The organism is Microbacterium songi, assembly GCF_042747925.1.
In the GTDB taxonomy this organism is placed as follows: domain Bacteria; phylum Actinomycetota; class Actinomycetes; order Actinomycetales; family Microbacteriaceae; genus Microbacterium.
The window spans coordinates 284672-340806 of record NZ_JBHZIE010000011.1 but is presented as its reverse complement, the minus strand read 5'-3'; the positions used below and the strand labels follow the sequence as shown (position 1 = coordinate 340806).

Sequence of the window (56135 nt, the reverse complement as noted above, 5' to 3'; positions counted from 1 at the left end):
CCCTCTCAACGGGGTCGGGCGGTGTGTGTCAATCGTAGAGGTGGGGTGCGCGACCGGCGCGCACCCCACCAGGGTCAAGCGGACGTCGGGCGGGCGGATGCCGCGGCATCCGCTCGTCCGTCAGTACTGGCGGTCCGGCAGAGCCGCGACGGCCTGCTCCTGAGTGAACGTCGTCTCCTCCGTCACGATGCGCTTCTCCACCGTGCCGCCGTCGTTCAGCGTCTTGATGATGTCGACCAGCTGGGCACCGAGGAGCGGCGAGCACTCGACGATGAAGTTGATCTTGCCGTCGGCCAGGGCCTGCATGCCGTCCTTGACCGCGTCCACCGTGACGATCTTGATGTCCTGTCCCGGCACGAGACCGGCGGCCTCGATCGCCTCGATCGCGCCCAGGCCCATGTCGTCGTTGTGTGCGTAGACCAGGTCGATGTCGGGGTTGGACTTCAGCATCGCCTCCATGACCTGCTTGCCGCCGGCGCGGGTGAAGTCGCCGGTCTGGCTCGCGATGACCTTCAGGTTCGGGTTCTCCGTGATGGTCTCGGCGAAGCCTTCGGCGCGGTCGATCGCGGGCGCGGCGCCGGTCGTGCCCTCGAGCTGGACGATGTTGACGGGCGCGCTGGCGTCCTTGTACTCGTCGAGCACCCAGGCGCCGGCTTTCTTCCCCTCCTCGATGAAGTCCGAGCCGAGGAAGGAGACGTACAGCGAGTCATCGGCGGAGTCCACGGCCCGGTCGGTGAGGATCACCGGGATGTTCGCGGCCTTGGCCTCGTTCAGGACGGCGTCCCAGCCGGTCTCGACGACGGGCGAGAACGCGATGTAGTCGACGCCCTGCTGGATGTAGGACCGGATCGCCTTGATCTGATTCTCCTGCTTCTGCTGTGCGTCCGAGAACTTGAGCTCGATGTCGGCCTCGGAGAACGCGGCCTGGATGTCCTTCGTGTTGGCGGTGCGCCACCCGGACTCCGCGCCGACCTGGGCGAACCCGACGACGAGTTCGTCGAGCGCCTTCGGACCCGAGCTCGCCCCGGCGCCGGCGTCTGCGCCGCCGGCGCATCCCGCGAGTCCGATCAGCAGTGCGCCGACCGCCGCGACCGAGATGATCTTCTTCATTGCATGAACCTCCGTGTTCGTTCCGGGTAGGCGCTTCTCTGCGCTCCTGGTGCCTGGCCGCCATGGCCGTGATCAGGATGTTAGCGCTCACTGTTAGCGCTCACAAGCAGGTGGGAGCCGCCGCTCTGCAACATTCCGGTAACGGATGTGAGCGCGAACATCGGTCGAGCGCCGATCGCGCTCGCACCCTCTCCCGACCGCGTGCGCTGTCACCGGCCAGGGTCGGGACACGCCGTGCGACATGGCCGGCGCGCGGCGTGTCGCGTCCACCGATGGACGCCGCGGGTCGAGCGGAGGTCCGACGGGGTCCTGCGGGCGAGTACCGTGGAGAGTGCGATGCCCGAGCGATCCGTACGCGCGGGCGAGCGCACCAGGAGGGCACGCCATGAAGATCGTCTCCACATCCGATTGGCGCGACACGATCGCGTTCGAGACACCCGTGAGTGTCGCTGACCTGGCCCCCGGGGAGGCCACCCGCTGTTCCGTGTGCGGGAGCGACTCCGAGCTTCGCGAGCGCGACGAGCTCTGGGCCGTCAAGCACCGCCATCCGAAGCAGCACGGCGGCTTCGTCCGCTTCTACTGCGCCGACCACCTGCCCGAACCGGTCGCCGCTCCCGCGCCCGCCGCCGCGCCGGTGGCCCGGGCCCGCACAGCCGGCAGCCGTCCCCCGGCGCGCACGCCGGGAAGCTCCGAGCGCCGCGAACCCTCCGGGCGCAAGCCCCCCGTCCCCGACCACGAGCGCGCCGTGTGCCCCGACTGCTGGGTCGAGGTCAGTGCGACCGGCGAGTGCGGAATGTGCGGTCGGCAGACCGCCTGAACCCCTCCGGGTCCTCGGTCACCGGTCACCGAGGTCGGCGTGCGCGCGTCCACCTGGGCAGTCGCCGACGCGGTGTCGCTATGACGTCGACATCGGATCGTGCCCGAGTCGCAGCATCCCGCCGCTCGTTCCATTCCCGCACCCGCTCGTCCACGTCGACCGTCGGCGTCACGACGGGCGGCCCTCCGAGCAGCTGCCGCCGTGCCTCGATCACTCGGCGGTTGAAGTCCTCCAGGTGGTCGCGCACTTCCGCCTCCGAGCGCCACTGATCGATCCGCGCGTCCAGGCCGGCGTACTCGGTGCGCAGGGTGAGGGCGGGGGGACCGAGCCCCGTGAGCCCCTCCGTCTCGATCTTGCGACGCAGCCACCAGTCCGGGTCATGGGACGATCCCAGGCCGGGCAGCGGCTTGCCGGCACCCGGCAGGTTGTCGAACTCGCCCCGGCGGACGGCCTGCTGGATCGCCGTCTCGACGTACGCCGCGTGCTCCTCAGCCGAGAAGCTGCGCTCCGCGGAGGCGGGGCGAGGCGGATCGGATGCGGCGCCGTCGGGCGCCGCATCCGCTGCACCCGTCGCATCCTGCGCCGCGGCACGACCCTGGCGGTAGCGCGCCGCCGCCTCGCGCGGGTCCTGAGCCTCCTGCATGATCCCGGCCGGGTCAGCCGATCTCGAGCATCTCGGCGGAACGGTTCCAGAGCTGACGGACCAGCGCGGCATCCGACGCCATCCGGTGGGCACGGGCGCGTTTGCGGTCGACGAAGTACTCACCCGACGGGTAGTCGACGCCGGGCGCATGCTCGGCGAGGTAGACGAGGGTGTCAGCCCCCTTCTCCACCGGCGCGAGGAAGCGCTGCGCGATCTTCGACTGGTAGACGGCAGCCATCGCCGAACCCGGGTCGCCCGAGAAGTTGGATCCGATCACTCCGGGGTGGAAGGCCGTCGAGGTGACGCCCTCGTCGCGGTAACGGCGGTCGAGCTCCTTCGCGAACATCACCTGCGCGAGCTTCGCATTGCCGTAAGCACGGCGGGCGTCGTAGTTCCGCCGGGCATCGAGGTCGTCGAGGTCGAGCTTCGAGAACAATCGGCCGGCCGCGCTCGAGGTGTTGATCACCGTGCCGCCCGCGGCCACGAGGTTGTCGTGGAGCAGATGGGTGAGCAGGAACGGAGCCAGGTAGTTCACCTGGAACGTCATCTCGTGCCCGTCTTCGGTCTCGGCGCGTTCGCTGGCGAAGATGCCGCCGGCGTTGTTCGCGAGCACGTCGATCTGCGGATGCCGCGACGCCAGCTCATCGGCGAGGCGTCGGACGTCGTCGAGGTCGGAGAAGTCCGCGAGATGCGACTCGGCGCCGATCTCATCCGCGACGGCCTTGGTCTTCGGGGCGGAGCGCCCGACCACGACCACCTCATGGCCCTTGCTCGACAGCTCGCGCGCCGCCGCTGCCCCGATTCCGTCGCTGGCTCCCGTGATGACGATCGTGCGTGTGCTCATGATCGTCAACTCTGCCACGCCTGGGAGGACGCAGGACCGCGTCCGAGGCCGGTGGCGATCGAGTCAGCCGTGGACGGCGGTCTGACCGAGATGCTCCACCAGTTGGTCGAGGGCACTGTCCCACCCGTCGTAGAACTCGTCGTCCCCGCTCACCCCGTCGACGCCGCGCAGATCGAACGTCAGGCGGGTCAGCTCGCCGAGGTCATCGATGGTCACCGTGACGATGGGGGTGTCGTCCGGGTCGGCCGACGGGTCGCCCCACGTGAACACCAGGCGTCGCAGCGGCTCCACCTCCCGATAGACGCCGCCCGTGGGGTACTCCTCGCCGTCGGTCTCGTTCACCATCGTGTACGCGTACTCTCCTCCGACCCGCGCGTCGATGCGGACGGATTCCCGCGGCGTGACCAGATCACGCGGATGCCACCACTGGGCGGCCTCGTCGGCATCGGTCCACGCTTTCCAGACCTCTTCGGGGGTGGTGTCGAGCACACGCGTCAGCGTGAACCCCTTCGTCGTGTCGATCATCTGCGACTCCTCACGTCGCGGTGAACGCTAGGCGGCGGATCGACGCGGGTCAACCCCCGCGGCTCGCGCGAACGGGCGTCCTCGATCAGCCGTTCAGCGCGAGGGCGAAGGGAAGCACGGCGGAAGCGCCCGCCCGCCGGAGCTGGCGGGCAGCGACCGTGAACGTCCAGCGGCTGTCGGCGAGGTCGTCGATCAGCAGAACGGGTCCGTCCGGGACGTCGAGGCCCGACGCGTCGAAGCGGTCCCAGAGCCCGGCGAGTCGGTAGACGCTGTTGCCGCCTGGTCCGCCGCTCGGGCCGCCGTTGCGCGTACCGAGCGTACCGAGGTAGGGCAGTCTGCCCGCACTCGCAAGGCCTCGGGCGACCGACTCGATCAGCTGCGGGCGCCCGCGCGACGGCATCGCCACGACGGCCACGGGTCGGTGCTCCCACGACCAGTCGGCGAGCACCCGCACCGCGGCGTCCAAGAGTGCGGGGCTGATCGGCGCGTCTGTGACGGGCTGCGCGAAGAGCGTGCGCAGAGCCCCTCCCCAGCCGAGATCGCTCAGCCGGGACAACGCACGTCCCTCCTCGTACCGCTCGTCGGCGGCGATGCGACCCTTGGCGGGCACGCCCTGCCGGTCGGCTCCGACGGGCCACTGCGCCCGCGGCTCGATGGGCACGCCGACCCGCGCAAGAGCGCCGGCCGCAGCATCCGTCGCCTCGGACGCGACGCCGGAGTCGAACCACGCGCCGGCGCAGTTGTCGCAGCGGCCGCACCGCGCCGCGGTCGGATCGTCCAGCGTGCGCTGGAGGAACTCCATGCGGCAGTCGTCCGTGCGCTCGTAGTCGAGCATGTGCTGCTGCTCGGCCCGTCGAGCCTCGGCGATGCGCTCGTACCGCTCGGCGTCGTAGGTCCACGCGACGCCGGTGGACACCCACCCGCCCTGCACTTTGCGCACCGCGCCGTCGACGTCGAGCACCTTGAGCAGCAGCTCGAGGGGTGTGCGTCGGATGTCTACGAGGGCCTCGAGCGCCGGCGTCGAGATCGGAAGATCGCCCAGTTCGGCGATGACGCGCTCGGCGCGCTCCTGCGTCGGCATCGATGCAGTCGCGAAGTACTGCCAGATGTCGGGGTCCTCCGGACCGGGCAACAGCAGCACGTCCGCGTTCGCGGTGGCACGACCCGCACGGCCGACCTGCTGGTAGTAGGCGACGGGCGAGGACGGTGCGCCGAGGTGCACGACGAACCCGAGGTCGGGTTTGTCGAACCCCATGCCGAGCGCGCTGGTGGCCACCAGCGCCTTCACCTCGTTGGCCTTGAGCATCGCCTCCGATTCCTCCCGCTCCGCCGGGTCGGTCCTGCCCGTGTAGGCGCGCACCTCGTGGCCCGCCTCACGCAGGAGGCGGGCCGTGTCTTCGGCACCCGACACGGTGAGGCTGTAGATGATCCCCGATCCGGGCAGGTCGCCGAGGTGTGTCAGCAGCCAGGCGAGGCGGGCGCGGGCATCGGAGAGGCGCAGCACGCCCAGTCGGAGGGATGCCCGGGCCAGCGGGCCCCGGATCGTGACCACCTCCGCGTCGAGGTCGGGATCACCTCCACGCGTCGCGGCATCCGTCGTCCCACTCCCCCGGCCGAGCTGCTCGGCGATGTCGGTGACCACGCGGCTGTTGGCCGTCGCAGTGGTCGCGAGGATCGGCACGCCGGTCGGCATCTGGGCGATGAGGTCGCCGAGGCGTCGGTAGTCGGGGCGGAAGTCGTGCCCCCAGTCGCTGATGCAGTGGGCCTCGTCGACCACCAGCATCCCCATGCGGTCCACCAGGTCGGGAAGCTGCTGATCGCGGAACGCGGGGTTGTTCAGACGCTCCGGAGAGAGCAGGAGCACGTCGACGTCGTCGCGCTCGAGCGCCGCGCGCACGTCTTCCCACTCGTGGGCGTTCGTGGAGTTGATCGCGACGGCGCGCACGCCCGCCCGCTGGGCGGCCGAGATCTGGTCACGCATGAGGGCGAGCAGCGGCGAGACGAGCACCGTCGGGCCTGCCCCGCGACGGCGCAGCAGCAGGGTGGCCACGAAGTAGACCGCAGACTTGCCCCATCCCGTCCGCTGCACCACCAGCGCGCGGCGACACCCGTCGACCAGGGTCGCGATGGCCTCGAACTGGCCCTCGTGGAAGTCCACGTCGTCGCGGCCGACGAGCGTGCGGAGCGTCGCCAGTGCGGCACCGCGGGTGCCGGTCTCGGCCGGATCGGACGTCGCGGGTACGGGCGGGGCGGCGTCGGGGTTCACCCCTCGAGTCTCTCAGGATGCACCGACACGCGGCCCGACGACGGAAGCCGGGCTCCCGCCCCGGCGGTACGCGACGCCCGCCGTGCCGCGGGTGTTCCTCGCGCGACCGCGCGCGGCGTGTTCCGTTGCTGGCGCACCGCGCGCGACGTGTTCCGTTCCTCGCGCGACCGCGAACGGTCACGACGCGCCGCGGCTCACCGACCGGGCACGCGCCGAACGGCATGTCGCGACCGCTCGCGCCACGTCGGAACGCCACGAGGCGCTGCGGATGCCTCGCACGACCGCGCGCGACGGTTCCCCGCGCCACCGCGAACGGTCACGACACGCCGCGGCTCACCGACCCGAGCACGCGCCGAACGGCGTGTCGCGACCGCTCGCGCGGCGTTCGAGCGTCGGAACGCCACACCGCCACGCGCACCGCCACGCGGCACGCGGCACCGCGGCACCAGCCTCAGATCGTGCGCGCGAACGGGTCGAAGTCCGCCGAGACCGAACCGACGGCCGCGACCGTGCTCCCGACCTCCACGAACGCGCCCGAGACCACCGACTCCTCGATCGACAGGAGCGTGTCGAGCACGTGGTACCCCAGCTCGCCGCTCGCCACGTGGGGCCGACCCTCACGGATCGCGCGCGCCATGTCGAGCAGCCCGAGACCACGGCCGACCGTGACGCCGTCCTGCTCGACCTCGATCCACTCCTGCACGTTGGTCGCCGGCGGGACCTCGATCTTCTCGAGCGGACGGACGAACGCGATGCGTCCACCGAACGTGTTCGGGTCGGGGATGACGAGCGTCCCCTCGGTGCCGTTGATCTCGAACACGCCGTGGCGCCGGAGCGCCGAGTCGGTGCTGTACAGGCTCTGCGCCTGGCCCCCCTGCTCGAACCGGGTGAGCACCGACACGGTGGAGGGGATCTCGACGGGGAACTCCTGACCCGCGAGCTCGCCGACCTGCACGCGCCGGGTCGGCGTCGCCGACAGCCCGAGAGCGGCGACCGCGCCGACGGGTCCGAAGATGTGCACCAGCGCCGAGACGTAGTACGGCCCCATGTCGAGCAGCGGACCGGCACCGCGGGCGTAGAGGAACGCGGGGTTCGGGTGGAAGAGCTCCGGGCCCTGCCACTGGAACGAGGTCTGCGCGAACAGCGGGCGACCGATGTCGCCGCGCGCGATCGCGCGCTTGGCCGACTGCACGCCGGGACCGAGCACAGTGTCGGGCGCGATGCCCACCCGAAGGCCCGCGGCCGCTGCCTGCGCGAGGAGCGCGCGCGAGCTGTCGCGGTCGACGCCGATCGGCTTCTCGCTCCAGACGTGCTTTCCCGCCGCGATCGCCGCCGAAGAGACCTCGACGTGGGCCGCCGGGATCGTGAGGTTGACGACGATCTCGACGTCGGGATCATCGAGCACCGATTGCACGCTCCCCCCGGCCGGAACACCGTGCTTCGCGGCCTGCGCGCGTGCACGATCCTCGTCGAGGTCGCCGACGGCGAGCACCCTGATGTCGGGGAAGGACGAGAGGTTCTCGAGATAGGTGTCGCTGATGTTCCCGGCTCCGATGAAGCCGACGCCGACGGCATCCGATGTCGTGGCCATCAGCGGGTCGCCTGAGCTTCGAGGAACGCGCGGCTCTGACCGATCGCGTCATAGATGTCACCGTCGTACGCGTCGAACTCGACGACGGCGTATTCGACGGCGGATGCTGCGGCCAGCGCGTCCGCGAGGGGGACGCTCCCCTGTCCGGCCGGCACCTGATCGGCCGGCGGGTAGGCGGCCAGGAGCTCGGGGGCGAGGGTGCCGTCCTTGACGTGGACGGCCTTCACCCGGTCGCCGAGGCGGCCGAGGAGCGCGGGCACGTCGACTCCGGCGCGGGCGGCCCAGTACAGGTCGACCTCCAGAGCGACGTCGGCGTCGAGCAGCTCTGCGAGCACTTCGAGACCCGTGCGGCCGTCGATCGTCGCCTCGAGCTCGTGGGCGTGGTTGTGGTACCCGACGCGCAGGCCACGGGCGCGGGCGGAGGCCGCCGCGGCGTTGAGGAGCCGCGCGGTCTGTTCGATCTGCTCGCGCGTCTCCCATCGGGCGGGCGCCGTGTAGGGGTCGATGACAAGGTTCATGCCCAGCGTCTCGGCTGCCGTGAACACCTCGTCGTGGCTGGGGACCGGCACGGTCGAGCCCGAACCGTCCGGGTTCACGAACGATTCCGACGCGAGGAAGGCGTGGCCGGTGGGCGCCGCGAACCCGTACTTCGAGAACACCGCGGCGAGGGCGTCGGCACGGCGGACGAAGTCGTACGGTTCGACCGAGGTGAATCCGGCGTCGGCGATCTTGGCGAGCGTGCCGTCCATGTCGGCCTCGAGGGCGGCGTTGACGGTGAACAGCTGGACCGATGTGGTGGGCTGCATGATGTTCTTCTTCCTGGTCTCCGTTGACGGGTGATGCCGTGACGGTCCGACGCTACCAGAAGAAACCTCCACGCGGAGCTTTTGCTGAGTACAGTGGTCCCATGCCCAGAGACGCGAACGACACCGACCGCGAACGCGCGCGCGGCACGTACGCCAAGGGCATCGCCCGCCGGCAGGAGATCCTCGACCGCGCGATCGAAGTCTTCGCGGCCCGCGGCGCCGAGAAGACGTCCCTGCGGGCCATCGCCGAACGCATCGGCGTCTCGCACGCCGCCCTGACGCACTACTTCTCATCGCGCGAGCAGCTGCTCGTAGAGGTCTACCGCGAAGCCGCGAAACGTGAGGATGACCACGAGGCCACCCTTCGCGACCTCTCCCCCGTGGAGATGATGGCCGTCTCGGCCGAACGCAACCGTGAGGTGCCGGGCCTGGTGCAGCTCTACTCGACCCTCGTCGCGTCGGCCATCGAGGAAGGGCATCCGGCGGCGACCGAGTTCGCCCGCGAGCGCTTCGCCGATCTCCGCGACACACTCGCGACACAGATCGCCGACCGTCAGGAGCGCGGTCTCATGCGCCGCGACGTCGATCCGCACGCCATCGCCGCGCTCGTCATCGCGGCCTCCGACGGCCTGCAGATCCAATGGCTGCTGGACGCCGACGCCCCGCAGGACGAAGCGCTGGCCATGCTGTCACGGATGCTGGAGCCTCCGCGCTGCTGACGAAGGGCTCCCCCGTTCAGTAGCGCGGACGATCCTCGCGCTTCGCGGAGCGGGCGCCCCGGTCGAGCTGCATCTCGATCAGCTTGCCGCTGATGCGGGTGTTCTCCAGCCGCTTGAGAGTGGCCGCCGGGAGGTCTGCCGGCAGCTCGACGAGCGAGAAGTCGGGGCGGATCTGGATCGCGCCGAAGTCCTCCCGGCGCAGACCTCCCTCGTTGGCGAGCGCACCGACGATCTGGCGCGGCTCGACCTTGTGCCGACGGCCCACCGCGATCTTGTACGTCGTCATCGACCCGCCGCCGGCGCGGGGACGACGCTCAGCCCGCTCGCCGCCCGAGCGCCCGCCGTCGCGGTCACCGCGATCAGCGCGCGGGAGCGAGATCTCCTCGACCTCTTCGAACAGCTTCTGGTCGCCCTGCGCGACGACGGCGAGCGCGGCGGCGACATCCACATCGGGGACGTCGTGGTGCGCCACGTAGTGCGCGACGACATCGCGGAACTGGCTGATCTGAGCGGGGTCGGCGAGCGCCGCGGTGATCGCGTCGTCGAAGCGGGTCAAGCGCGTCGCGGTGACGTCGTCGACGCTCGGCAGCTTCATCTCGGTGAGCGGCTGGCGGGTGGCCTTCTCGATGGAGGTGAGCATGCGGCGCTCGCGCGGCGTGACGAAGCTGATGGCGGCACCCGACCGGCCGGCACGGCCGGTGCGGCCGATGCGGTGGACGTAGGACTCGGTGTCGATCGGCAGGTCGTAGTTGATGACGTGGCTGATCCGCTCGACATCGAGACCACGCGCCGCGACGTCGGTTGCCACGAGGATGTCGAGTTTGCCCGATTTGAGCTGGTTGACCGTGCGCTCGCGCTGCACCTGCGGCACGTCGCCGTTGATCGCGGCTGCCGTGTAGCCGCGGGCGCGCAGCTTCTCGGCCAGCGTCTCGGTCTCGTTCTTCGTACGCGTGAAGACGATCATGCCCTCGAAGTTCTCGACCTCGAGGATGCGCGTGAGGGCATCGACCTTCTGCGGGTACGACACCATCAGGTAGCGCTGCGTCGTGTTCGCCGAGGTCGTGGTCTTGTTCTTGACCGTGATCTCTTCGGGGTCGTGGAGGTACTGCGCCGAGATGCGCCGGATCTGCGCGGGCATCGTCGCTGAGAACAGGGCGACCTGCTTGTCGTCGGGCGTGTCCGCGAGGATCGTCTCGACGTCTTCGGCGAAGCCCATCTTGAGCATCTCGTCGGCCTCGTCGAGCACGAGGTATTTGAGCTCGGAGAGGTCGAGCGTCCCCTTGTCGAGGTGATCCATGATCCGGCCCGGGGTGCCGACGACGATGTGGACGCCGCGACGGAGCGCCGACAGCTGCTGGCCGTAGCCCTGCCCGCCGTAGACCGGCAGCACATGCACCCCACGGAGGTGCGCCGAGTAGCTCTCGAACGCCTCGCACACCTGCAGCGCGAGTTCACGCGTCGGTGCCAGCACCAGCGCCTGCGGGGTCTTCTGGGCGAGATCGAGACGCGACAGGATGGGCAGCGCGAACGCCGCGGTCTTGCCGGTGCCCGTCTGGGCGAGTCCGACGACGTCGCGCCCCTGGAGGAGCAGCGGGATCGTCGCGGCCTGGATCGCCGACGGCGTCTCGTACCCGACGTCCTTCAGCGCTTTGAGCACTCCGTCGTCGAGGCCCAGGTCTGAGAAGGTGAGCGTGGGCGGAGCATCCTGCGCCTCGAGGGTGTCGGAATCATGTGAAGAGGCCATGACGGCAACGTTAGTCGCCTCGGCTGTGCGACGTCGGTACGCCGGGAGCCGCGCGACGTCACCGTCGGGGCGGGGTCACTCGGACTCGGCCTTGCGACCGCCCGCCTCGAGCACATCGCCCGCGGGCAGCTCCTGGTGGCCGCCGAACTGCAGCCGCATCGCCGACAGCACCTGGTTGGCGAAGTGGTCCTCGCCGCGCGAGGCGAAACGCTCGAACAGGGAGGCAGCCAGCACCGGCACCGGAACCCCCACGTCGACCGCGGCCTTGACCGTCCAGCGCCCTTCACCCGAGTCCGACACCCGTCCGGCGAGGCCGTCGAGTGTGGGGTTCTCCTCGAGCGCGGCCGCAGCCAGATCCAGCAGCCAGGACGAGATGACCGATCCCCGGCGCCAGAGTTCGGTGACTTTCGGGGTGTCGATCGTGAACTGATAGAACTCCGGATCCTCCAGCGGGGCGACCTCCGCGGAGTGGTCGGCCTCGCGCACTCCGGCGTCGGCGTTGTCGAGCAGGTTGAGTCCCTCGGCGAGCGCCGCCATGATGCCGTATTCGATGCCGTTGTGCACCATCTTCACGAAGTGACCCGCGCCCGAGGGCCCGCAGTGCAGATAGCCCTGCTCCTCGGGGGCGTAGGAACCCGAACGACCGGGCGTGCGGTCGATCTCGCCCGGTCCGGGCGCGATCGTCTTGAGCACCGGCTCGATGATCTCGAACGCCTCGTCGGGGCCGCCCACCATCAGGCAGTACCCGCGGTCGAGTCCGAAGACACCGCCGCTGGTGCCCACGTCGACGTAGTGGATGCCGGTGCTCTTGAGCTTCGCCGCCCGGCGCACGTCGTCGCGATAGTTCGAGTTGCCGCCGTCGATGATGATGTCGCCCGGCTCGAGCACCTCGGCGACCTGGTCAACGACCATGCCGGTGAGTCCGGCGGGGATCATGAGCCAGACCACCCGGGGCGTCTGCAGCTTCGAGACGAAGTCCGCGATGCTGTCACCGCCGACCGCTCCCTCGTCGACCAGTGAGGCCACCGAGGCGGGGTTGACGTCGTACACGACGCACTCGTGTCCGTCGCGCATCAGTCGGCGCACGATGTTCGCGCCCATCCGGCCGAGGCCGACCATTCCCAGCTGCATCGCCACTCCCTACGTTCGGTGTCGAGGCGAGCCTACGCCGCGAAATGCGCAGTCCGATGGATGTGCACCGTGCGCAGCATCCGCGCATCTTCTTGTCACAGAGGTCCGCGGCTGTCAATCCCATCCGATTGACAGGGTCGGTGCCGATAATGAGGAACGCGCGGGGTTGCACGAGCTTCTCCGGGCATCGGAAGGCGATGAGAACATCATCGCCGAGCCAACGGAAGGAGCTCACTATGGGCTTGGACGACAAGATCAAGAACGCCGCTGAAGACCTCGGCGGCAAGGTCAAAGAGGGTGCCGGCAAGGTCACCGGCAACGAGAAGCTCGAAGCGGAAGGCCAGACCGATCAGGTCGCGGCCGACGCGAAGAAGGCCGGCGAGAACGTGAAGGACGCGTTCAAGCACTGAGCCTCTGGAATGCCCGGTGCGGAGTCATCCGTGCCGGGCATTTCCGCGTCCGGGCGGCTCAGCCGTCTCGTGGTCAGCCCGCGCGCTCCTCGGCGTCGAGGAGCTCCTCGGCCCGCGGGGACGGGCTCGTCTCCGCGGAACCCGCCCCTCCGAAGTGGGCGGCCTGTTCGCGCACGAACGCCGCGTAGCCACCGGGCGTGCGTCCGAAGAGCCGCCCCGAGGTGAGGACCTCCGCTCGTCCTGACGCGGCGATGCGGGCGCCGCGGCGCCGGCAGCTCGCGACGAGCTGGGCGTCCTCGTGTTCGGTCACCGAAGCGAAGCCCCCCGCGGCGAGATATGTGGACGCGCGGATGCCGAGGTTCGCGCCGTGCACGTTGCCGACCCCGCGCCCTCCCGCGTGCGTTTCGATCCAGTGCTCCCGATGGGCCGCGGTGAGGTCGGCGAAATCGGGACGCACGGTTCCGAGGAAGACGTCGGCGCCCCGGTGCGCGGCGGCCAGCTGGGTCGTCAGCCACCCGGCCGGCACCTCGGAGTCACCGTCCGTGTGCGCCGTCCAGATGCTCTCCCGCGGGATGCCGCGGAGCGCCTGCAGCGCCGAGGCCGTGCCCACCGCCCGCGCCCGCCCGACGGCGTTCGCGGTGATGGGCAGACCGACGAGCCGGTGCGCACGTACGAGGGCCGGCGACTGGTCGGTGCAGTCGTCGAGCACGACGCGCACGATGACCTGCACCGACGGATCGACCTCGCGGACCGCGGCGCGGACGGCCAGCAGGCACCGGTGCAGAAGCGCCGCCTCATCGTGCACCGGGATCACGACGGCGACAGCCCGGATGACATCGGTGCTCATATCAGCCGCTCCCGTCGTGCGACCGAGACCGCCGGGCGGAACTCGAACACGTCGAGCACGAAGTCGCTCTCGAGATGGCGCACGCTCGCCTCCCACTCGGGCCGTGCCCGCAGCGCCCGGTGGACGTCATCGCCGTTCTGCGGGTACGCCGCCACCGGATGCCGCCAGTGCACCGCCACGACACGGCCGTTCGCGCTCAAGGACGCGTGCATCCGATCGATGAGTTCGGCCAGACGGTCCGGCGAGAGGTAGTACCCGACCTCCGACAGCACGATCGTGTCGAAGGAGCCCTCCGGCCAATCGCGCGGGACGGTCGCGAGCTCGACGCTGACGTGCGCGAGCGACGCGACACGCTCGCGGCAGCGGCGCACCGCGGCCTCCGCCGCATCCAGGGCGATGACGCTCGTCGCGCGCGCGGCGAGCTGCTCCGTGACCATTCCCGTCGAGCAGCCGATCTCCAGCGTCGCACCCAACTCGCGAGTGGGGAGGGCAGCGAGCAGGATGCTGCGCTTGCGCTCCTCGTACCATCGGGTCTCGAACCCCCAGGGGTCGTCCCCGTTGCGCGCGTAGAACTCGTCGAACCACGTGGCGTCGAGCGACGCGAGCGCGTCGACGTCGGTCTCCGCGATGAAGACCTCGGTCGCGCGCTCGAAGTGCGCCCGCATGCGGTCGTGGACGACCGCCTCGTCGCCCTTCGCAGCGGAGAGAGCCTGGACCTGGCTCGTGTGCAGCTGGATGGCCGCCGCTTTGACGCGACGTTCCTCGGGCGATAGCTCGACCGCGCGGGCCGCGAGCGACGGGAGGTCCGACGGCGCGCCCCAATGCCACAGCCAGATCGGGTAGCCGAAGGACGCGAGCCCGCGCGCCGCGCACGCGGCGACCACGATCTCGCCGGCGATGCGGTGGTCGCGATGCCCGTCGCCCGTCCAGGGCGCGACCACGACGATGTCGGACGCGACCCCGTGTCGACCGCCCTCACCTCGGTCCGCGTCGTCGAATGAGGCCGCGAGCCCGTCGAGGATCCCGTCGATCGCGGTACGCAGAACGCCGGCGTGCTCGCGCAGCCCGCCGTCGGGCAGCCCCAGGAAGTGCAGGCGGGCGCCGGGCGCCACCAGGTCGACGGCGCGGACGACCTCGCCGCGCCGGTCGCGCGCGAGCGCGCCCGGCGTATGCGTCGGCGAGTCGGGGTGCGACGCCGCGCCGTCTGTCGCGACCACCACGGTGACGGTTCCGCCTGCCGCCCGGACCCTCTGCATCACGCCTGCGGCGCCGAGGGTCTCGTCGTCGGGGTGCGCTGCGACCACGACGAGGCTCTGCACGCTCTCGGGAAAGGGCCGCAACGCGACACCGCCGAGGTGCTCCGCCCACACCGTCTCGTCCGTGCCGGGGTCGAGGTGACTGAAGGCCGGGATCATGAGTTCTCCCCGGTCGGGGCCAAGAGACGACCCAGACGGGCCGCGTCACGCTCACCGTGATGCTGGCGCAGGTAGAGATGCAGGTCGGCGACCCGCCGCGGGTACGCGTCGGCTTCGACCAGCGGCGCCGGACCGAGCGCAGCATCCGCTTCTGTCAACACTGCGGTCACCGCCGCCGCCACGATGTTGCGCACGCGCGCGGCCAGCATCCTCGGGTCGGGCGCGTCGGCAGGGTCGGCAGCGCGGTCGACGAGAGCGGATGCCTCGCGCAGCGCGGCGCGGGCCGCCCACAGTGCCGCATCCGCACGACCCAGATGCGCGAACGCGAGCTGGTCGGCGCGCTCCGATGCGGCCGCCGACGCGAGCAGGTCGATGAACGGGAGAGCCGCGCCCCACCAGACGGCGGCGACCGAGATCCCGCCCCACGCGAAGCCGGGCCGCTGCAGGTACCACTCCGGGTCTCCCACGGCCACGGCCGGCGTGCCCGCGAAATCGACGGGGGCGCTGACCACCTGCGTCAACCCGCGCGGATGCCACGGACCCGCGTGCGTCGTCACCGTGGGATCGCTCAGGGCGACGGCGAACAGCCCTCGACGGCCGTCCTCGAGCGTGGCGGTCACGAGCGCGTGGGAGAGGAACCCCGCGAGCGAGCACCAGGCCTTGCGACCTTCGAGCCGCCAGGCGTCTCCGTCGGGCCTCACCGTCAGTCGCGCGCCGGGCGCCTCGGCGGCGAAGACGCCCCACGATGATGAGGCGTCGGCCCGGATGGCCGCCACGCCCCGCGGATCGCGGTCGGCACGATGTGCGGCGCCCGCCTGCTGCAGGATCGACAGCGCATCCAGATGAGGTTCCAGCATGCGTCCGGCCGCGACGTCGAGGGCGGCGGTCGCGGCCAGCAGGTCCCACAACTCCGTGGTGCGGCCCGTCGCGATCGGAGGCGTGTCCTGGGCCACCTCGACGCACCAGCGCAGGGTCGCCTCGACATCCACACCGAATCCGGGGACCGCACGTGCCGCATCGATGGCGGCCCGCACGAACGGGGTCGTGGGACCGAGCGAGTGAGTCCTGTGACTCCGAGTCATGAACGGCGACCTCCTACCGCGACGTTAACCGTCGGGGCGGGAGTGCGATCCGGGGTTGACAATCGCCGCCCGGGAACGCAGAAAGCTCAGTCGGTGGCGAGAGCTCGGAGCAGACGGACCAGTGCGGCGCGGTCGGCGGGCGTCAGACCGCTCAGCTCGGCGGCCTCACGGCGGACGAGCTCGGTCATGGCGGCATCGACGTGGGCAGCGCCCTCCGACGTCAGCCGGACCAGCACGCTCCGGCCGTCGTTCGGATTGGGCATGCGGGTGATGAACCGGCGCTCGGAGAGGTTGGTCAGCCGATTGGTCATCGCCGCGCTGCCGATCATCGTGAGGTCGACCAGCTGGGTCGCGGTGAGCTCGTGGGGCGGCTCCGCCCTGCCGAGGGCGGCCAGCACATCGAACTCCCACGAGGAGAGCCCCGCGGTGCGGAACGCCTCCGCCCGCAGTCGCGCGAGACGCAGTGATGCACGACGCAGCCGCGACATCACGTCCAGCGGCGTCAGGTCCACCTCGGGCAGCCGGCGCGACCAGGCGTCGATCAGAAGGTCGACTTCGTCATCGGGATACGCGGAGGCCACGAAACGACCGTACCGCGCCGACACGCTCCGGGACGCGGCATCCGCTCGACGCGCGCCGCGGGATCCGGTTCAGGACCGCTCGAGCAGCCCGGACGATCCGAGCACCTGCGCCGGCTCGAGGCGGATGACGACCCTCCGCGGGTTCACGCTCGGCTGCCGATAGCGCGCCGCGTACAGCTCCACGGCGCGAGCGACGGCGGCGGGCTCGCGTTCGATCGTGGCGTGGCCGGCGACCGTGAGCCACTGCGGTCCTGCGACCTGGCTGATCGTCGCGCGCGGGTCGCGCTCGATGTTCCGCACTTTCTGCGTCGCGTCGCTCGTGATGACCCGCAGGATGCCGTCGTCAACCGTGAACCCCACCGCGACCACGTGGATCAGACCGGACGGGCCGATCGTCGACAGGGTGGCGAGGTGGCGGTCGCGGACGAACTGCTCACCGTCGGAGCTGAGGCGCAGGATCGACGTCATGCGTCCATCCTCGCGCCTCACCCGGCCTACAGGGCGCGCAGTCGCTCGAGGAGCGGACCGGCGGCTTCGGCCAGGAAGCGCGCCTGCGCCTCATCGCCGACCTGCACGATCGCGACGTCGGTGAAGCCGGCCTCGACGTACTCCTGCACAGCCTCGGCGATCTTGTCGAGATCGGGGCCGCAGGGCATCGACTCGGCCACGTCCTCCGGGCGCACGAACGCGCTCGCGCCGGCGAATCCCGCAGGAGTCGGCAGATCGGCGTTGACCGACCAGCCGCCGGCGAACCAGCGGAACTGATCGTGCGCGCGAGCGATGGCGGTCTTCTCGTCGGGGTCCCAGCTGATCGGGATCTGGCCGATCTTGCGCGAACCCGGGCCGTGCGTCTCGTTCCACCCCGTGATGAGGTCCGCGTCGGGTTCGACGGCGACGAGGTGGTCGGCGAGCGGGGCGAACCTCTCGATCGACCGGTCGCCGGAAACGGCCACCCCGATCGGCACGGGGGTCTCGGGGACGTCCCAGATGCGCGCGGAATCGACGCGGAAGTACTCGCCCTCCCAGGTCGTCAACTCGCCCGTGTGCAGCTCTCGGATGATCTCGATCGCCTCCTGCAGCATGTCCTGACGCACCGCCACCGAGGGCCACCCCTCGCCGATGACGTGCTCGTTCAGGTTCTCGCCCGACCCCAGTCCGAGGATGAAACGGCCCTCCGACAGGATCTGGAGCGTCGCGGACTGCTGGGCCACGAGCGCAGGGTGGTACCGCATCGTGGGGCACGTGACGTACGTCATGAGCTCGACCTTCGAGGTGGCCTGCGCCACGGCGCCGAGAGTCACCCACGCGTTCGGCGCGTGTCCCTGGCTGGTCAGCCACGGTGAGAAGTGATCGCTCGAGACCTCGAAATCGTACCCGAGCTCCTCCGCGGCCACGGCGTACCGCACGAGCTCCCGCGGACCGCTCTGCTCCGTCATCAACGTGTACCCGAACCGTGCCATCGAAAGATCCTCTCGCCGAACTCCTGTGTCAGCAGTGTCGCCCCTGAGCTCGCCGGCGGGCAGGGACTTGACCGGCGGGGGCTGATCTGCAGAGACGTGCGGATGCTGCGCGCGCGGTGCTCGGAGAGGCCGGGCGCGCTCAGCCGGTGGGGAAGAGCTCGACCTCGGTCTTCGCGTAGTGCCGTTGGAGCATCGGGCCGAATCTGCTCTTGGTCAGGCACACGGTATCGGTTTCGCATTTCACGACCGAGTCCTGCGACGAGTACACGCGGAACGCCTCGATCTTCCGGGTGAGAGCGCCGCCGTCGACGTTGGGGGCGAGGTTCGCCGTCGGGTAGCCGATGACGTAGTGGACGGCGTCCGCGGGGTAGGAGATCTGATGCCAGGCCGCGCGGGTGATGGTGCCGGTCGCCGAGTGGTCGGGGTGGTCGCCCGTGGACCATTCCGTCGCCTCCACGGGAATACTCGTGTAGAGCGCGTTGGCGTGGTACGCGGTGATCAGCTCCCCCACGCTGGCGATCAGGGCGGGCAGCGTGATGGGCGCTCCCCCGCCCACCGGCGTGAGTGCCGCGATCTCGCCCGAGAGCAGCTCCGGCAGGCTCACGCCGCCGGTCGCGGGAAATCCGCGACCCGTCAGGTTGCCGTCGGGGAGACGCAGGAAGGTGATCGTCACATCGGGGTCGTTCTCGGGCGACCACTGGCTGGCGACCACGCCGGTCAGAAGGGTGACGCGCTTCTCGGCCCAGAACCCCTGCTGGCCCCGCATGGTGTTGTACGCCCGGAGGATGCCGAGCTCGCGGCCCTTCGCGTACGCGTCGCCCTTGCCGGCATCGGCCCCGGTCAGGAAGACGGTGCGCACGCAGTTGCCCGCGTCGAAGGCTTCATCGAGCGCGGGGTTCATGAACAGCAGGTCGTCGTCGTAGTGCGCCCACACCGACATGGTCACCGGCGTCGCGCAGATGGTGTCTGCCGGCGACACCGGAGCGGGCGGAGGCGGCGGGGGTGGCGGAGGTGGGGGCGGCGGAGGCGGCGGAGGCGGTGGTGTGGGCACCTGGGTCACGTCCGGATGAGAGATCGTGCTGGCGCTCGGGCTCGGCGACCCGTCGGAGGAGGCGCCGGTCGCGGACGTGCCCAGAAGCGCCACCGTGGCCGTACCCGCTCCCGCGAGGACCACGACCAGGCCCGCGATCAGCAGGATCGCCCGGTAGGGCCTTCGGCGCTTCGGTGCGCGCACGCTCGTCCGCGGCATCAGACCTCCCCCACGGCAATCTCGACGCTGAAGTCTCGCACAGATCACGGACGAAGCCCGACATTGTAGGCGCGGAAGAAACGGCAGGGGCCGGATCGACGATTTGATTTCGTGATCAGTCCGCCGGCGCGCCACCCGGGCGTTGCGACGCGTTCATCCGCATCTCAGCGGGGCGCGGTGGGCCATCTCGCCGATCCCCTCCGGCTGTGGTCGGCTGTCAGCGAGGGGCCCAGAGCTGGTCAACGGCGATGTCGCGGCCGAGGATGCGAGAGGCCGCGCGATGGCCCGAGCACAGGGCGGCGGTGACCGTCGCCGGGTCGTCGGTCCAGGTCGCCTCACCCGCGATGTGCAGCACGTCGCCGATCGGGGTGGCGAGGATGTCGTGGTCGTCGGGCGTCGCCCCGACCACCATGTAGGCGTAGGACCCGCGTGCGTACGGGTCGTCCTGCCAGGACGTGATGTGGGCGTGAGTCGGCGTCTGCACCCTCCCGCCGTACAGACGGCGCAACTCGCCGAGGACCGAGTGCACGACCTGCTCCGCTCTCCATTCCCGGGTCTCGTGGGCGGCCGGCCCCGCCGCGAAGGTCAGCAGGGTCGGCACCCCGTCCAGCGCGGTCAGGTCGTACCAGGAGTGCCACCATGCGGCGGTCGGCCCCTGCTGACGGATCGCGTAGACGTCGTCATCCCAGAACTTCTTCGGAAATCGCAGGAACACCTTTTCGAAGGCATTCATCTCGAGTCGGGCTGCGGCGCCCGCCACGGGGTCGGGCAGAGGGGGGTCGATCACGAAGTCCGCGGACTTCAGCACCCCGATCGGCACCGTCACCACCCCGTGTCGGGCGATGAACTCGCCACGGTCGGTCGTGACCGACACGCCGTCGGGCGACCACTGCACGCGCGTGACGGCATGTTCGAGCCGGACGTCTACGCCGTCGGCGAGTCGCGCCGGGAGCTGGTCGTACCCCTCCGGGAAGACCACTTCGTCACCGTCGATGGAATCGTCGTCGAGTCCATGCGCATCGAGATCGGCGATCCACACGCCGTACTGCTCCTCGGACCGGTGCCGGAAATACTCCCGGGCCCGCTCGGTGCGCGCGTCATCCCACCCCTGGGCCGCGAGGGCCTCTTCGGTGACATCGAGATACGAGCTTCCGGGAGCCGACGCGGCGATCGCCCCGACGAGCGCGGCGTCCACGGCGTGGATGTCGGCGACGTAGCGCGCCGTCGCTGCGGCGTCCAGACGCTGCCCGGCCGGATCGTAGTAGGCGATCGGACGACTATCGGGCTGATACCCGCCGACGGTGAACTCCATCGTCGGAAGACCGAACGCGCGGGCAGCATCCGCCACCGGGCTGTCGTCGATCCCATGGATCCACGACGCACCCAGATCGGTGACCAGTCCGTCGGTGCGGTCGGTCCAGACCCGTCCGCCGATGCGATCCCGCGCCTCGAGCACGATGACCGATCGCCCCTCACCCGCAAGCAGGCGGGCGGCGGTCAAGCCCGCGACACCCGCGCCGACGATGATCGTGTCGACCTCGCTCATCGAGCACTCCTTCGCGTCGAGATGACGGTCGCAGTGCCGCCCGAGGTCAGCGTAACGGCCCGGCCGCGCCCCTCGCGCGCGGGCTTAGGGTCGAGGTGTGACTGACCAGGAACCCGGCCCGGACGACGCCCTCACGCGCCACACCGACTACGGCGTCGAGCGTCTCGAAGAGGCCGATCTCGCGGCAGACCCCGTCACGCAGTTCCGGCGCTGGTTGACCGATGCTGCGGACCGCGATGTCTACGAGCCCAACGCCATGGTGCTCGGGACCGTCGGCGCCGACGGCACCCCGTCGAGCCGGACCGTGCTGCTGCGCGGGGTCGACGAGGCGGGATTCGTGTTCTACACCGACCGGTCGTCCCGCAAGGGTCTCGCCATCGACGCGCATCCCACGGTGACGCTGCTCTTCCCCTGGTACGTGATGCACCGCCAGGTGATCGTCACCGGCGACGTGACCACGGTGACGGACGCGGAGTCCGATGCGTACTGGACGAGCAGGCCCCACGGCTCGCGCATCGCAGGGACGGCCAGCGCGCAATCGCGGCCCCTCGCCGCGCGGTCCGATCTCGAGCAGCGGGTGCGCGACCTGGAAGCGCAGTACCCCGAGGACGTCGACGTGCCGAGGCCGGACCGGTGGGGCGGTTATCGCGTCCGCGCGTCGCGCGTGGAGTTCTGGCAGGGCCGCACCTCGCGCCTGCACGATCGCCTCGTCTTCGCACGCGATCCCGGCGATGCGGGTCGCTGGACGGTGGAGCGGCTGCAGCCCTGAGCACCTCGGGTGCTCCGTCGGAGAACGACACGCAGCGCCCTACTTCATGCCTCCGCCGTCCGCGTCCCGTACGGGGGCCTGCGGCGCGTCCTTGGGTCCCACTCCGACGGGCAGTCCGGCCTCGGGGTGGTTGAGATCGAAGGCGGGGCGCTCGCTGCGGATGCGCGGGATCGACGTGAAGTTGTGCCGCGGCGGCGGGCACGACGTCGCCCATTCCAATGACGCGCCATATCCCCACGGGTCGTTCACCGTGATCTTCGGCGCCTTCCGCGCGGTGACCCACACGTTGTAGAGGAACGGGATCATGGATGCGCCGAGGAGAAGCGATCCGACGGTCGAGACCTGATTGCCCCACGTGAAGCCGTCGGCGTCGGAGTAGTCCGCATAACGCCGGTTCATCCCGTCCGCTCCCAGCCAGTGCTGGATGAGGAAGGTCATGTGGAAGCCGACGAACAGCATCCAGAAGTGGATGTACCCCAGGCGCTCGTTCAGCATGCGGCCGGTGAACTTCGGCCACCAGAAGTAGAAGCCCGCGAACATCGCGAACACGACCGTCCCGAACACCACGTAGTGGAAGTGCGCGACGACGAAATACGTGTCGGAGACGTGGAAATCCAGCGGCGGCGACGCGAGGATCACTCCGGTGAGTCCTCCGAAAACGAAGGTCACGAGGAAGCCGAGGGCGAAGACGATGGGCGTCTCGAAGGTCAGCGAGCCGCCCCACATGGTGCCGATCCAGTTGAAGATCTTCACCCCGGTGGGCACGGCGATCAGCATCGTCATGAGGGCGAAGAACGGCAGCAGCACCGAGCCCGTCACATACATGTGGTGCGCCCACACCGCCACCGACAGGGCCGCGATCGCGATCGTCGCGTACACCAGGGTCTTGTACCCGAAGATCGGCTTCCGGCTGAACACCGGGAAGATCTCCGACACGATCCCGAAGAACGGCAAGGCGATGATGTACACCTCCGGATGCCCGAAGAACCAGAACAAGTGCTGCCACAACAGCACCCCGCCATTGGCCGGATCGTAGATGTGCGATCCCAGCACACGATCGGCGGCGGCAGCGAGGATCGCCGCCGCGAACACCGGAAAAGCCACGAGGACCAGGATGCTGGTGATGAGCGTGTTCCACGTGAAGATCGGCATGCGCCACATGGTCATTCCGGGCGCGCGCATCGTGATGATCGTCGTGATGAAGTTCACCGCACCGAGGATCGTTCCGAACCCGCTCATCCCCAATCCCAGCATCCACAGGTTTCCGCCCGCGCCGGGGGTGAATGTGGCGCTGGCGAGCGGCTGATACGCCGTCCAGCCGAACGACGCCGACCCCTGCGGCGTGAGGAAGCCCGAGACCGCGATGGTGGAGCCGAACAGGAACAGCCAGAACGCGAACGCGTTCAGCCGCGGGAACGCGACATCGGGCGCACCGATCTGCAAAGGCATGATCACGTTCGCGAAACCCGCGAACAACGGCGTCGCGAACATCAGCAGCATGATCGTGCCGTGCATCGTGAACAGCTGGTTGTACTGCTCCTTGGTCGGGACGATCTGGATTCCCGGCTCGTACAGTTCCGCCCGGATGAGAAGCGCCATCACACCCGCGAACATGAAGAACACCACCGACGAGATCAGGTACATGTATCCGATCGTCTTGTGGTCGGTGGACGTGATCCACTTGACGACGATGTTGCCCTTCTGCTCGACACGCGTCGAACTCAGAAGAGCCGCCTGCCGCGCCGGCAGCGTGGTCGGACGACCCTGCGCCGCAGGAGCCTGCTCCGTGGTGTCTGTCATCGTCGTTCCCTCTGTGCGCGTCGGAACCGGGTGGCGGGGTATCGCGGCACTGTAGGAAGGAAACGATGCCGCGGATCAGGGGCTTGCGCACGGTGGCGGACTGCCGTAAAAGCGCCTCGACTATCGCGGTGATGCGCCCGCCGGCGAGACGTCGAAGTTCTGCGAGAACACGTCATCCGGGTCCCAGCGCTTCTTGATCCTCTGGAGGCGGGCGAGGGTGGCGGGCGGGAACGCCGCCTCGACGTCGGCGGCGCGGTGGGTGGACTCGAAGCTGAGGTAGAGGCCGTCCAGCGTCGCGCGCACCGGAGCCCACGCGTCGTCGAAGGCCGGCCCCGGCCGGGTGGAGACGGCCGTCACCGAGAAATTCTGGTGTCGGTGGGCGTAGGCCGTCGCGTCGGCGGCGACGTCGTTGATCGCGCCGCCTGCCGACCTGATCTGCACCATCTCCGCGCGACCTGATGCGAGAAGCTCCGCGAGACCACCCGACACGGCCTCGTCGAGGTGGTCGGCCAGACCGGAGTGCATGGCGGCGCCCTGCTGCCCGCTGTGCGGGGCTCCCGAAGTGAGCGGCACGTTCGCATAGGCGGTCATACCCGCTCGCTGTCCGGCGAGACGACGCAGCCGCGTGAACGGCTCGAGCGCAGCGCTTGCCGCGTTCGCATCGTCACTCGCGAACACGACCGTCGCCTGCGCGAACGGCCGGGCGCCGGCCCCGACGTAGAGGAACGCCGAGACCTCACGCGGTGCGGCTTCGACCACGTCGCCCCACGAGCGGAGGAATGCCGCAGCATCCGTCATCTCGTAGGCGAACGTGGCCTGCGCGACGACCGGTGTCATTCCCGCCTCGAACTCGAACGAGGTGACGATGCCGATGTTGGCGCCCGCGCCCCGCACCGCCCAGAACAGATCGGGGTGCTCTTCGGGGGATGCGCGCACCAGGCGGCCGTCGGCGGTCACGATGTCAGCCGCCCGCATCCGATCGACCGTCAAGCCCTGCAAGCGCCCCAGCAGCCCGATACCGCCGGTGGTCGCCAGGCCGCCGACTCCGACATCGCCGGAGTCGCCCGAGGTGAGAGCCAGGCCCCAGTCACCGAGACCGTGTGCGACCTGAGACCAGCGCGCACCGGGCCCGACGAGCACTGTCGCCCCGCCGAGATGATCCACCCCGTTCAGGCGGCGCAGGTCGATGACGACGCCACCGTTGTTCGTGGCGATGCTGCTGATGCCGTGGCCACCGCTGCGCACCGCGAGGGGCCCGCCCTGGTTGCGAGCGAACGCGAGGGAGCGCGCGGTCTCGCCCGGCGTGCGCGGGAGCAGCACTGTCGCGGGCGACCCCTTCGCCGAGTACACGTGCCTGACCCGTTCGTAATCGGTCCCGCCAGGACGCACGACCTCGATGTCCTCGATCGTGTGCACGTCAGAACCTGACCGATCCGGCGACCGGTCCGGTCGCCTTCTCGACGTGGTACTGCAGGGCGATGCCGACCAGGGGACTCGTCGCCGCGACGAGGCCGGCAATGTGTGCGCCGATCTCCTCGCCGTCGAGCCAGCCGAGGTCGTCGATCCCCGCCGCCCGGCGTGCGCGCGTGCGGACCACGCCGAGCACCACCTGATAGACCCGCGGCCCACGGCTGCCGAGCTCGGCGGCGATCGTCCGCGTCAACGACTTCGTGGCGGCGGCGCTCAGCGCGATGCCGGCTCCGCCCGGGAACGCGAGGTCAGCGCTCATGCCATTCAGCTGCAGCACGATGCCGGACTTCTTCGTGTGTGGGACGAAGGCGCGGAGCAGCCGGAACACGCTCGTCAGATTGCCGGCGATGAGGTCGTCCCACTCGGCATCCGTCAGTGAGAGTGCGGGCTTGCGGCCCTGCTCGCCCCACGACGCGACGCTGATGACGACGCCGTCGAAGGGTCCGTAGCGCTCGGCCAGACGGGCCGCTTCATCGTCCAGGCCGTCGCCGGCGGCGTCGAGCACCTCGGTGACCAGCCGTCCACCGCCCCCCACGGTCGAGATGTTCGCCACGAGGTCCGCCAGTCGCGACAGGTCTCGGCCGGTCGCCACGACCGTCGCGCCGTCGGTCACGAGAGTGCGGACCACCCCTTCGCCCACTCCCCCGGAGCCGCCGATGACCACGACGACCTTCCCGGTCAGATCGGGTCGAGCGCCCTCCCATGCGAACTGCGTGCGTTCCGTCACTTCGTCTGCCTCTCCTTCTGCGAACCCGCCGAGCCGGTTCTCTCCGTTGCACGCGCATGGTCTTCCAGCGCTGCCAGCACATCATCGAGGGCGGCAAGCTGCGCCTCGTCGAGCGCGTCCGCGAACCAGAGCCGGGCCGCTCGCAGGTGCGGTCCGACCGCCTGCCGGTGCGCGGCGAGTCCGGCATCCGTCATGGTCACCGTCGACGCGCGACCGTCAGCGCCGGCCTCCGCCACCCGGAGGATCAGCCCGTTGCGCTCCAGCCGTCCGAGTTGGTGCGCGAGTCTGCTGGATTCCCAGCCCATCGCCCGCGCGCACTCCGAGGGACGTGCGGATCCTCCGAGCTCGACGAGGTGCGCGAGAACGGCGAACTCAGAGTCAGACAGGCCGGCGTCGGCCTGCAGCCCCCGTCCCACTTCGCGGCGGAGCACCTCGGTCACGGTCTGCAGGCGCTGCCAGACGCGCAGTGCCTCCGGAGACATTTTTGCTGACATGTCAGGTATAACCGCTCGCCACACGGATTATTCCGACCCGACGGAGCCCGTCCGGTTCTTTCGCGCGAGCTCCTAGACAGTCGCCGGCACGTCCGACTACCCTGGGAACTTCCTATGAGAGCGCTCCCACTTGCGTTCGCTTCCCCCGGATCCATCGGAGACACCGTGGTCTCAGCACCCTCTCGCTTCACTCGTCTGGCCGCAGCCCTCGGCGCGAGCCTCCTCGCGACCTCGCTCGTCGCAGTCGCCGAGCCCGCCGCCGCGGCCCCGATCGAGCAGGTACCGGGCGGTGACTTCGCCGACGGCACGCTCGACCCGTTCTTCGCCACCGCCGGCACCCCCACGATCACCGCCGGAACACTGTGCGTCGACCTGCCGGGCGGATCCACGAACCGGTGGGATCAGATCATCGGCGTCAACGGCATCGTCATCGATGCGGGCACGACGTACACGATGTCGTTCGACGCGAGCTCATCGTCCGGACGACCGATCCGCGCGATCATCGGCGACGACGACGCGCCCTACCAGGTGCTCCTGGAGCAGAATCCGACCCTCACCCCCGACCTCACCCGCTACGAGTACACCTTCACCGCCGCGAGCGGCTTCGACGGGGGCGCAGACGGCTCGGAGACTCCGCCCAGCGGCCAGGTCGCGTTCCAGGTCGGAGGCTCGCCCGATCCGTGGACGCTGTGCCTCGACGACGTGTCGCTGCTCGGCGGCACCGAAGAGGAGGCGTACACGCCCGACACCGGCTCCCGCGTGCGCGTCAACCAGGTCGGCTACCTGCCGGACGCTCCCAAGCGCGCCACGCTCGTGACCGACGCGACGGCGGCCGTCGGCTGGGACCTGTCCCGCGGGGGCGTGAGCATCGCAACGGGCGAGACCGTTCCCGCGGGCGTCGATCCGACAGCGGGTCTGAACGTGCAGGTGATCGACTTCAGCGAGGTCACGACCCCCGGCACCTACACCCTGACCTCGGACGGGGAGACGAGCTACGAGTTCACGATCGGCGCCGAGATCTACCAGCAGCTGCGCGTGGACGCGCTCAACTACTTCTACCCCGTGCGCAGCGGCATCGCGATCGACGGATCGATCATGGACGGCCAGCCCGATGCCGCCGAATTCACCCGCGACGCGGGCCATGTCGATGACCCGGACAGCTCCCTGGTCGGCGACAGCGCCAACAAGGGTGACCTCGACGTACCGTGCCTGTCACCCGCGACCGAAGGCGAGTACTGGATGTACGGCGACTGGTCGTGCGACTACACGCTCGACGTCGTCGGCGGCTGGTATGACGCCGGCGACCACGGCAAGTACGTCGTCAACGGCGGTATCGCCGTGTCGCAGCTGCTCAGCACATACGAACGCACCCGCTACAGCCCCACGGGCACCGCGTCGGCTCTCGCAGACGGCACGCTGAACGTGCCCGAGAGTGCGAACGGCGTTCCCGACGTCCTCGATGAGGCTCGCTGGGAGCTCGAGTGGATGGCGAGCATGCAGGTTCCGGCCGGTGCGCAGTTCGCGGGCATGGTCCATCACAAGATCGCCGACGTCGATTGGACCGGACTCCCCCTGCTGCCCTCCGACGACCCACAAGCCCGGTACCTGCACCGGCCGTCGACCGCAGCGACGCTGAACTTCGCGGCGGTCGCCGCGCAGGGCTCGCGCCTGTGGGCGCCGTACGACGCCGAGTTCGCAACGAGCCTGCTGGCCGCCGCACGCGTCGCGTGGGCGGCCGCCGTCGCCGATCCGGCCGTCTTCGCTCCCGCGCCCAACGCCGACCCGAGCCCCGGAAGCGGTCCCTACGACGACGACGAGGTCGGCGACGAGTTCTACTGGGCCGCCGCTGAGCTCTTCCTGACCACGGGAGAGCAGCCGTTCGAGGATCGCGTGCTCTCCAGCCCGTTCCACACGGCCGACATCTGGGGTGCGGACGGCTTCGACTGGGGCCACACGGCCGCCTTGGCGCGCCTCGATCTCGCGACCGTGGAATCCGACCTCCCCGGACGGGAGCAGGTGCGCGACTCGGTGATCGCCGGGGCGGACCGGTATCTCGCATGGCAGCAGGCCCAGCCGTTCGGGACGACCTATCCCGGCCTCGACGGTGGCTACCAGTGGGGTTCGAACAGCATGGTGCTCAACAATCAGGTCGTGCTGGCGACGGCGTTCGACCTCACGAGCGATCATCGCTACGCCGACGCCGTCGTCGAGGCGATGGACTACCTGCTGGGACGGAACGCACTGAATCACTCGTACATCACGGGCTACGGCGACGCGTTCTCCGAGAACCAGCACAGCCGGTGGTTCGCGGATTCCATCGAGCCGTCCCTTCCGAACCCGCCGCGCGGATCGGTCGCCGGCGGGCCCAACTCCGATACCGGCACGTGGGATCCGGTGATCAGCAGCACCTATACGCCCGCCCGGATGTGCGCGCCGCAGTTGTGCTATCTCGATGACATCCAGTCGTGGTCGACGAACGAGATCACCGTCAACTGGAACTCGGCCCTGTCGTGGGTCGCGTCGTTCGTGGCCGATCAGGGTGCCGGCGCGCGCGCCGACGCCGGCAGCGTCGTGCGCATCACGTCTCACCCGCGGGACGCCGCCGTGACGATCGGAGACTCCGCGGTCTTCAGCGCCACCGCCTCGGGAGATCCCGTGCCGACGGCGGAGTGGCAGCGGCTCGTCGACGGAGTGTGGACGCCGGTGGTCGGAGCGACGGGCTCGACGTTCGCGTTCCGCACGGTGGCCGCCGATGACGGCGCGCAGTTCCGGGCCTTCTTCGACAACGGATCAGGAGGGGCCTACACGGATGCCGCGACCCTGGTCGTCTCCGCTGCACCGGTGGTCGAATCACCCGCACCCGGCCCGAGTCCGACTCCGGGTGTCGTCGTCGGTTCGCCCGCCGGCGAGCGCGATGCCGACGGACGTCTCGCACGGACGGGGCTCGCATTCGATGCGGCACCGTGGCTCTGGGGCGGCGGAGCGCTGATCGTCCTGGGCGCTCTCGCGTTCTCGGCTCGCCGGAGACGGACGCCGCGCTGAGTCATCGCCCTGGATCAGGGCTGGGCGCCGTGGGGGCCGGAATCGGCCCGCACGGTCATCCCATCGATCTACGGTGAGACATGAGCACTGATCGACATCCCACCATCCCCGCACGCCTCGCTCCGGTGAAAGCCGCGGGCGGCCACGCATGAAGGTCGTGGTGGTGGGGGCGACGGGCAATGTCGGCACGGCGGTGCTGCGACGCCTGCACGCTGCCGACAGGGTGACCGAGATCGTCGGCGTCGCCCGCCGTGAACCCGACACGGCCTCACCGCCGTACGCGGGAGTGCGGTGGCACGGCATCGACGTCTCCCGGGCCGATGCCGTGGCACGACTGCGGTCGGTGTTCGACGGCGCCGACGCGGTCATCCACCTCGCGTGGGCGCTGCAGCCGAACCACGATGAGGGTGCGATGCGGGCGACGAACGTCGGTGGCACGGCCCGCATGCTCGCCGCGGCGTCGGCAGTGGGGGTCCCCCACGTCGTCGTCGCGTCGTCGGTGGGCGCGTACAGCTTCGGGCCGAAGCGCCGCAGGGTCGACGAGTCGTGGCCCACGGGCGGCATCCCCACCTCGCACTATTCGCGGCACAAGGCGGCCAACGAACGTGCCATGGACGAGTTCGAGCGTCGCCACCCGGAGGCGATCCTCACCAGGGTGCGCCCGGGTCTCGTGTTCCAGGCGGCAGCAGGCGCGGAGCTCGCGCGCCTCTTCCTCAGACGCTGGATACCGGTGGGCGTTCTCCGCACGTGGCGACCGCCCGTCCTGCCGTTCCCGAGTCAGGCGATCTTCCAGGGCGTCCACGCCGATGACCTCGCCGATGCCATCTGGCGCATCGTCGACCGCCGGGCCGGTGGAGCGTTCAACATCGCCGGCGAACCCGTCCTGGACCCCCCGACCGTGGCGCACACGATCGGGGCGGGGCGCTGGGTGCCGATGCGCGGCCGTGTGGTCCGTCTCCTCGTGGAACTCAGCTGGCGGCTGCGGCTGCAGCGCACCGACGCGGGGTGGATCGACATCGCCACCCAGGTGCCGGTGATGTCGACGGACCGCGCGCGGCAGGTGCTCGGGTGGGACCCCGCGATCTCGGCCACGGACGCACTCGCCGAGGTGATCGACGCGATCGCGGAAAGCCGTCACCATGGCGGCTCCCCGACCCTGCACGGCTGAACGCCCGTCAACCCCTTTCTTCTGCGGCGGCAACCGTGTCATGGTGGAGCGTGCAGCAGACGGATGATCTCAGCGCCTGGGTGGCGCAGCAGCGGTGGTACGCGGGCAAGAGCCACGAACCGGATTTCCGGATCCTCGACGTTCAACCTGCTCCCTCGGCCACGCGATATCTGCTCATGGACGATGCCGGCTCTTCTCCCGCTCTCTACAACGTGCCCCTCGCGCGCGTCGCGACGCCGGCGCCCACGGATGAGGTGATCGGCCCCGATGGGGACGGCTACCTCGTCGACGCTGCCCGGCAGGCGGACTTCGCCATCGGGATGCTCGCCGAGACCGGGGTGGTCGTGAGCCGGGTGACGGGCGCGCGGGTGCTCACGGGCGAGCAGTCCAACACCTCCATCGTGTTCGACGAGGACGGCCTGCCGACGATCATCTTCAAGCTCTTCCGGACACTTCATCACGGCGAGAATCCCGACGTCACGGTTCAGCGGGCGCTCAGCGAGGCCGGGTCGCCGTTCGTGCCACGGTTCTTCGGCAGCGTCGACGCCGAATGGCCGGATGTCGGGCGCGAGTCCGGTGTCGCGCGGGGCACTCTCGGTTTCGCGCAGGAGTTCCTTCCCGGTGTGCGCGACGGGTGGTCGATCGCGCTCGAGGCAGCCCGCGCGGACTCCGACTTCACGGGTGCCGCCCGCGACCTCGGCACCGCGGTCGCCCTGGTGCACGACGCTCTCGCGACAGCTCTCGATACGACGGTGGCCACCCCGGAGGACGTGACCCTCACAGGTGCGGCCTGGCGACGTCGTCTCCGCATCGCCGCCGCCGAAGTGCCCGCCGTCGCCGACCGTCTGTCGGCGATCGACGAGCTCTACCGCGAGGCACTCGAGCGCCCGTGGCCGCTGCTGCAGCGCATCCACGGAGATCTCCATCTCGGGCAGGTGCTCGCCGTCCCGGACGGCGGATGGCGCATCGTGGACTTCGAGGGCGAGCCCCTCCGGCCAATGGAGGAGCGCGCGATCCCCGACCTCCCGCTCCGCGACGTCGCAGGCATGTTGCGCTCGTTCGACTACGCGGCCGCAGTCGCGGGCGGGCCCGGCGCCGACGACTGGGCGACGGCCTGCCGGACCGCCTTCTTGGATGCGTACAGCCACGCGGCCGGATCGATCGACCTCGATCCCGTGCTCCTGCGCGCACTCGTCCTCGACAAGGCCGTCTACGAGGCGATCTACGAGGCGCGCAACCGTCCCGACTGGCTCGCGGTACCGCTCGCGGGCATCGACGCCGCGCTCGCCTGAGTCACTCGGCGCCGGCCTCCGCGCTCTCCAGCGGCTTCAGCACGAGGAACTTCGCCCCGTAGGCGGGAAGCGAGACGGCGAAGCTCTGCAGATCGTCGACGCGTCCGACGATGTCGCCGGACGCGGCATCCATCACATCGCTCTGCGGCACGAGCTGTTCGGAGCGCACCGTGCCCTCGATCGCCTCGGCGGAGAAGTTGAGGACCGTCACCTGCATCTGCGCATCGGCTGCGGCGTCGCCGTTGTCGAGACGGTGCACGAGTACCAGCATCCCCGCGTGTGCGACTTCGGGGATGTCGACCTGCGTGGCCGTCGCGATGCCGTACTCCCGCCGGAGGTCGAGCACACCGGCCAGCTTCGAGGCGAACGAAGTCGGGTCGTCGAGTTGCGCGGGAAGCGGACCGTACAGCGCCCGCCCGCGCGGCATGCCGGCCGCCGAGCGCGTGGCTCCCGGATCGACGTCGAGCAGATCATGCGCGCCGCGCTCGATCCACCGCGTGTCACCGGCCGAGAGGAGGTCCGCGACCTCGCGGGAGGGGACGGTGAGCATGCCCGTCAGGTCCCACCCGGAGAGCGCGAAGACACCCGGCTGCCACGCGTTGTAGGCGCAGAGGAGAAGATGCGCATCACGGATGGCCGGCACGTCGGCGTCGGTGATCTCGTCGAGTCGCGAGGCGCCGCGCGTGGCCGCGATGAGTGATGTCGTCGTGCAGGCGATGCCGTTCTGCGTGAAGACGCGGTTGAAGTCGGCCGAACCGGTGAGGCTCTCGGTGAGGTCGGCCCGCACCTCCTCGGCGAGCTGTCCGCCCGTGATCTCCCGCCCGCGGAAGCGGAACAGGTCCTCGCCGTGACGCGTCGCCCAGTGCACGAGCTCGTAGGTGAGCTCGTCGTGGTTCTGCAGCCCGTGCACGAGCTGCACGGGTGCGACGCCGAGCTCGAGCGAGGTGGTGAGCGCCAGCCGCAGGAATTCGGTCTGCCCCGTCGCGAGCGCGTGATGGTAGCCCGGGCGCCCGATGAAGTCGTACGACAGATCGGCGCCGACGGCCCCCGTGTCGCGGATGTCCTCGATCGTGAGGTTGAGCTCCTGGAAGGTGAAGCCACCGACCTTGCGGACCATCCCGGCGATGATGTGGTTCGCCGCGTGGGAGAGCGGATGCCCCTCCGACCATGCGGGCAGACCCTCGGCGCTCTTCTCCACGCCCAGGAATCCGTTGGCGTCGAGGCGCAGTGCGCTCGTGCCGAGCTCCCCGAGGGAGTGCAGGGCATCGCCGATCACGAGGCGCATACCCGCGAACGTCGGGTCGAGCCAGTTGATCGACGGCTGACCCTGCTTGAAGTAGTGCAGATAGACCCACCGACGGGTGATCCCGTCGGGTCCGATGGCGGGGGCCGTCGCGCTCCAGTTCGTCTCCTTCACGCCCGGCGTGTAGAAGATGACGCGCTGGAGTGCGCCGATGATGTACCCGCGTTCGGCGAGCTCGTGCTCGGTCGCCGGGTCGAGGTTGACGCTGTCGACCCCCTCGGGCACGTCGGGCAGCCGCGACCAGTCCTCGGGCGGGATCTCGATCATGTGGTAGATCCCGGGATAGTCCTTGAAGCCCATCTCCGCGAGGCGGAAATCGGCGCCCTTGCCGGTGTGCCCGGGCACGATGTCGTCGATGACGCTGCCGCCGTGCGACTCTGCGACGTCGCACAGCGCGCGGAACTCGTCCTCGGTGCCGAACGCAGGATCGATCGACGTGCTGATGCGGTCGAAGTGCCCGTCGACGCTGGGGGTCTCGAGCCACCCGGCGATCCCGCCCGCGCGCTTCACCGGGCCGGTGTGTATCGCGGTGATCCCGACGCGCTCGAACGCCGACCACAGCTGGTCGTCGCCGAGCGCCGAGAGGAACGACTGCCCCGGCCGCGTGATGAACGAGATCGGATAGGCCGTGAACCACACATCGCTGGTGGCGATCGCGCGTCGCGCGTCGGGACGCGCGTAGGGATTGCGCCACATCGCCGGCTGCCCGGAGAGCTGCCGGGCGAGGACGTCCGCGTCTTTCAGCATCGACTGCCGCACGAGCCACTCGACGTACGACGGGTTGGTGCCGTTGGCCGTGCGCGGATCGGTCGTGATGCGGCGGACGCTCCCCCCGCGGAAGTGGTCACGCGGCCGCAGCCGCCTCGGCCGCGCGGGATAGCGCTGCTCGTCGTAGGTGATCTCGTTCTTCTCTGAGTCGTTCTCCCCGTCGGTCGTATCCGTGCGAGGGAGGTCGATCGGACCGGTGTACAGATCTTCCGGTCGGAGGTCGTTGCGCGCCATACCTCCACGTTACGGACTGCGCCACCCCACGACGAGCAATGGCGCGCATTCCCGTGCGGGAGTATCGGCGAATGGATCGGGACGAGGCTCGCGCGCAGTTCGGGGGCTCGATGCGTCCGGACCACGGGCGCCGCACGACACCGATCATGAAGGCACATGAGGGCCGTCACGAAAAGCCGTCTGACCGGGCATTCTCAGTGCGGAGACGGAGGGATTTGAACCCTCGGACCCCTTGAGGGGTCTCCACCTTAGCAGGGTGGTGCACTAGGCCGAACTATGCGACGTCTCCAGTCAGGCGACGCTCGAAAGCGCGCACCTGCGCTCAGCAATCATAACCGCTGCGGTCCGCTCAGACGAACGCCGGCGCCGCTCGGGAGGAGGAGGGACGGATGCCGCGGCATCCGTCCCTCCTCCTCCCGACCGTCATTCGCGGAGGTTGCCCGCCGAGCAGGTCTGCGTCGCGGCGTTCTGTCCGGGCACGTCGCTCGGCAGCACCGCTGCGGTCTCGGTCGGCGCGGGCGTGGCGCCCGGATCCGTCGTGGCGGCGGGGTCGGGCGTGACCGGCTCGGTCGTGGGCTCCGGGCTCACGACGATCGAGCCGCCGCCCGCGTCGACGTCGCTGGTGAGCTGCAGCGGCTGATTGGCCGCGAGAGCGTCCAACAGCACCTGCGCCGAGTCGTAGTTGGGTACGACGCGGTTCGCGTCGTACGGGTCGGTCTGGACCGGGTACTGCACGAACACGATGTCTTCGAAGGGGACGCTCTTCACGGCCAGAGCGATCTGCACGAGCGTGAGCGGGTTGGTCAGGCTCTTGCTCGGGGTGATGTTGTCGACCGCCGTCGTAGCGAGCTTGTACAGGGTCGCGGGGTTCGACAGCACCTCGTCACTGACCAGCTTGTGGGCCAGCTGCGACATGTACTGCTGCTGGTTGCTGATGCGCGCGAGGTCGCTGCCGTTCTCGAGGCCGTGGCGCGTGCGCAGGAACTGCAGCGCCTCGAGGCCCTGCACGGTGCGTTCGCCGGCCGGCCAGTCGATGCCGGTGTAGCTGTCGCGGATGCCGCCGTTGCCGATGCAGACGCTGACACCGCCGATCGCGTCGGTGATATTGATGACGCCGCCGAAGTTGACCTTCGCGGCGAAGGGGATGTTGATGTCGGTGAGCTGCGAGATGGTCTTCGCGACGCAGGACAGCCCGCCGTACGAGTAGGCGGAGTTGAGCTGCTGCTTCGTCATCGCGGCGTGCTCCGTGCCGTCCTCCTCCGTGCACGCGGGGATCGGCATCATGAGGTCGCGGGGGAACGAGATCACCGTGACGCGACGGGGGTTGTCCGAGATGTGCATCAGCAGGTTGACGTCGTTCAGCTCCCCGCCGGCGTCGGCGCCCGTGCATCGGTCGCCGAAGTACGCGGCGAACTCGGGCAGGCATTCGTCGGTGCCGGTGAGCAGCACGTCGATGCCGCCCTCGATGGCTCCGATGTCGGGGGGCACAGGACTCTGGCCCTCGAGGGCCACGGCGTCATCGGTGAAGCTCGCGGTCAGGTCGTAGGCCGCGTACGCGGCGACGCCCGCACCCGACACCAGCACGACGGCGAGCATAACGCCCACGATCTTCATCAGCTGGCTGAACGGATGCGGCGACTTCAGGGCGCCGTGACGTGCGACGGTGCGGCGGCCACGTGTGCCGGGCTTGGTCGACTGACTCACTCGGGTCCTCTCGGGGCTGAACCAGGGTGCGCTCGGCACACCCTGGTTCCACTGCGGAGGGTGTGGGATTCGAACCCACGGGACATTGCTGCCCACTGGTTTTCAAGACCAGGTCCATCGGCCGCTCGGACAACCCTCCCGATCAATGCCGAGGCATTCACCGAACAGTGCCCGAGTCTAGTCGACGGCCCTATCCCGCCATTGTCCCCATCGTGGCTGGGGAGGTGCTGAACGACGCACCGGGAGATTCCCCGGTCTCATCGGCGCTTCTCCCGCGACGTGCACCGGATCCGGGTCCTCAGAGGGCCTTCAGCACGGCGGCGACGCCACCGTCCTGCACCGACGAGGTCTGCTCGCCGGCGGCATCGCGCACCTCCTGCGGACCCTGCGCCATCGCCACCGCACGACCGCCGTTCTCGCGCGCCCACCGGAACATGCCCACGTCGTTGCGCCCGTCGCCGATCACCAGCACGTGCGCCGGGTCGACGCCGAGCCAGCCCCGCACGAGCTCCAGAGCCGACGACTTGTCGACTCCCATCGGGGCGATGTCGAGCCATGCGGTCCACCCGATCGCGTAGGAGACCTGGTTCAATCCGATGTCCTCGACGAGCTTCATGAAGTCGTGCTCATCCTGATCGGGCGAGACCACCACGACACGACTCACCGGTGCATGCGACAGTTCGTCGAACGTCACCCGCTTCGCGTCGCTCATGTTCCAGTCCTCGAGGTATTCGGTGTAGAGCCGGTCGCCGTTCTCGAGCTCGACCATGTAACGCGCGTCCGGAAGATGCTCGCCCAGGAGCGTCAGCACCGCCGTGGGGTCGAAGGTCTCGGTGTGGAACCGCTCGTACTGCTCGCCGTCGGCGTCGGGCTCGTCGAGCCGGCGCATGATCACGGCGCCGTTGGAGCACACCAGATACTCCGGCTCGATCTCGAGCAGGCGCTGGATGCCGCGGGTGCCGCTCCAGCTGCGCCCCGTCGCGAGCATGACCTCGTGACCGGCGGTGTGGGCGTCCTCGACCGCCTGCAGGACCCCGGGGCTCAGCGACTCGTCTTCGAGCAGGATCGTGCCGTCGATGTCGAGCACGATCAGCAGCGGGTCGGTCGGAGTCGTCGGGTCCGCAGCATCCGCGGCGATCTCCTCGACGAGTTCGGCAGCCTCGGACGGCGCCACGACCTCCACCGAGCCGGTCTCGGGCAGGTGCGGGCGGTGGGTCATCGCGTCGACGGGCTCGGGGCTCGCGGTGTTCGCGTCGTCGGTCATCCGGTCGGCTCCATGACCTCGAGGCCGCCCAGGTAGGGCCGCAGCACCTCCGGCACCGTGACCGATCCGTCGGCGCGCTGGTGGGTCTCGAGGATCGCGACGATCCAGCGCGTGGTCGCCAGCGTGCCGTTCAGGGTCGCGACGAAGGACGTCTTCGCGCCGTCCGGCCGGTACCGCACGTCGAGCCGGCGGGCCTGGTAGGTGGTGCAGTTGCTGGTACTGGTGAGCTCGCGGTAGGCGTCCTGCGTGGGCACCCACGCCTCGACGTCGAACTTGCGCGCAGCGCTGGACCCGAGGTCGCCGGCCGCCACATCGATCACACGGTACGAGAGTCCGAGGTCCTGCAGCATGCCCTCCTGCATCTCCACGAGGCGATCATGCTCGGCTTCGGCAGCATCCGGTGTCGTGTAGATGAACATCTCGAGCTTGTTGAACTGGTGCACGCGGATGATGCCGCGGGTGTCCTTGCCGTACGAACCCGCCTCGCTGCGATAGCAGGTCGACCAGCCGGCATAGCGCTTCGGCCCGCGTGCGAAGTCGAGGATCTCGCCCATGTGATAGCCGGCGAGGGCCACCTCGCTCGTGCCGACGAGATAGAGGTCCTGCTCTTCGAGGTGGTAGACCTCGGCGGCGTGCTGGCCGAGGAACCCCGTGCCCTGCATGACCTCGGGCCGCACGAGGGTGGGCGGGATCATCGGGGTGAAGCCCGCGCGCAGAGCCCGGTCGAGGGCCAGCGACATGAGTGCGATCTCGAGCCGCGCGCCGATGCCGGTGAGGAAGTAGAAGCGGCTGCCCGACACCTTGGTGCCGCGCTCCATGTCGATCGCGCCGAGCAGCTCGCCGAGTTCGAGGTGGTCGCGCGGGGTGAAGTCGAACGTCGGCGGCTCGCCGTGGGTGCGGAGCGTGACGAACGACTCCTCGCCGCCTGCCGGAACGCCGTCGAGCACGACGTTCTCGATCTTGCCGAGGGCCGCGGATGCCGCTTCCTCGGCGGCCGCGACGACATGCTGCGCCGACTTCACCTGATCGCTCAGAGCCTTCGCCTCGGCGACGAGCGCGGCCTTCTCGTCCTTCGGCGCCTGCGCGACGCGCTTGCCGTGCACGTTCTGAGCGGCTCGCAGCTCTTCGAACGCGGTGATCGCAGCGCGTCGTTCGCGGTCGGCGGCGAGCGCCTCGTCGACGCTCTCCGTGGGCTCGCCACGGGACTCCTGCGAGCGCTTGACGAGCTCAGGGTGGTCACGAAGGAGGGCGGGATCGATCATCGTGCAAGTCTATCCAGCGGTGGAGCGGCGGCTTCGGAGCGCGATATCGCCGGATCGTGCCGGATAGTGTGGCCCCATGACCGAGACCGACGCCCGTCAGCGCGCCGCCCTCGTCTACAACCCGATCAAGGTCGACCCCGAGAGCCTGCGCGAGATCGTCACCCGTCAGTCCGCGGAGGCCGGGTGGGCGGAGCCCCTCTTCTTCGAGACCCGCGTCGAGGATCTCGGCGACGGCGTGACGCGCGAGGCGCTGGCCGCCGGTGCCGACGCCGTGCTGGTGGCCGGTGGCGACGGCACCGTCCGCGCGGTGGCGCAGGCGATGAACGATTCGGGCGTGCCCCTGACGATCGTGCCCAGCGGCACCGGAAATCTCCTGGCCCGCAACCTCTCGCTCCCCCTGTCGGTGCCCGAGACCATGGTGCGCGCCGCCTTCGACGGCGACCGGCTGGCGATGGATGTCGGCATCGCCTCGCTCCGCCGCACCGACGGGTCGACCGACCAGTACGCCTTCGTCGTGATGGGCGGTATGGGACTGGACGCCTCGATGATCGCGCACACCAGCGGTGACCTGAAGAAGCGCGTCGGATGGGTCGCGTACGTCGACGGCGCCGCCCGCTCACTCGTCAAGGCGAAGCCGTACCGGATGATGTACCAGCTCGACGGGCACCGACTGCACTCGTCCAAAGTGCAGAGCATCATGTTCGCCAATTGCGGCAGGCTGCCGGCGGGACTCGACCTCATCCCCGAGGCGTCCGTCACCGACGGCGAGCTCGACATCGTCATCTTCCAGCCGAAGAACGCCCTGGGATGGCTCCTGGTCTGGCGGCGCGTCGCGTGGGACAACTCGTTCCTCCGCCGCTTCCGCGCCGGGCGCCGGGTGCTGGCACTGCGCACGAAGGACAACGCCGTCGTCTACGCGCGCGGCACCGGCATCGAAGTGGCCGCGGGCACACCGCAGCCCGTGCAGCTCGACGGGGACGAGTTCGGCGAGGCGGTCCGGGTGTGGTGCCGAGTGGATGCCGGCGGCCTGATCGTCGCGCTCCCGCGCGGCCACTCCGTCTCGGCGCTCTGAGGACCCCGCGGCGCGGGATCGTGTCAAGCCCGCCCGAGCCGGCCCCGAAGCGGGAAGAATGAGCGGATGCCCCGCCCTTCACTCGTCTGGTTCCGCGAAGACCTCCGACTGGCCGACAACCCGGCCCTGCGCGCCGCCATCGACCGCGACGAACCGGTGATCGCGCTGTACGTCCTGGACGAGGAGTCCGAAGGCATCCGACCGCTCGGAGGCGCGATGAAGTGGTGGCTGCATCACAGCCTCGCGTCGCTCCGCGATCGCATCCAGGAGCGCGGCGGGGTGCTGGTGCTCCGGCGCGGGCCCGCTGCCGACGTCGTGGCCGAGGTCGTGTCCGAGGTCGACGCGGGAGCCGTGTACTGGAACCGCCGCTACGGCGGTGCCGAGCGCGAGATCGACACGGCGCTCAAGACCGCCCTCCGCGGCAGCGGCGACGACGGCGAGGGCGATGGCGGGGGCGTCGAAGTGGCGTCGTTCGCGGCATCCGTCCTCTTCGAACCGTGGACCGTGCAGACCGGCTCGGGCAGCTCGTACTCGGTGTTCACGCCCTTCTGGCGCGCCTGCCTGGGGATGCCGGCTCCCCGCGCACCCCTACCCGAACCCCGGCAGCTGCGGGGCCCGGCCACCGCGCCCGCATCGGACGAGCTCGACGACTGGGGGCTCCTGCCCACGAAGCCGGACTGGGCCGGCGGGCTGCGCGACGCGTGGGAGCCGGGAGAGCCGGCGGCACGGGCGCGCCTCCGCGAATTCCTCGACGACGACCTCGGCGACTACGACCGTGCGCGGGACGAGCCCGCGGCCGGCGTCACCTCGAACCTCTCGCCGCGCTTGCGCTGGGGCGAGCTCTCGCCGCACACCGTCTGGCACGAGACCGTGTCGGCGAAGGCCACCGGTACACGCGCGGCGGCCGCGCAGCGGTTCCTCTCCGAGATCGGGTGGCGCGAATTCGCGACCCACGTGCTCTTCCACCACCCCGACCTCGCGACCGTCAACCTGAGGCCGGAGTTCGACTCGTTCCCCTGGCCCGAGCTCGACACCGCCCACCTCGAGGCGTGGCAGCAGGGCAGGACCGGCGTACCGCTCGTCGATGCGGGCATGTGCGAGCTCTGGAAGAGCGGCGCGATGCACAACCGGGTGCGCATGGTGACGGCATCCTTCCTCATCAAGAATCTGCTGATCGACTGGCGCCTCGGCGAACAGTGGTTCTGGGACTGCCTGGTCGACGGAGACGGCGCCTCGAACCCGTTCAACTGGCAGTGGGTCGCCGGCTCGGGTGCCGACGCGGCGCCGTACTTCCGCGTGTTCAACCCCGAACTGCAGGCGCAGAAGTTCGACAAGCACAGCGAGTACATCGGGCGCTGGGCTCCGGAGTACACCGATCCGGATGCCTCGACCCCCGAGCCGATCGTCGATCTCAAGGCCTCGCGCGCCGCGGCGCTGGAGGCCTACGAGAAGGTCAAGAGGGCGTCGCGCTGACACCCGGCTCGAGGCGACCGCGACCCCGCACGAGGTGTGGAGGCGTCGGACGGAATAGAGCGGGTGCCGCGCGCCTTGTGTTGTGGTGATGTCTACGATCGCCGCTCCCGCCCTGTCCGTCCTCGACCTGGTCCCGGTGCACACCGGGCAGACGACCGCGCAGGCGGTCGCGGCCTCCCTCGACCTCGCCGGGCACGCGGACCGCCTCGGGTTCCGCCGCTACTGGTTCGCCGAGCACCACAACATGCCCGCGGTCGCCTCGACCACCCCGCCGGTGCTCATCGCCGCCGCCGCGTCTCGCACCTCCCGGATCCGGGTCGGCTCCGGCGGCGTCATGCTGCCCAACCACGCGCCGCTCGTCGTGGCGGAGCAGTTCGCCGCGCTCGAGGCGATCGCACCCGGACGCATCGACCTCGGCCTCGGTCGCGCACCCGGCAGCGACCCGGTGATCACGCAGCTGCTGCGCATGTCGGGCACCTCCAGCGACGTGGAGCGGTTCCCGCAGCACGTGCGCGACATCCGCTCGCTCATGTCGGCCGAGGGAGCGACCGTGCAGTTCTCGTCCGGCGGCACCTACGACGTGCACGCCACGCCCGCGGCCGCCGGCACCCCCGAGGTCTGGCTGCTGGGTTCGAGCGACTACTCGGCGCAGCTCGCCGCGTCGCTCGGCCTGCCCTATGTGTTCGCGAACCATTTCTCGGGCGAAGGCCTCGAGCGCGCACTCGACGTGTATCGGACGGGCTTCCAGCCGAGCGAGACCCTCGATGCACCGCGCACCTTCCTCACCGTCAACGTCGTCGCGGCGCCGACGGCCGAAGAGGCCGAGGAGCGCTCGCTCCCCAACCAGCGGATGATGGCTCGCCTGCGCACGAACCGGCCGCTCGTGGCCATGGAGAGCGTCGAGCAGTCGCGTGCCGCCGGCGACTTCGACACGATGGCGCAGTCGGTGATGGCATCCGCGCGCTCGAAGTGGTTCGTCGGAACGGGGGAGACCGTCGCCGCCGAGCTGTCGGCGTTCGCCGCCCGCTGGGACGTCGACGAGGTCATGCTGTCACCGATCGCCGGCGGCTACGACGGAGAGCCGGTGGATGCCGCGCCCGGCCGCATCCAGACCCTCGAGCTGGTCTCGGCGGCACTGGCCGCCTGACGCCACCGGCCGGGCTACGCCTCGGGCTCGCCGCTCACGAGACCGCGCAGCCACTCGCGCGCCTCGACGAACACATCGTCCGAGTACCGGTCGGGGTAGCGCACGAGGGCGCGGTCGGCCCGCGGGTACGAGCCGAGGAAGATCACCCGGGGGCTGAAGCGGCGGAGTCCGAGGAGCGCGTCCGCCATCCGCTCGTCGCTGACGTGGCCGTCCGCGTCGATCACGAACCGGTACCGCCCGAGCGCATCGCCGATCGGCCGTGACGCGAGCAGCGACAGGTTGATGCCACGCGTCGCGAACTGCTCGAGCATCTCCAGGAGGGCGCCGGGATGATCCTCGGGCAGCTCGACGATCAGCGAGGTCTTGTCGGCGCCGGTCGGCGGCTGCGGCGCGGAGGTGCGGCTCACCAGGACGAACCTCGTGACGGCGTTCGGGTTGTCGCCGATGTGCTCGGCGAGCAGTTCGAGGTCGTAGTGCTCGAGGATTCCGGGGGGCGCGATCGCGGCATCCGCATTGCTCGTGCCGTCGACCAGGCCGACGGCGCTGGCCACATTGCTCGCCGCGGGCAGGTGCGCGTGCGCCGGGAGCGTCCGCGTGAGCCACTGCAGGCACTGGCCGTAGGCGACCGGGTGCGCGGCGACGAGCGACACGTCCTCGAGCCGCACACCGGGCTGGGCCACGAGGACGAAGTTCACCGGCACGAGGTATTCGCCGACGATCCGCAGGCCCGGGATCGTCGCGAGGGCGTCCTGGGCGGTCGACACCCCGCCGTCGACGGAGTTCTCGATCGCGATCATCGCGGCGTCGGAGCGGCCGTCGATGACATCGGCGAGCGCTTCGCCCACGTTGCGGACCGGACGCCACGTCTGGTCGCGCGCCTCGGGCACCTGGGCGAGGGCGGCCTCCGTGAAGGTTCCGGCCGGCCCCAGGTAGCTGTACGTGCGGCGGACGCGGGGATGCACACCGGCGGGGTCGGACGTCACGATCGCCAGCCTAGCCGCGCGGGTGAGGTACCCCGCCCACGAGGTGCCCAGCTTCTGCACCGCGGTGCAGGAGTGGTGCTGGCGCCTCCCCGGTGTGGACTCCCACACCACGCTGCAGTACGACGGGACGCAAGAGTGGCACGACGATGAGGCGGGGCGGTCGCGGGATGGGAGAGCGCGCCGCGCGATCAAACATGGGCGCGACGCCGCCGCCGGTGCAAGGATGAACCCATGAGCCGCGCAGGACAGCAAGCCGAAGCATCCGATCTGATCGACATCGACGAACTCATCGCCGCCTATTACGACAGGAAGCCGGATGCCTCCATCCCGGCGCAGCGTGTCGTCTTCGGCACGAGCGGGCACCGGGGGTCGTCGCTGTCGACCAGCTTCAACGAAGACCACATCCTGGCCACGACGCAGGCCATCATCGACTACCGCATCGGTCAGGGCATCAGCGGCCCGCTGTTCCTCGGCCGCGACACCCACGGACTGTCGCTGCCGGCGGAGCGCAGCGCGATCGAGGTGCTCGTGGCCAACGGCATCGACGTCCGCGTCGACTCCCGCGACGCGTGGGTGCCGACCCCGGCCCTCAGCCACGCGATCCTCGCCTACAACAAGGGCCGCGCGCTCGATGACCCGGGCCGGTCGGACGGCATCGTCGTCACGCCGTCGCACAACCCGCCGCGCGACGGCGGCTTCAAATACAACCCGCCGCACGGCGGGCCCGCCGACACCGACGCCACCTCGTGGATCGCCGATCGTGCGAACGAACTCATCGTCGCGGGACTCGACGGCGTCAAGCGCACCCCGTTCGCCGACATCGACGCCGACACGCTCGGCACCTACGACTTCCGCGACGGCTACGTCCGCGACCTGTCGAACATCATCGACATCGACGCGATCCGCACGGCGGGCGTCCGGATCGGGGCCGATCCCCTGGGCGGAGCATCCGTGGAGTACTGGGCGCTGATCGGCGAGCACTACGACCTCAACCTGACCGTCGTGAACCCCGACGTCGACCCGACGTGGCGCTTCATGACCCTCGACTGGGACGAGAAGATCCGGATGGATCCTTCGTCGCCCAACGCGATGGCCTCGCTCGTCGCCAAGCGCGGCGACTACGACCTCCTCACAGGCAACGACGCCGACGCCGACCGGCATGGGATCGTCACACCCGACGCCGGGCTGATGAACCCGAACCACTATCTCGCCGTCGCGATCGACTACCTGTTCTCGCATCGACCGGACTGGCCGACGGATGCCGCGGTCGGCAAGACCCTCGTGTCGTCGATGATCATCGACCGGGTCGCCGAATCGCTCGGCCGGACGCTGCTGGAGGTGCCGGTCGGCTTCAAGTGGTTCGTGCCGGGGCTGCTGGACGGCTCGGTGGCATTCGGCGGCGAGGAATCGGCGGGCGCGTCGTTCCTGCGTTTCGACGGCAGTGTGTGGACCACCGACAAGGACGGCATCCTGCTCGCGCTGCTCGCGGCCGAGATCCTCGCGGTGACGGGCAAGACGCCGTCGCAGCGCTACGCCGAGCTCGAGGGCGAGTATGGGGCATCCGTCTATCAGCGCGTCGACGCCCCCGCGACGCCCGCGCAGAAGGCCGCGCTCGCGAAGCTCTCGCCCGACGCGGTGACGGCGACCGAGCTGGCGGGTGAGCCGATCACGGCCAAGCTCTCGCACGCCCCCGGCAACGGCGCCGCGATCGGCGGCCTAAAGGTGCAGACCGAGCATGCGTGGTTCGCCGCGCGCCCCTCGGGCACGGAGGACGTCTACAAGCTCTACGCGGAGTCGCTGCGCGGGGCCGATCACCTGCACGAGGTGCAGGAGGAGGCCCGCGCCGTCGTAACCGAGGCGCTCGGCGACGCCTGAGGGCCGGCCGCGGGCCCGCCCCGGGCCGGTCCCGCACGAACGGTCGTGTCCTGGCCCGGTCCCGGTCCCGGTCGTGTCGCGTCCCGGCCCGGCCCGGTCCCGGTCGTGTCGTGGCCCGGTCCCGCGCGAACGGTCGTGTCCTGGCCCGGTCCCGCGAACGGTCACGATACGCCGTACCGGCCCCGACGCGCGCCGGCGCAACGGCGAGTCGTGAACGTTCGCGACCCGGCCGACAGGTACCTGCGGCCGACGGGAGCTCTCGGCCCGGCGCCGGCCCGCCCGGGCCCGGTCCCGGTCGTGCGCCTCCCGGTCCCGCGCGAACGGTCGCAACACGCCGTACCAGCCCCGGCGCGCGCCGGCGCAACGGCGAGTCGTGACCGTCCGCGACACGCGCGCGGGCGCCGGCGTGCCTGCGGCCGGTATCGGCCCGCGGGACGAAAAACCTCTCGGAACCGACCCTCGGGGGCCGGATCCTGCGCCAGGCTGAGAATGCGTCGCCTCCGTGCCGTTCGCGACGCGAGTGATCCGCGCGTTCGAGGAGGAGAAGCATGGCGAAGAAGCAGGTGCAGACCGGAACCTTCGAGTACGAGGAGTTCGGCGACGCCGACGTCCTCCACAAGCGAATGCATCCCGTGGCCAGCCCCGGCGCGGGCGAGGTGTGCGTCGAAGTCATCTCGACGGGCATCAACCACATGGAGGTCTTCCTCCGCAACGGCAACGAAGCCTCGTGGGTCGACGATCCATGGCCGCGAGGATCGGGCAGCGACTTCGCCGGCATCGTCACCGCGACCGGCGCGGGAGTGACCGGCTTCCCCCGAGGCGCCGAGGTGATCGGCCACGTGCGCACCGGCGCGCACGCCACACATGTCCTCGTGCCGTCGACCTCTCTCGTGCTCAAGCCGCGCAATGTCAGCTGGGAGGTCGCCGGTGGGCTGTACCTCGCGGGCGCGACGGCTCTCGAGACCCTGGACGATCTCCGCATCGGCGCCGCTGACACCCTCGTCGTCTCGGCCGCCGCGGGCGCGGTCGGGAGCATCGAGGTGCAACTGGCGAAGCATCGCGGCGCGAAGGTCATCGGGACGTGCGGCGAGCGCAACTTCGACTACCTCCGCCAGCTCGGCATCACCCCGGTCAAGTACGGCGAGGGGATGCCGGAGCGCATATCGCGCGCGGCGCAGGGGCCGGTGACGGCGTTCATCGACAATTTCGGCAAAGACGGCAGGGACATCGCCGATGCGCTGGGGGTCCCCGAGACCCGCTATCGCTCCAGCGCCGATCGGCGTGACGTCGAGCTGAAGCTGCTGCAGGACGATCCCGAATCGGTCGCCCACGGCAGCGATCTGCTCGCGCGGCTGGCGGACCTGGCCGACCGGCGTGCATTCACGCTCCTCATCTCGGGGCTCTACGACCTGGATGACATCGTGGAGGCGTACGAGGACCTCGCCCGCCTCCACTCGCGCGGCAAGATCGTGCTCGGCACCCGGCTCGCCGCCCCGTACCGCACGCAGAAGGCGCGCGACGTGCACGACGCCATGGCCTGAAGCGTCCGAACCGCCGGGGTCGGCGACGTCCCGCGCGTCGCGCGGGGCGTCGACGTGCGCCGGAGGTGAGCGCTTACCATGATCGAGCGGGCCGCCTCGGCACCGTGACGGCGATGACGCATCGCCGCCGAGCGCGGGGAGACGCAGTGAAGCGAGTGGGCATCCGGGACGTCGCCGAGCGCGCCGGCGTCTCGATCAGCACGGTCTCGAACGCGCTGAACCACCCGCACACGGTGAGCGCTCCTCTCGTCGAACGGGTGCGGAGTGTCGCCGATGAGCTCGGATACCTGCCGCTGCAGGCTGCGCAGCAGCTGCGCGCAGGTCGCAACGGACTGCTCGGCATGACCGTCATCAACATCGCCAACCCCTTCTTCGCGGCGCTCGTGAGCGGGGCCGAGGAGGCTGCGGCCGCCGCGGGCTACCGCATCCTCGTCGGAAACAGCGACGACGACGTCGTCAAGGAGCGCGGCCACCTCGAGCTGTTCGAGCGCGTGCAGGTCGAGGGTGTGATCGTCTCGCCGTTCGGTGACGCCGGACCGTCGATCCGTCGGCTGCAGGCCCGCGGCATCCCCGTCGTCCTCGCCGACGCGAAGGACGATGACGCGCAGTTGCCGTCGGTGTCGTTCGACGACGTCGCCGGCGGGCGCCTCGCCGCCGAGCACCTGCTCGCCAACGGTCGCCGACGTATCGCCTTCGTGGGTGCGCGTGAAGAGGTCCGACAGGTGCGTGAACGTCTGCAGGGTGCGCGCGAAGCCGTCGCCGAGCACACCGACGCCCGGCTGGAGGTGGTGATCTCCACCCGCACGACAGCGGCGCTCGGCCAGGCGTTCGGTGCCGACATCGCGGCCGCGCCCCGCGCCGAGTGGCCCGATGCGATCCTCGCGACCAACGACCACCTCGCGTGCGGGATCGTGTCGGGTCTCGTGGGAGCCGGCGTGCGGGTCCCCGAGGACATCGCGGTCATCGGCTACGACGACATCGAGTTCGCATCGGTCGCCGCGGTGCCCCTGACCTCGGTGCGACAGCCCGCGCGCGAAATGGGTCGGCGCGCGGCCGAGCTGCTCGTCGAGCACATCGCGGGCTCGCGCGAGCACCGCGCCCTCGTCTTCCAGCCTGAGCTCGTCGTGCGCGCGTCGACGAAGACGACATCGACGGCGGCCGCGACGACGACGGGGGCGGCGGCCGGCTGAGGGATCGCCCCGTCCGAACCCGGACGGATTAAGGCCGAGGGGTGCCGTCGAGGCGTGCCCGGGACTAGCATGGGATCACCTGAGAAAGCGCTTACCCATCAGCGCTCGTCGCGCTTCGCCTGACGCTTCACCGAGAAAGCAATGACGCACCGAACCCATCACGCCACCTCCGCCCTCATCGACGGAGACCATCCGACACGATCGGTGCTGCGTCTGCTGCTGCGTCGCCCCGGACGGATGACCGTCGCCGTGATCGCCTTCGCGATCAAGGAGATCCCGATGTGGTTCCTGCCGGTCATCACCGCGTCGATCATCGATATCGTCGCCGATCGCAGGGAAGTCATGTCGGTGCTGTGGTGGTTCGCACTGGCGGTGGTGCTGCTCCTGCAGAACTATCCGAATCACATCATCTACACCCGCAACTTCATGACCGTCGTCCGCGACACCGGCGCTGATCTGCGCAACGCCCTCGCCGCGCGGCTTCAGAGCCTGTCCATCGGCTACCACACCCGCATGAGCTCGTCGATCGTGCAGACCAAGGTGGTGCGCGACGTCGAGAACGTCGAGCTGATGCTGCAGCAGGTCACGCATCCGCTCCTCTCGGCCACCATGGTCATGATCGGCGCCCTCACGATGACGGCGATCACCGTTCCGCAATTCCTCCCCGTCTACGCCCTCACGGTCCCCATCGCGATCGGCATCCGCATGGGCATGCGCAACAGGTCGCGCACGCGCAATGAGGTGTTCCGTCGCGAGGTCGAGGTCTTCGCCGCGCGCGTCGGCGAGATGGCCTCGCTCATCCCCGTCACGCGTGCGCACGGTCTCGAGGAGACCGCGGTCACCCGCGTGACGAACGGCGCCGACGGGGTCAAGCGCGCGGGACTGCATCTCGACATGCTCAACGGGCACGTCGCGTCCATCTCCTGGGTCGCGATGCAGCTGCTGGGAGCCGGATGCCTCGTCCTGGCCGCCGTCTTCTCGTTGACCGGCATCCTGCCGATCAGTCCCGGCGAAGTGGTGCTGCTGTCGACCTACTTCGCCCTGCTGACGCAGGGGCTCACCCAGCTGCTCATGCTCATCCCCGTCGGCGCACGTGGCCTCGAGTCGGTGCGATCGATCGCCGAAGTGCTGCAGGAGCCCGACCTCGAGCAGAACGAGGGCAAGCGCACCGTCGATGCCGTCACCGGCCGAGTGGTGCTCCAGGGTGTGAGCCATCGCTACCCCGGTGCCGACACCGACGCGATCCACGACCTCGATCTCGACATCCGCGAGGGAGAGACCGTCGCTTTCGTCGGATCGTCGGGATCGGGCAAGTCGACGCTGCTGAACCTCGTGCTGGGGTTCGTGCGCCCCGGACGGGGGCGGATCCTGCTCGACGGCGTCGACATGCAGTCCCTCGACATGCGGACGGCCCGGCGGTTCGTTTCCGTCGTCCCCCAGGAGTCGGTGCTCTTCGAGGGCTCGATCCGGGAGAACATCGCCTACGGACTCCCCCAGCTGCCGGACGAACGCATCCGCGCGGCGCTCCGCGACGCCAACGCGCTCGAGTTCGTCGACTCGCTGCCCGAGGGGTGGAACACCGTGGTCGGCGAGCGCGGTGCACGCCTCTCGGGCGGGCAGCGCCAGCGGCTCGCGATCGCCCGCGCCCTCGTCCGCGACCCACGGATCCTGCTGCTGGACGAAGCCACCAGCGCGCTGGACCCCGAGTCGGAGGAGCTCGTGAAAGAAGCCCTCGGGCGGCTGATGCGGGGGCGGACGACCCTCGTCGTGGCGCACCGGCTCTCCACGATCCGTCAGGCCGATCGCATCATCGTGCTGGAGCACGGTCGTATCGTCGAAGAGGGTTCGCACGACGATCTGCTGGCGCGCGACGGCCGCTACGCCCATCTGCATGCGACGCAGGCGGGCTGACGCCACGACATGACGCATCGCACCCGATGCGCGGAGAAAGGACTCCCATGACCTTCGAACCCGATCGTTTCACCCTCGAGATCACCCCGGACGAGGTGCTCCTCAAGGGTGGCGACGTGCAGCTCGGGCGCTATGTCCCGTCGCCGGACGCGCCCGCGAGCGAGGCTCCCAAACCGTACTGGCATCCGCTGCGTGCCCTCGACGGCGGACTTCTCACCGGCTACCGGCCGTGGGATCACCGCTGGCACAAGGGCCTGCAGATGACGTGGACGCACGTGTCGGGTCAGAACTTCTGGGGCGGCCCCACCTTCGTCGACGGCGAGGGGTACGTCATGCAGGACAATGTCGGCAGCATGCGTCACGACGGCTTCCACGACGTCGTGACCGAGGGCGCGGACGTGTCGTTCACCGAGCACCTCACCTGGATCACGGCGGGCGGCGAGCGGTGGGTCGATGAGACCCGCACGCATCGCATGCACTCCCTCGACCGTGCACGCGGGTCGTGGACGATGGACTTCTCCACGACGATCCGGAACACCCGCGGCCAGGACCTGCGGCTGGGCAGCCCCACCACGGCGGGCCGGCCGGCCGCGGGCTACACGGGACTCTTTCTGCGGATGCCGCGTTCCTGGACCGGCGGCGAAGTCACCGCGCCGGGCACCACCGACGCGGACACCGTGATGGGCAGTGCGGCCGCGTGGGTCGCCTTCTCCGGTCAGCACGACGACGTGGACGGCGGAGCGACCGTTCTGGCGTTCGCCGGCACATCCACCGGCAGCCCCGCGATCGCGTGGTTCTTGCGAAGCGAGCCCTTCCCGGTGCTGGCCCCGTCCGGTTCGTTCCACGAGGAGATCGTGCTCGCGGACGGCGACGAGCTCGCACTCACCCATCGCCACGTGTTCCTCGACCGCCGCTGGGATCGAGACGAGATCGCCGCGCTCGCAGACGAGCTCGCACCGTGACCATCCTGCCGACCGTTCCCCTCTTCCCGGGCGGCGTCGCTGTCAGCGACCTCGCCGTCTACGACTGGGAGGCGGTGGACGGCCGCTGCGGCGGGTCCCCGCACCTGCACACCGTCTCGAGCGAGGGCTACGTCGTGCGGAGCGGGTCGGGAGCCGTGCACACGATCACCCCCGCAGGCATCCGCGTCGATCGCCTGCATCCCGGAGTCGTGCTGTGGTTCTCCCCCGGCACCGTGCACCGCCTCGTCAACGACGGCGATCTCCGCCTGCTCGTCGTGATGCAGAACGCGGGCCTCCCGGAGGCGGGCGATGCAGTGCTCACCTTCCCGTCCGCGGTGCTCGACGATCCCGACGCCTACGCCCGAGCCGCCGCACTGCCCGCCGACGGCGAGGACGATGCCCGCGGGACGGCCGCCCGCCGTCGTCGCGACCTCGCGATGGAGGGCTACCTCGAGCTGCACGCCGCCACCCTCGAGCACGGCTCCGCGCCCCTCGCCGAGCTGCACGCGCGGGCCGCCCGCCTCGTCCAGTCCCGCACCGCGGAGTGGCGGTCGCTGTGGGAGAGCACGGTCGCCGCCGAGACCGATCGCACGCGCCGCCAGCTCGACGCCCTGTCGCAGGGCCTGCCGGGCACGCTCGGAGACGCCGCCGTCGCGCATGCCGAGCAGTCCGTCGGCGAGCGCGGCTTCGGAATGTGCGGACGGCTCCGCACCTGGAACCACCCCGAAGCGGCCCACCCCGGCACGGCACACGACGGCACGAGCCACCAAGACCCGACGGGCGACGACCCCGCGCGTCAAGACCCGGCGCGGTCGACGCCGACACCGTCATGATGACCACCCTTCCGCCCCACCCCTCAGGAGGCACCCCGTGAACACCCTGCGCACCGCGATCGTCGGAACCGGCGGCATCGCGAACGCCCACGCCCGTTCCGTCCTGGCGCACCCGCACGCCGAACTCGTCGCGGTCACCGACCTCTCCCCCGCGGCCGCGCGGGCTTTCGCGGAGCGCTACGGCGAGCCGACGGTGTACGAGACCCTCGAGGAGCTGCTGGCCGCCGAGCATCCCGACGTCGTGCACGTCTGCACCCCGCCCGTCGCCCACGCCGCCCAGGCGATCGCCGCCCTCGAGTCGGGCGCGCACGTCATCGTCGAGAAGCCCCCCGCACCGTCGCTGGACGAGCTCGACGCCATGCGGGATGCGGCCGCCGCGGCCGGGAGACAGCTCGCCGTCGTCTTCCAGCAGCGCACCGGAACCGCGGCCGCGCACGTGCGCGGGCTGCTCACCTCCGGCGCACTGGGTCGTCCGCTGATCGCGCTGTGCGAAACGCTGTGGTTCCGCGACCCCGCGTATTTCGCCGTGCCGTGGCGCGGGAAGTGGGAGACCGAGGGCGGCGGGCCCACGCTCGGCCACGCCATCCATCAGCTCGACCTGCTGGCCTTCCTCCTCGGCGACTGGGCCACCGTGCAGGGGCGTCTGTGGCGTCTGGACCGTGAGACGCAGACCGAGGATGCCTCGACCGCGACGATCACGTTCGCGGGCGGTGCGGTCGCGCAGGTCACCACCAGCGCCGTCTCGCCCCGCGAGATCAGCACCATCCGGATCGACACCCAGCGGGCGACCGTGACGGTGGACCACCTCTACGGCCATGGGCACGAGAACTGGAAGATCACGCCTGCGCCGCACGTCGGCGCCGAAGAGGCGGCGACGTGGGACCTGCCCGCGGTCGAGGAGCGCAGCGACCACGAACCCCTCGTCCGCGACGTCTACGACGCGCTGCTGTCTGATTCGCCGCTGCCGGCGACCGCCGACGCACCGGCGCGGTCATTCGAGCTCGTGGCTGCGATCTACGCGTCGGCCGCCGCCGACGGAGCCCCCGTCACACCCGATGACCTGGCGAATCACCCGACGCACCGTCGCGGGTTCGCGAGCCCCGTCACCGACCTGCGGAGTTGAGCGCGCCGTCGGCGGTACCACTCGACAGGAATCGTTGAATCGTTCGAATTGAGGGACGATGGCTCTTGCGAAACGTTTTTCCGCGTAGTAGCGTGGCGGGCAAGCGCTTTCCAGCATTGCTGGGGGCGCACACACAGCACCACTCACTCGGACACGGACGTTCAGCGGGATTCGAACGCAGACGTTCATTGAAAGGACAAGGATGTTCAGCAAGAAGCGGATAGGCACCGCCGTCGCCCTCGCGACAGGCACCGCACTGATCCTGGCGGGCTGCTCGGGCGGAACCTCGGCCAGCCCCGACGCGACGCCCACCTTCAACCCTGACGAGGCTGTCACGCTCGACCTCGCCTTCTGGGGCAACGACGTGCGCGCCGACCTCTACAACAAGGCGATCGCCGCGTTCAACGAGGAGTACCCGAACATCACGGTCAACGCGTCGTTCCTGGGCTTCCCGGAGTTCTGGGAGAAGCGTCAGACCGAAGCGGCCGGCGGCAACCTGCCCGACGTCATGCAGTTCGACTACTCGTACCTGCGTCAGTACTCACAGAACAACCTGCTGCTGGACCTCGGCCCGTACCTCGGCAACATCATCGACACCGAACCGCTCCCCGAGAACATCCTCGGCATCGGCGTTGTCGACGACGTGACCACCGGCATCGCCACCTCGACCAACGCCTGGGGGCTCTTCACGAACCCCGTGCTGCTCGAAACGGCCGGGGTCGAGAACTTCGCCGGCGGATCGTGGGAGGACTACACGGACTGGATGAGCGAAGTCACCGACGCGTCGGGCGGGGAATTCTGGGGCGGCAGCGACTTCTCGGGCCGCATCCAGAACTTCGAGCTGCAGTTGCGCTCCGAAGACAAGAACCTCTTCAACGAAGACGGCACCCCCGGCTTCGACGAGGCGCGCCTCACCGAATTCTGGGAGTCCGGCCAGGACATCCGCGACGGCATCGGTGTGCCGCAGCAGCGCGTCGAGGAAGTCGTCCCCCTGGGTCCCTTCGACACCGCCAACACGGCGAGCGAGCTGACGTGGGACAACTTCGGATCGGGTTACCTCGGCAACCTCGGCGAGGGCTACACCGAGCTCAACCTCGTCGCCCCGCCGGTCACGAAGGAGGGCGCGAAGGACCTGTACCTGAAGCCCTCGATGCTGCACTCGATCTCCTCCAAGACCGAGCACCCCGAGGCGGCCGCGACCCTGGTGAACTTCCTCGTGAACTCGCCGCAGTCCGGTGAGATCTTCGGCACCAACCGCGGTCTGCCGGCGTCGGAGACGGCGCTCGCCGCGGCGAACCTCGACCCGCTGAGCCAGCAGGTCAAGGACTACGAGGCGTCGATCGAAGACCGTCTGGGCGACGCCCCGCCGGTGCCGATCGTCGGCTACGGCACGCTCGAGGAGAAGTTCCGCCAGCTCGGCGCCGAGCTCAACTTCGGTACGGTCACCGTCGAGGACGCGGTCTCGCAGTTCTTCGGCGAGATGGACGTCGTCCTCAACCAGTAAGTCCGCGCGGGGTCCGGGCGCCCAGCGCCCGGACCCCGTCGCCTCCCCCTGCACCACCGATACGGAAGAAGCCGACGTGACCACCACCGCGACGAGAGTCATCGTGACCGGGAAGCCGTCACGTCGCTCCCTGTTCCGAAAGGAACGGCCCGAGAATCTGAGCAGCCCGGGACAGCGCGCCCGACAGCGCAAAGAGACCCTGGCCGGCTACGGCTTCCTCATCCCCTGGCTGATCGGATTCTTCGGCCTCACGCTCCTGCCGATGGCGTATTCGCTGTACCTGTCGTTCACGAGCTACAACATCTTCTCGCCGCCCCGCTGGATCGGGCTCGACAACTACATCCGGATGTTCACGAGCGACCCGTCGTTCATCCAGTCCGCGCAGATCACGCTCGTATACGTCCTCGTCGGCACCCCGATCACCCTGATCGCCGCCCTCCTCGTGGCGATGCTGCTGAACTATCGCGACAAGGGTGCCGGTTTCTTCCGCTCGTCCTTCTACGCGCCGTCCCTCATCGGCGGATCCGTGTCCGTGGCGATCGTCTGGCGGGCCATGTTCGCGAACGACGGCCCGGTCGACAATTCGCTGTCGATCTTCGGCATCAACCTCGGCGGCTGGATCGGCAACCCCGATCTCGTGCTCCCGGCCATGATCCTGCTGTCGATCTGGCAGTTCGGCGCAACCATGGTCATCTTCCTCGCCGGCCTCAAGCAGGTGCCGAAGGAGCTGTACGAAGCCGCGGAGATGGACGGCGCGAACGCGTTCCACCGCTTCCGGGCCGTCACCGTCCCCATGCTGTCGCCCGTGATCTTCTTCAACCTGCTGCTGGGCCTGATCGGCGCGTTCCAGGTCTTCGCCTCCGCCTACATCATCTCGAACGGCTCGGGCGGACCTGCCGGCATGACGAACTTCATCACCCTGTACCTCTACAAGCGCGGATTCAGCGACGGACAGATGGGCTACGCCGCCGCGATCGCGTGGGTGCTGCTGGTCGTCGTCGCCATCATCGCCTTCATCCTCTTCCGCACCCAGCGTTCCTGGGTGCACTACTCAGGAGACAACCGATGACCACTTCATCCTTCTCCGAGAACGCCCTTCTACAGGTCGAGAACCAGGTCGACCCCGACCCCAAGGCCGCTCCCACTCCGCGACGCCGCGTCAAGCGCCGCACCTGGCAGACGGTGATCTGGCTCGTCGTCCTCCTCGCGATCACCGCGGTCGTCCTCTACCCCCTCGTGTGGCTGCTGTTCTCCACGTTCAAGCCCAACTCCGAGTTCGGCTCGAACACCGCCCTGATCCCCAACAGCCCCACGATCGACAATTACGTCAAGGTCATGGAGGGCATCGCGGGCGTGCCGATGTGGCAGTTCTTCGCTAACTCGCTGCTGATCGCCGTCGGATCCGTCGTCGGAACGGTGATCTCGTCGGCCCTCGCCGCCTACGCGTTCGCCCGCGTGCAGTTCAAGGGACTCGGCATCCTGTTCGCCGCCATGATCGGCACGCTGCTGCTGCCGTTCCACGTCGTGATCATCCCGCAGTACATCCTGTTCAACAACCTCGGCATGGTGGACACCTTCTGGCCGCTGCTGCTGCCGAAGTTCCTCGCCACCGAGGCGTTCTTCGTGTTCCTGCTCGTGCAGTTCATCCGGCAGATGCCCCGCGACATGGACGAGGCGGCCCGCATCGACGGCGCCGGTCACTTCCGCGTGTTCTGGTCGATCATCCTGCCGCTCATCCGTCCCGCCCTCATCACGTGCGCGATCTTCGCGTTCATCTGGGCGTGGAACGACTTCCTGGGACCGCTGCTGTACCTCACGAGCCCCGAGAACTACCCGCTGCCGATCGCGCTGCGCCTCTACAACGACCAGTCGTCGACGAGCGACTACGGCGCGACGGTGACCGCCTCGTTCATCGCGCTTCTGCCCGTGCTGCTGTTCTTCCTGGTGTTCCAGCGCTTCCTCGTGGACGGCGTCGCCACCCAGGGCCTCAAGGGTTAGGCCTCGACATGAGCAGACGCGCACAGAAGGCGGCGCACCGCGCCGCGGTCTCGGGCGCCGGTCCCACCACAGAGGGGCCCGCCGCGCGGTTCCCCGGGGCCACCGCGGGATTCGCCCTGTTCGGCGAAGTCGTGATGATCGGGATGCTGGTGACCCTGGTCAGCCTTCCCGTCGTGACGCTGCCCGCCGCGCTGGCGGCCGGCATCCGTCACCTGCGTCGCTACCTGCACGCCGAAGACTCTCGTCTCGCATTCTTCTGGCGCGACCTGCGTGCGGGCCTCCTCGGGAGTCTCGCGGTCGGAGCGGGGGCGGTGGTGCTCACGCTCCTGCTTCTGCTCGACATCGACCTCGCCGGGTCCGGCGCCCTCCCCGGCGGCCCGGCCATCGCCGCCGTCGGCTGGATCGGGCTCGCGGCCGTGGGCGTGACACTCCTCGCCGCG

47 protein-coding genes and 2 tRNA genes (1 of these 49 cut by a window edge) are annotated in these 56135 nt (G+C 69.8%); 21 read left to right on the top strand and 28 right to left on the bottom strand.

Annotation, left to right across the window (positions count from 1 at the left end):
• Positions 1 to 120: 120 nt before the first annotated feature.
• Positions 121 to 1110 (bottom strand): ABC transporter substrate-binding protein, encoded by a 990-nt coding sequence (locus ACFM35_RS15365; RefSeq protein ID WP_378843612.1) that lies wholly within the window; start codon positions 1108 to 1110, stop codon positions 121 to 123.
• A gap of 385 nt (positions 1111 to 1495) precedes the next feature.
• Here ACFM35_RS15365 and ACFM35_RS15360 point away from each other — a divergent pair, with 385 nt between their 5' ends.
• On the top strand, positions 1496 to 1927 hold the full coding sequence (locus tag ACFM35_RS15360) for a glucose-6-phosphate dehydrogenase (RefSeq protein WP_378843610.1): 432 nt from the start codon (positions 1496 to 1498) through the stop codon (positions 1925 to 1927).
• A gap of 25 nt (positions 1928 to 1952) precedes the next feature.
• Here ACFM35_RS15360 and ACFM35_RS15355 read toward each other — a convergent pair whose 3' ends face one another.
• The 6 genes from ACFM35_RS15355 to ACFM35_RS15330 form a co-directional block, all read right to left on the bottom strand.
• Positions 1953 to 2570, bottom strand: coding sequence for a DnaJ family domain-containing protein (locus tag ACFM35_RS15355; protein WP_378843608.1), 618 nt, complete (start codon positions 2568 to 2570; stop codon positions 1953 to 1955).
• Between the two features lie 13 nt (positions 2571 to 2583).
• A complete protein-coding gene (locus tag ACFM35_RS15350; RefSeq protein ID WP_378843606.1) occupies positions 2584 to 3414 on the bottom strand; it encodes an SDR family NAD(P)-dependent oxidoreductase in 831 nt (276 codons plus the stop codon).
• A gap of 63 nt (positions 3415 to 3477) precedes the next feature.
• Positions 3478 to 3939, bottom strand: coding sequence for an SRPBCC family protein (locus ACFM35_RS15345; protein WP_378843604.1), 462 nt, complete (start codon positions 3937 to 3939; stop codon positions 3478 to 3480).
• Positions 3940 to 4024: 85 nt separating this feature from the next.
• The gene (locus ACFM35_RS15340) at positions 4025 to 6205 is read right to left on the bottom strand and encodes a RecQ family ATP-dependent DNA helicase (protein WP_378843602.1); all 2181 of its coding nucleotides are present in this window, start codon (positions 6203 to 6205) and stop codon (positions 4025 to 4027) included.
• Between the two features lie 451 nt (positions 6206 to 6656).
• Positions 6657 to 7796 (bottom strand): Gfo/Idh/MocA family protein, encoded by a 1140-nt coding sequence (locus ACFM35_RS15335; protein ID WP_378843600.1) that lies wholly within the window; start codon positions 7794 to 7796, stop codon positions 6657 to 6659.
• Positions 7796 to 8602: a sugar phosphate isomerase/epimerase family protein gene (locus tag ACFM35_RS15330; protein ID WP_378843598.1), complete on the bottom strand. Its 807-nt coding sequence runs from the start codon at positions 8600 to 8602 to the stop codon at positions 7796 to 7798. The genes ACFM35_RS15335 and ACFM35_RS15330 overlap by 1 nt, the downstream gene beginning before the upstream one ends.
• A 101-nt stretch (positions 8603 to 8703) precedes the next feature.
• Here ACFM35_RS15330 and ACFM35_RS15325 point away from each other — a divergent pair, with 101 nt between their 5' ends.
• Positions 8704 to 9321 carry a TetR/AcrR family transcriptional regulator gene (locus ACFM35_RS15325; RefSeq protein WP_378843596.1) on the top strand — a complete coding sequence of 206 codons (618 nt, stop codon included), beginning with the start codon at positions 8704 to 8706 and terminating at the stop codon, positions 9319 to 9321.
• Between the two features lie 16 nt (positions 9322 to 9337).
• On the opposite strand, the gene ACFM35_RS15320 is transcribed toward ACFM35_RS15325, so the two are convergent.
• Positions 9338 to 11065, bottom strand: a complete 1728-nt coding sequence (locus ACFM35_RS15320; protein WP_378843594.1) for a DEAD/DEAH box helicase — start codon at positions 11063 to 11065, stop codon at positions 9338 to 9340.
• A gap of 75 nt (positions 11066 to 11140) precedes the next feature.
• Positions 11141 to 12196 carry a phosphogluconate dehydrogenase (NAD(+)-dependent, decarboxylating) gene (gene gnd, locus ACFM35_RS15315; protein WP_378843592.1) on the bottom strand — a complete coding sequence of 352 codons (1056 nt, stop codon included), beginning with the start codon at positions 12194 to 12196 and terminating at the stop codon, positions 11141 to 11143.
• A 236-nt stretch (positions 12197 to 12432) separates the two neighbouring features.
• On the opposite strand from gnd, the gene ACFM35_RS15310 reads away from it, so the two are divergent.
• A complete protein-coding gene (locus ACFM35_RS15310; RefSeq protein WP_378843590.1) occupies positions 12433 to 12606 on the top strand; it encodes a CsbD family protein in 174 nt (57 codons plus the stop codon).
• 73 nt (positions 12607 to 12679) lie between these two features.
• Here the strand turns inward: ACFM35_RS15310 and ACFM35_RS15305 are convergent, their stop codons facing one another.
• The 8 genes from ACFM35_RS15305 to ACFM35_RS15270 all read right to left on the bottom strand — a co-directional run bounded on the left by ACFM35_RS15305 (position 12680) and on the right by ACFM35_RS15270 (position 20786).
• A complete protein-coding gene (locus tag ACFM35_RS15305; RefSeq protein ID WP_378843588.1) occupies positions 12680 to 13453 on the bottom strand; it encodes a glycosyltransferase family 2 protein in 774 nt (257 codons plus the stop codon).
• Positions 13450 to 14868 (bottom strand): bifunctional PIG-L family deacetylase/class I SAM-dependent methyltransferase, encoded by a 1419-nt coding sequence (locus ACFM35_RS15300; protein ID WP_378843586.1) that lies wholly within the window; start codon positions 14866 to 14868, stop codon positions 13450 to 13452. The genes ACFM35_RS15305 and ACFM35_RS15300 overlap by 4 nt, the downstream gene beginning before the upstream one ends.
• Positions 14865 to 15950 (bottom strand): acyl-CoA dehydrogenase, encoded by a 1086-nt coding sequence (locus tag ACFM35_RS15295; RefSeq protein ID WP_378843584.1) that lies wholly within the window; start codon positions 15948 to 15950, stop codon positions 14865 to 14867. Before ACFM35_RS15295 ends, ACFM35_RS15300 begins: the two co-directional genes overlap by 4 nt.
• A gap of 86 nt (positions 15951 to 16036) precedes the next feature.
• Entirely contained in the window at positions 16037 to 16531 is a 495-nt protein-coding gene (locus ACFM35_RS15290) for a MarR family winged helix-turn-helix transcriptional regulator (protein ID WP_378843582.1), read from the bottom strand.
• Positions 16532 to 16600: 69 nt separating this feature from the next.
• Complete coding sequence (locus ACFM35_RS15285; RefSeq protein WP_378843580.1) at positions 16601 to 16999, bottom strand: PPOX class F420-dependent oxidoreductase; 399 nt, start codon at positions 16997 to 16999, stop codon at positions 16601 to 16603.
• A 26-nt stretch (positions 17000 to 17025) separates the two neighbouring features.
• The gene (locus ACFM35_RS15280) at positions 17026 to 17991 is read right to left on the bottom strand and encodes an LLM class F420-dependent oxidoreductase (protein ID WP_378843578.1); all 966 of its coding nucleotides are present in this window, start codon (positions 17989 to 17991) and stop codon (positions 17026 to 17028) included.
• Positions 17992 to 18130: 139 nt separating this feature from the next.
• Entirely contained in the window at positions 18131 to 19240 is a 1110-nt protein-coding gene (locus ACFM35_RS15275) for a PIG-L deacetylase family protein (RefSeq protein ID WP_378843576.1), read from the bottom strand.
• A 217-nt stretch (positions 19241 to 19457) separates the two neighbouring features.
• The gene (locus ACFM35_RS15270) at positions 19458 to 20786 is read right to left on the bottom strand and encodes a flavin monoamine oxidase family protein (RefSeq protein ID WP_378843574.1); all 1329 of its coding nucleotides are present in this window, start codon (positions 20784 to 20786) and stop codon (positions 19458 to 19460) included.
• Between the two features lie 97 nt (positions 20787 to 20883).
• Between ACFM35_RS15270 and pdxH the strand changes: the two genes are divergently transcribed.
• Entirely contained in the window at positions 20884 to 21555 is a 672-nt protein-coding gene (gene pdxH / locus ACFM35_RS15265; RefSeq protein WP_378843572.1) for a pyridoxamine 5'-phosphate oxidase, read from the top strand.
• Positions 21556 to 21594: 39 nt separating this feature from the next.
• On the opposite strand, the gene ctaD is transcribed toward pdxH, so the two are convergent.
• From ctaD to ACFM35_RS15245, 4 genes are all read right to left on the bottom strand, one after another.
• A complete protein-coding gene (ctaD, locus tag ACFM35_RS15260; protein ID WP_378843570.1) occupies positions 21595 to 23355 on the bottom strand; it encodes an aa3-type cytochrome oxidase subunit I in 1761 nt (586 codons plus the stop codon).
• Positions 23356 to 23475: 120 nt separating this feature from the next.
• Positions 23476 to 24771, bottom strand: a complete 1296-nt coding sequence (locus ACFM35_RS15255; RefSeq protein ID WP_378843568.1) for an FAD-binding oxidoreductase — start codon at positions 24769 to 24771, stop codon at positions 23476 to 23478.
• Between the two features lies 1 nt (position 24772).
• Positions 24773 to 25552 carry an SDR family oxidoreductase gene (locus ACFM35_RS15250; protein WP_378843566.1) on the bottom strand — a complete coding sequence of 260 codons (780 nt, stop codon included), beginning with the start codon at positions 25550 to 25552 and terminating at the stop codon, positions 24773 to 24775.
• Positions 25549 to 26034, bottom strand: coding sequence for a MarR family winged helix-turn-helix transcriptional regulator (locus ACFM35_RS15245; protein WP_378843564.1), 486 nt, complete (start codon positions 26032 to 26034; stop codon positions 25549 to 25551). Before ACFM35_RS15245 ends, ACFM35_RS15250 begins: the two co-directional genes overlap by 4 nt.
• 177 nt (positions 26035 to 26211) lie before the next feature.
• Here ACFM35_RS15245 and ACFM35_RS15240 point away from each other — a divergent pair, with 177 nt between their 5' ends.
• From ACFM35_RS15240 to ACFM35_RS15230, 3 genes are all read left to right on the top strand, one after another.
• Complete coding sequence (locus tag ACFM35_RS15240; protein WP_378843562.1) at positions 26212 to 29088, top strand: glycoside hydrolase family 9 protein; 2877 nt, start codon at positions 26212 to 26214, stop codon at positions 29086 to 29088.
• Between the two features lie 148 nt (positions 29089 to 29236).
• A complete protein-coding gene (locus ACFM35_RS15235; protein ID WP_378843560.1) occupies positions 29237 to 30256 on the top strand; it encodes an NAD-dependent epimerase/dehydratase family protein in 1020 nt (339 codons plus the stop codon).
• 35 nt (positions 30257 to 30291) lie between these two features.
• Positions 30292 to 31548: a maltokinase N-terminal cap-like domain-containing protein gene (locus ACFM35_RS15230; protein ID WP_378843558.1), complete on the top strand. Its 1257-nt coding sequence runs from the start codon at positions 30292 to 30294 to the stop codon at positions 31546 to 31548.
• Position 31549: 1 nt separating this feature from the next.
• Here the strand turns inward: ACFM35_RS15230 and treS are convergent, their stop codons facing one another.
• The 6 genes from treS to serS all read right to left on the bottom strand — a co-directional run bounded on the left by treS (position 31550) and on the right by serS (position 38083).
• A complete protein-coding gene (treS, locus tag ACFM35_RS15225; protein WP_378843556.1) occupies positions 31550 to 33853 on the bottom strand; it encodes a maltose alpha-D-glucosyltransferase in 2304 nt (767 codons plus the stop codon).
• A gap of 200 nt (positions 33854 to 34053) precedes the next feature.
• A tRNA-Ser gene (locus ACFM35_RS15220) sits at positions 34054 to 34142 on the bottom strand.
• Between the two features lie 134 nt (positions 34143 to 34276).
• The gene (locus ACFM35_RS15215; protein WP_378843554.1) at positions 34277 to 35557 is read right to left on the bottom strand and encodes an LCP family protein; all 1281 of its coding nucleotides are present in this window, start codon (positions 35555 to 35557) and stop codon (positions 34277 to 34279) included.
• A 54-nt stretch (positions 35558 to 35611) separates the two neighbouring features.
• Positions 35612 to 35696, bottom strand: a tRNA-Ser gene (locus ACFM35_RS15210).
• A gap of 159 nt (positions 35697 to 35855) precedes the next feature.
• On the bottom strand, positions 35856 to 36776 hold the full coding sequence (locus ACFM35_RS15205) for an HAD family hydrolase (RefSeq protein ID WP_378843634.1): 921 nt from the start codon (positions 36774 to 36776) through the stop codon (positions 35856 to 35858).
• A 41-nt stretch (positions 36777 to 36817) separates the two neighbouring features.
• Positions 36818 to 38083, bottom strand: coding sequence for a serine--tRNA ligase (gene serS, locus ACFM35_RS15200; RefSeq protein WP_378843552.1), 1266 nt, complete (start codon positions 38081 to 38083; stop codon positions 36818 to 36820).
• 76 nt (positions 38084 to 38159) lie between these two features.
• On the opposite strand from serS, the gene ACFM35_RS15195 reads away from it, so the two are divergent.
• From ACFM35_RS15195 to ACFM35_RS15185, 3 genes are all read left to right on the top strand, one after another.
• Positions 38160 to 39155: a diacylglycerol/lipid kinase family protein gene (locus ACFM35_RS15195; RefSeq protein ID WP_378843550.1), complete on the top strand. Its 996-nt coding sequence runs from the start codon at positions 38160 to 38162 to the stop codon at positions 39153 to 39155.
• Positions 39156 to 39221: 66 nt separating this feature from the next.
• Positions 39222 to 40628 (top strand): cryptochrome/photolyase family protein, encoded by a 1407-nt coding sequence (locus ACFM35_RS15190; RefSeq protein ID WP_378843548.1) that lies wholly within the window; start codon positions 39222 to 39224, stop codon positions 40626 to 40628.
• Between the two features lie 88 nt (positions 40629 to 40716).
• Positions 40717 to 41775 carry an LLM class flavin-dependent oxidoreductase gene (locus ACFM35_RS15185; protein WP_378843546.1) on the top strand — a complete coding sequence of 353 codons (1059 nt, stop codon included), beginning with the start codon at positions 40717 to 40719 and terminating at the stop codon, positions 41773 to 41775.
• 14 nt (positions 41776 to 41789) lie between these two features.
• On the opposite strand, the gene pheA is transcribed toward ACFM35_RS15185, so the two are convergent.
• Positions 41790 to 42758 (bottom strand): prephenate dehydratase, encoded by a 969-nt coding sequence (pheA, locus tag ACFM35_RS15180; RefSeq protein ID WP_378843544.1) that lies wholly within the window; start codon positions 42756 to 42758, stop codon positions 41790 to 41792.
• A 231-nt stretch (positions 42759 to 42989) separates the two neighbouring features.
• Here pheA and pgm point away from each other — a divergent pair, with 231 nt between their 5' ends.
• The 11 genes from pgm to ACFM35_RS15125 all read left to right on the top strand — a co-directional run.
• On the top strand, positions 42990 to 44633 hold the full coding sequence (gene pgm, locus ACFM35_RS15175) for a phosphoglucomutase (alpha-D-glucose-1,6-bisphosphate-dependent) (RefSeq protein ID WP_378843541.1): 1644 nt from the start codon (positions 42990 to 42992) through the stop codon (positions 44631 to 44633).
• 548 nt (positions 44634 to 45181) lie between these two features.
• Positions 45182 to 46174 (top strand): NADP-dependent oxidoreductase, encoded by a 993-nt coding sequence (locus ACFM35_RS15170; protein WP_378843539.1) that lies wholly within the window; start codon positions 45182 to 45184, stop codon positions 46172 to 46174.
• 146 nt (positions 46175 to 46320) lie between these two features.
• The gene (locus ACFM35_RS15165; protein WP_378843537.1) at positions 46321 to 47364 is read left to right on the top strand and encodes a LacI family DNA-binding transcriptional regulator; all 1044 of its coding nucleotides are present in this window, start codon (positions 46321 to 46323) and stop codon (positions 47362 to 47364) included.
• 141 nt (positions 47365 to 47505) lie between these two features.
• On the top strand, positions 47506 to 49275 hold the full coding sequence (locus ACFM35_RS15160) for an ABC transporter ATP-binding protein (protein ID WP_378843535.1): 1770 nt from the start codon (positions 47506 to 47508) through the stop codon (positions 49273 to 49275).
• Positions 49276 to 49322: 47 nt separating this feature from the next.
• On the top strand, positions 49323 to 50237 hold the full coding sequence (locus tag ACFM35_RS15155; protein ID WP_378843533.1) for a DUF6807 domain-containing protein: 915 nt from the start codon (positions 49323 to 49325) through the stop codon (positions 50235 to 50237).
• A complete protein-coding gene (locus ACFM35_RS15150; protein ID WP_378843531.1) occupies positions 50234 to 51070 on the top strand; it encodes a cupin domain-containing protein in 837 nt (278 codons plus the stop codon). Before ACFM35_RS15155 ends, ACFM35_RS15150 begins: the two co-directional genes overlap by 4 nt.
• Before the next feature lie 37 nt (positions 51071 to 51107).
• The gene (locus ACFM35_RS15145) at positions 51108 to 52193 is read left to right on the top strand and encodes a Gfo/Idh/MocA family protein (RefSeq protein WP_378843530.1); all 1086 of its coding nucleotides are present in this window, start codon (positions 51108 to 51110) and stop codon (positions 52191 to 52193) included.
• Positions 52194 to 52395: 202 nt separating this feature from the next.
• The gene (locus ACFM35_RS15140) at positions 52396 to 53697 is read left to right on the top strand and encodes an ABC transporter substrate-binding protein (protein WP_378843529.1); all 1302 of its coding nucleotides are present in this window, start codon (positions 52396 to 52398) and stop codon (positions 53695 to 53697) included.
• Positions 53698 to 53773: 76 nt separating this feature from the next.
• On the top strand, positions 53774 to 54766 hold the full coding sequence (locus ACFM35_RS15135; protein ID WP_378843527.1) for a carbohydrate ABC transporter permease: 993 nt from the start codon (positions 53774 to 53776) through the stop codon (positions 54764 to 54766).
• The gene (locus tag ACFM35_RS15130; protein ID WP_378843525.1) at positions 54763 to 55695 is read left to right on the top strand and encodes a carbohydrate ABC transporter permease; all 933 of its coding nucleotides are present in this window, start codon (positions 54763 to 54765) and stop codon (positions 55693 to 55695) included. The genes ACFM35_RS15135 and ACFM35_RS15130 overlap by 4 nt, the downstream gene beginning before the upstream one ends.
• An 8-nt stretch (positions 55696 to 55703) precedes the next feature.
• Positions 55704 to 56135, top strand: partial view of a hypothetical protein gene (locus ACFM35_RS15125; protein ID WP_378843523.1) — the 5' portion only. It continues 216 nt past the right edge of the window; only the first 432 of its 648 coding nucleotides appear in the window; its start codon is at positions 55704 to 55706; its stop codon lies off the right edge, out of view.

What these genes read in the sequence shown, in the direction of transcription:
- ACFM35_RS15365 (WP_378843612.1), bottom strand. Translation starts at nt 1,110, where the DNA reads ATGAAGAAGATCATCTCGGTCGCGGCGGTCGGCGCACTGCTGATCGGA.
- ACFM35_RS15360 (WP_378843610.1), top strand. Translation starts at nt 1,496, where the DNA reads ATGAAGATCGTCTCCACATCCGATTGGCGCGACACGATCGCGTTCGAG.
- ACFM35_RS15355 (WP_378843608.1), bottom strand. Translation starts at nt 2,570, where the DNA reads ATGCAGGAGGCTCAGGACCCGCGCGAGGCGGCGGCGCGCTACCGCCAG.
- ACFM35_RS15350 (WP_378843606.1), bottom strand. Translation starts at nt 3,414, where the DNA reads ATGAGCACACGCACGATCGTCATCACGGGAGCCAGCGACGGAATCGGG.
- ACFM35_RS15345 (WP_378843604.1), bottom strand. Translation starts at nt 3,939, where the DNA reads ATGATCGACACGACGAAGGGGTTCACGCTGACGCGTGTGCTCGACACC.
- ACFM35_RS15335 (WP_378843600.1), bottom strand. Translation starts at nt 7,796, where the DNA reads ATGGCCACGACATCGGATGCCGTCGGCGTCGGCTTCATCGGAGCCGGG.
- ACFM35_RS15330 (WP_378843598.1), bottom strand. Translation starts at nt 8,602, where the DNA reads ATGCAGCCCACCACATCGGTCCAGCTGTTCACCGTCAACGCCGCCCTC.
- ACFM35_RS15325 (WP_378843596.1), top strand. Translation starts at nt 8,704, where the DNA reads ATGCCCAGAGACGCGAACGACACCGACCGCGAACGCGCGCGCGGCACG.
- ACFM35_RS15320 (WP_378843594.1), bottom strand. Translation starts at nt 11,065, where the DNA reads ATGGCCTCTTCACATGATTCCGACACCCTCGAGGCGCAGGATGCTCCG.
- gnd (WP_378843592.1), bottom strand. Translation starts at nt 12,196, where the DNA reads ATGCAGCTGGGAATGGTCGGCCTCGGCCGGATGGGCGCGAACATCGTG.
- ACFM35_RS15310 (WP_378843590.1), top strand. Translation starts at nt 12,433, where the DNA reads ATGGGCTTGGACGACAAGATCAAGAACGCCGCTGAAGACCTCGGCGGC.
- ACFM35_RS15305 (WP_378843588.1), bottom strand. Translation starts at nt 13,453, where the DNA reads ATGAGCACCGATGTCATCCGGGCTGTCGCCGTCGTGATCCCGGTGCAC.
- ACFM35_RS15300 (WP_378843586.1), bottom strand. Translation starts at nt 14,868, where the DNA reads ATGATCCCGGCCTTCAGTCACCTCGACCCCGGCACGGACGAGACGGTG.
- ACFM35_RS15295 (WP_378843584.1), bottom strand. Translation starts at nt 15,950, where the DNA reads ATGACTCGGAGTCACAGGACTCACTCGCTCGGTCCCACGACCCCGTTC.
- ACFM35_RS15285 (WP_378843580.1), bottom strand. Translation starts at nt 16,999, where the DNA reads ATGACGTCGATCCTGCGCCTCAGCTCCGACGGTGAGCAGTTCGTCCGC.
- ACFM35_RS15280 (WP_378843578.1), bottom strand. Translation starts at nt 17,991, where the DNA reads ATGGCACGGTTCGGGTACACGTTGATGACGGAGCAGAGCGGTCCGCGG.
- ACFM35_RS15275 (WP_378843576.1), bottom strand. Translation starts at nt 19,240, where the DNA reads ATGCCGCGGACGAGCGTGCGCGCACCGAAGCGCCGAAGGCCCTACCGG.
- ACFM35_RS15270 (WP_378843574.1), bottom strand. Translation starts at nt 20,786, where the DNA reads ATGAGCGAGGTCGACACGATCATCGTCGGCGCGGGTGTCGCGGGCTTG.
- ctaD (WP_378843570.1), bottom strand. Translation starts at nt 23,355, where the DNA reads ATGACAGACACCACGGAGCAGGCTCCTGCGGCGCAGGGTCGTCCGACC.
- ACFM35_RS15245 (WP_378843564.1), bottom strand. Translation starts at nt 26,034, where the DNA reads ATGTCTCCGGAGGCACTGCGCGTCTGGCAGCGCCTGCAGACCGTGACC.
- ACFM35_RS15235 (WP_378843560.1), top strand. Translation starts at nt 29,237, where the DNA reads ATGAAGGTCGTGGTGGTGGGGGCGACGGGCAATGTCGGCACGGCGGTG.
- treS (WP_378843556.1), bottom strand. Translation starts at nt 33,853, where the DNA reads ATGGCGCGCAACGACCTCCGACCGGAAGATCTGTACACCGGTCCGATC.
- ACFM35_RS15205 (WP_378843634.1), bottom strand. Translation starts at nt 36,776, where the DNA reads ATGACCCACCGCCCGCACCTGCCCGAGACCGGCTCGGTGGAGGTCGTG.
- serS (WP_378843552.1), bottom strand. Translation starts at nt 38,083, where the DNA reads ATGATCGATCCCGCCCTCCTTCGTGACCACCCTGAGCTCGTCAAGCGC.
- ACFM35_RS15195 (WP_378843550.1), top strand. Translation starts at nt 38,160, where the DNA reads ATGACCGAGACCGACGCCCGTCAGCGCGCCGCCCTCGTCTACAACCCG.
- ACFM35_RS15190 (WP_378843548.1), top strand. Translation starts at nt 39,222, where the DNA reads ATGCCCCGCCCTTCACTCGTCTGGTTCCGCGAAGACCTCCGACTGGCC.
- ACFM35_RS15185 (WP_378843546.1), top strand. Translation starts at nt 40,717, where the DNA reads ATGTCTACGATCGCCGCTCCCGCCCTGTCCGTCCTCGACCTGGTCCCG.
- pgm (WP_378843541.1), top strand. Translation starts at nt 42,990, where the DNA reads ATGAGCCGCGCAGGACAGCAAGCCGAAGCATCCGATCTGATCGACATC.
- ACFM35_RS15170 (WP_378843539.1), top strand. Translation starts at nt 45,182, where the DNA reads ATGGCGAAGAAGCAGGTGCAGACCGGAACCTTCGAGTACGAGGAGTTC.
- ACFM35_RS15160 (WP_378843535.1), top strand. Translation starts at nt 47,506, where the DNA reads ATGACGCACCGAACCCATCACGCCACCTCCGCCCTCATCGACGGAGAC.
- ACFM35_RS15155 (WP_378843533.1), top strand. Translation starts at nt 49,323, where the DNA reads ATGACCTTCGAACCCGATCGTTTCACCCTCGAGATCACCCCGGACGAG.
- ACFM35_RS15140 (WP_378843529.1), top strand. Translation starts at nt 52,396, where the DNA reads ATGTTCAGCAAGAAGCGGATAGGCACCGCCGTCGCCCTCGCGACAGGC.
- ACFM35_RS15130 (WP_378843525.1), top strand. Translation starts at nt 54,763, where the DNA reads ATGACCACTTCATCCTTCTCCGAGAACGCCCTTCTACAGGTCGAGAAC.